Raw genomic sequence first — 56020 nt, forward strand, 5'->3', positions numbered from 1 at the left:
GGGCCGCCCTCCTGAGGGCGGCCCACCGCCGGCCCCAGCCCCGCCGCCGTCAGCCCCGCACGCCCCGCAGAGCCATCGAAACAGCCGCGTCGACGATGGCGGCCGGCTCCTCCGCCGCCCCCAGTTCGATCCTCCGCACGGCGGCGTCCACCACCCCCTGCAACAACATCGCCGCCAGCCGGGGCTGCTCATGCCCCAGCTCGCCCAGCGCCTCGACGATCATGGTGACCAGCCCGCCGTGCGCCGCCCGGATCTTCTCCCGCGCCCCCGCGTCGAGCTCACTCGCGGAGATCGCAACCACCGCCCGGTGCCGCCGGTCCCCGACCAGTTCCAGTTGCTGCCGCACGTACGCCTCGACCTTGGCCTCGGGCGTCCCGGCCCGCTCCATCGCCGCCGACACGTCCGCCGCCCAGACCGGGAAGTCGACCTCGCACAGTTCCTCGACCACGGCTGCCCGTGACCGGAAGTACTCATAGACGGACGATCGCGCGAGGCCCGTCCGCTCGGCGAGGGCCGGGAAGGTCAGCGCCTCCGTACCGCCCTCGGACAACAAGGAACGAGCCGCGTCCAGCAGGGCGGCTCGCTGCATCGACCGGTGCTCGGCCACGGAGGCCGCTCGAATCCTTGGCACGTCAACACTCTACGGACGCGTCCGGCCGTACGGGAGTGCTTCCCGCCGGCCCGACGGCATCCGGGCCGGTCAGCGGCCGAAGCTCGCCAGTTTCGCTCTCAGCTGCAACACCGACTTGGTGTGGATCTGGCTGACCCGGCTCTCGGTCACACCCAGCACGTTGCCGATCTCGGCCAGGGTGAGGCCCTCGTAGTAGTACAGCGTCACCACGGTCTTCTCCCGGTCGGGCAGCGTGTTGATCGCCCGGGCCAGGAACCTCCGCAGCTCCCGGTCCTCGGCGACCTCGACCGGGTTGTCGGCGGCGTGGTCCTCCAGCGTGTCCATGACGCTCAGCCCGTCGCCGCCCTCGGCCCCGCCACCGTGCAGCAGCTCCTCCAGGGCCACCACGTTGGCCAGCGACAACTGGCTGAACACCGCGTGGAGGTCCTCGACCGCGATGCCCATCTCGGAGGCCACCTCGCCCTCCGACGGCGTCCGCCGCAGCCGTGCCTCCAGGGTGGCGTATGCCCGTTCCACGTTGCGCGCCTTCTGCCGCACGGAGCGGGGAATCCAGTCCAGCGCCCGCAGCTCGTCGATCATCGCGCCGCGGATCCTGGTGATCGCGTACGTCTCGAACTTGATCTCGCGGTCGATGTCGAACTTCTCGATCGCGTCGATCAGCCCGAACACCCCGGACGAGACGAAGTCCGCCTGTTCGACGTTGGACGGCAGGCCCACACTGACCCGTCCCGCGACGTACTTCACGAGCGGCGAATAGTGCAGGATCAGCTGCTCCCGCAGCCGCTCGTCCCCCGTCGCCTTGTACGACCGCCACAGCTCGTCGAGCGTCGAGGGAGCGGGCGGCCGCACGCTGCCACCGTCACGGGCGGCTGGGGGGATCGCCGCCCGGTCGGACCCGGAGGTGTGCTGGGGCATTCGTCGCCTTGTGCCGTTCTGCTGCGGAGTGGTGCTGCTGGGGTGGGCTGTCTGTCTGATGTCGAGTTGCCTGTCCGTGTCGGGATCCTCGTGAGCGTAGCGTGACTGCGGTGTCGCGGTGCGCGAAGGGCGGAGGTGAAGGCGGGCGCAGATACGTTCCTGAGGACGTCCGGCCGGGGCACCCCGGCCGTCCGGTGTGATCACCGGAGGACCCCAACTGGGCGCATTTCCAAGGGGTGTAGAGGTTCCCCCGGACGGCCGAACACACCCGGTCAGCCCCGGTCGTGACCGTGGCGGACCGACGTCACCGCCTGGCGTGTCAACTTCCAGCCGTCGCCGTGTCGTTCGACGTAACCGAGTGCCCGGAGTTCGTACAGTCTCGCGATCGCGTCATCCTTGACGGTCTGTGCGGAACGCGCGATCTCGTCCGGCCGGGCCGTCCCGCGTCCGGGCAGTGCGGCGAGCACCTGCCGGGTGGCCGGTTCCAGCAGGTCCCGGGGCAGGACGGGGCCGCGCCGGCCGGGGGCCAGCTCTCCGATGGCACCGACCAGTTCGACGACGTCCGCGACGTCGGTGACCAGGGTGGCCTCCCCGCGCAGCAGATCGTGCACTCCTGCGGAGAGCCCGCTGGTGGCGGGGCCCGGTACGCCCATCGTGTGCCGGCCGAGGCGCTGTGCCGCCCGCGCGGTGACCAGGGAGCCGCTGCGGTGGGCGGCCTCGACGACCACCGTGCCGCGGGTGAGCGCGGCGATCACTCTGTTCCGCAGGATGAACCGGCTCGGCGTCGGATGATCGCCGGGCGGCAACTCACCGATCACCAGGCCCTGTTCGGCGATTCTGCCGATCAGCCGGGTGTGGCCGCGGGGGTAGGGCCGGTCGACGCCGCAGGCGAGGACCGCGACGGTCGCGCCGCCGGCTCCGAGCGCTCCACGATGGGCGGCGCCGTCGACCCCGTAGGCGCCGCCGGACACCACGACCCAGCCCTGCTCGGCGAGGCCGGCGGCGAGGGTCGCGGCCATATGGGCCCCGTACTCGGTGCAGGCCCGGGCGCCGACCACGGCGACCGACTTCAGCGCCCACATCCGCAGGCTGGGCCGCCCTCGCACCCAGAGCCCCAGGGGCCGGGCATCCCCGAGATCGTCGAGCTGCCGGGGCCACTCGGCGTCCCCAGGAGACACGAACCGCACCCCGGCGTCCCGGGCGGCCTCCAGGTCCCGGCGCGGCCGGGCGGCCTCCGCCCTGGCCACCAGCCCGGCCCACCGCTTCCCGCTCACCCCGGGCAGAGCGGCCCCGCCCTCCCGTAACCGCCGCACCGCTTCCCCGACCCCGAGCTCCCGCACCCACCGCCCGCCGACCTCGTCGCCGGGCTCGATGACACGGGTGAGCAGGACCCGGCCGAGCAGCTCGTCGTCCGGTTCGTCGACACCGCTCATGTCAGCGCCCCGATGGCCATGGGGACGCCTCGTGGCACTCCGGTGCGCAGCTGAAGCGCGAGGGCGACGTCCGTCGCGTCGGGTCGGTCGTGGCCGACGAGATCGGCGACGGTCCAGGCCACACGCAGGACGCGGTCGAGGCCGCGGGCGGTCAGGACGCCCCGCTCCAGGTTCCGCTCGGCCTCGTCCATCGCGCCGGGCACCGCGTACCAGCGGCTGCGCAGCTCACGGCCGGGCACCTCGCTGTTCGTGCACCAGGGGGTCCCGGCCAGGCGCCCCGCAGCCCGTTCGCGGGCCGACCGGACCCGGTCGGCGACCGTCGCGGTCGACTCGCCCCGGGCGCCGGAGGCGGTCAGCTGGGTCCGGGTGACGCGGTCCACCTCGACGCGGAGGTCGACCCGGTCCAGCAGCGGGCCGGAGAGCCTGGCCTGATAGCGGCGGATGGCCGAGGGCGGGCACTCGCACAGGTCGTCCCGCTGCGAGAACCGGCCGCACGGGCAGGGGTTGGCCGCGAGCACCATGAGGAACTTCGCCGGGAACCGCACGACTCCCGCACTGCGCGCGATCACGACGTGCCCCGCCTCCAGCGGCTGACGCAGCGCGTCCAGGGCCTGGCTGTTGAATTCCGGCGTTTCGTCCAGGAACAGCACCCCACGATGAGACAGCGACACGGCCCCGGGCCGTGCGACGCCCGGGCCGCCACCGACGAGCGCCTGCATGGTGGCCGAGTGGTGCGGGGCGCAGTAGGGCGCGACGTCGATCAGCGGCTTGCCCGGGGGCAGCAGGCCCGCGACCGAGTGCACCGCGGTGACCTCCAGCGACTCCTGCCGGCCGAGCCGGGGCAGGACGGCGGGCAGCCGCTCGGCGAGCATCGTCTTGCCGGCGCCGGGCGGCCCTTCGAGGAAGAGGTGGTGCCCGCCCGCAGCGGCCACCTCCACGGCCGTGCGCGCCGAGGTCTGCCCGACGACGTCCGCCAAGTCGTGGCCGTGGTCGTGCTGGGCCGCGCCGACGCTGTGCATGCCCGTGGCCGCGCCGGTCCCGGGCACGCGCAACCCGGCGAGCAGGGGGCCCGGGCGGCCCTGCTCGTCCTGTTCCTCGTCGGGCACGGGTTCGTCGGCCAGGATGGCGATCAGCTGCCGCAGACTGCGGACGCCCAGCACCGACACCCCGGGCACGAGAGATGCCTCGGCGGCAGCGCACTCCGGCACCACCACCTGCTCATATCCCGCGTCCGCCGCCGCCAGCACCGCCGGCAACACCCCCCGCACCGGCCGCACCCGCCCGTCCAGTCCGAGTTCGCCGATCATCACGATGTCGGAGAGCACCCGCGGGTCGATGCGCTCCGCCGCGCCGAGGACCGCCGTCGCGACGGCCAGGTCGAAGCCGCTGCCCGACTTCGGTACCGAGGCCGGGCTCAGGCCGACCGTGAGCTTCTTCTGGGGCCAGGCCGCGCCCGAGTTGACGACCGCGGCGCGCACCCGGTCCCGGCTCTCCGTGAGGCTCTTGTCGGGGAGCCCCACCAGCGCGAAGGCCGCGACGCCTGGTTCGAGGTCGGCCTGGACCTCGACGACCACGCCCTCGACGCCCACCAGCGCCACCGAACACGTACGGGCGAATGCCATTCAGGCCACCCCCCGCACATGCTCGACCACGGCGGCGCCGCGGGCCGGAAGCAGCACCCCGACCACGTCGATGCGGACCCCGCCGGGCGGCGCGCCCCCGTGTGTCTGGATCCACCGCTCGGCCAGGCCCCGCAGCCGCTCCGCCTTCTGCGGGGTCACGGCCGCCATCGGGTGCTCGAAGGGGCCCTCCCTGCGGGTCTTGACCTCGCAGACGACCAGGACGTCCCCTTCCCTGGCCACGATGTCGATCTCGCCGGCCCGGCCGGAGCGCCAGTTGCGCTCCAGGACCCTCAGACCGGCCTCGGCCAGCCGTCGTGCGGCGAGGCCCTCCCCGTACTTGCCCATGGCACTGCGTGCCAGATGTGCGGTCATGTCGACACCACCTCCGGTGCCAACGATCACCCGCCCGCCATCGCGAAGTGAATCTTGGTGGACAGCCCAGCGGCTGTGGACAACCTCGCCACCCTCCCGGGTGACAGGGCGGACGTCACCCGCTCGGCAGCTCCAGGTCGCTCTTGTTCAGCTCCTCGATATTCACGTCCTTGAACGTGAGTACCCGGACCTGCTTCACGAAACGCGCCGGCCGATACATGTCCCACACCCAGGCATCCGCCATGGACACCTCGAAGAACACCTCACCCTGAACCGAGTGCACCTGCATCTCGTAGTCATTGGTCAGGTAGAAACGCCGCTCGGTCTCGATCACGTATTTGAACAGACCGACGACATCGCGGTACTCCCGGTAGAGCTTCAGCTCCATCTCGGTCTCGTACTTCTCGAGGTCCTCGGCGCTCATGGCATGTTCCCCTTCAGCCGTGCGATCCCCCCATTGTGCGCCAGTCCCGTGAGCCGCTAGACGATTTCCGGGTCAAGGATCACAGGCCTGGCCGGGGGACCTTCGTCGAGCAGCGTGCGCAGCAGCCCGGCGAGTCTGGTCGGATACACCGTCTCATGTGCCCGGCCCAGTTCCGGACACGTCCACCAGCGCGCTCCGGCGACGCTGCGCCGTTCCAGCTCGGTCAGCCCGGTGGCGGCCACCGCCGTGCGGTCCGTACGCGCCAGGTAGTACCACTCGTCCTGGTCCCAGCGGCGGCCCGCGAACGGGAAGGAGCACCGCCGCCGCCACAGCACCGGGCCGAGTTCGACCTCGGTGATGCCCGTCTCCTCGGCGAGTTCCCGCAGGGCGGCCTGTTCACGGGTCTCGTCGCCCTCCACTCCCCCGCCGGGGGTGAACCACCAGTCGTCGGCCGGGTCGTCCGGCTCGTGCCCGTGCAGCAGCAGGATGCGGTCCCGCGGGTCGAGCAGCACCACCCTGGCGACCCTGCGCAACCCGCTCTCACAGGTGCCCTGCCCCTCACCCACGGTCTCAGCGGACACCTGCGGGCTCCGCGCTCTCCCGTCGGGCCCGGGCGGCGCCGGCGCGCTTGGCGATGGGCCCGTAGGCGCCTCCGCCCAGGACGAGCACGGCGCCGGCGATCACGAGGACGGTGATCGTCCGCAGCGGGCCGGGCGAGGAGAGGGTGCTGAGCGGCTCGAAGCCGGTGGGGCGCTCCAGCATGCCCTTCATGGGCCAGACGACGGCGTCGACGCGGGCGTCCACGGCGGAGCGCGCCACCGTGCCGCTGGCGGCGTCGGTCAGGTGGGCCGTGGAGTCCACGGAGTTGCCTCGCTCGTCGCCGAGCAGGAAGAGCCGGCCCTTGGGCACGGTCACGGCCGGGAAGTTGCTCGTCCCGGCCGGTGTGCCCTTGGGCAGGTAGGTCTCGTCGATCTCCTTGCCGTTGACCTTCAGCTTGCCGTCCTGGCAGCAGGAGACCGTGTCGCCGCCGACGGCGACCACGCGCTTGACCATCGGCGCGTTGGCCCAGGTCGCGTCCTTGAAGACGACGACGTCACCGCGGCGCACCGCTCCGCCGTCGACGCGCTGCGCCAGGATCCGGTCGCCGGCGTCGATCGTCGGCGTCATCGAGCTGGTGGGCACGGTGTACGGCCGGTAGACCACGGCTCCCCAGGCGAATCCGCCCAGGAACAGCACAAGGCCCAGTGCGACGGCCAGCCCGGACAACCGCTGTCCGGTCCGGCTGCCCACCGGGCCCGTGCCCGGGCCGCCGCTGCGCGGGGCCGTGTGCGTCATGCTCTCGCCACCCATGGGTCCGCACCCTACCCGGGGGTACCGGCCGGGGTCAGCCCATGGCCGGGATCACTGCTTCCTGCGACGCCACCACACCACCGGCACCACTCCGGCCAGCGCCAGGCCCTGCGGCGCGGCCGGCAGACCGGCGACGGCGGGCTGGGCGTTCAGCCCGGACTGGTCGAAGGTGTCCGGCACCGGCAGGGTGCTCCAGCGGTTGATCGGCCAGGCGACGACGACGGCGCGTCCGACGACGTCCTTCACCGGGACCATGCCGTGGTTCTTGTCGGCCTGGTTGTAGCGGGAGTCCCGCGAGTTCTGCCGGTGGTCGCCCATGACCCAGATGTAGCCCTCGGGGACCTTCACCTTGAACTGGCCGCCCTGGTCGTCGACGCTGCACGGCGTGTTGCCCGCGTAGACGTACGACTGCTCGTTCAGCGCCTTGCCGTTGACGGTGAGCGGGCCCGTGCCCTTGCACTCGAGAGTGTCGCCGCCGACGCCGACGACGCGCTTGATGAGGTCCTTCTCCTCCGCGGACGGCATGAGGCCGATCCAGCTGAGGAAGGTCTGCAGGGCGTTCGGATCCGTGGTCGGCTCGCCGGCCAGCCAGTTGTCCGGGTCGTGGAAGACGACGACCTCGCCGCGCTCGGGCTCGGAGCCGAACCACGGGGTGAGCTTGTCGACCAGGACGCGGTCACCCTGCTGGAGGGTGTTCTGCATCGAGTCGGAGGGGATGGAGAACGCCTGCACCAGGAAGGTCTTGATCAGCAGCGCCAGCACGAGCGCGATACCGATCAGGATGGGCAGCTCCTTCCAGAAGGAGCGCGGCTTCTTCGGGGTGCGGGCCGTACCGCCCGGCCCCTGGCCCCCGGCTGTCGTGTGCTCGCCCGTCACCCTGTCGTCCTCGGGTGCCCCGGAGTCACTCCCGGAGGTCACGGCGCTGTCCGCGGCCGGGACGGCGGATTCCGCGGGGCGTCCGCGATGCTCCTCGCCGTCGTGTCCGGACCGTGCGCCGACCGCCACATCCCCCACGCCAACTCCTCACTCTGTGCCGCCGCCTGCCCCATACACGACGCAGGCCCACCACTCCCATAACGAGCGGGAGTTCCGCAGGGGTCGGGAGCTGGATCGTTCCGTTCGAATCGTAGGAGGCAACCCTATGCGACAGTTCGGGAGCAGCGGTCGACCCGGGGGCCGAGTCGGACACGGAGGCGTACGTATTCGGCTCTTCCAGCATGTTCCAGTGGCCGAAGGGCCAGGCGATGACCATGGCGCGGCCCACCACCTCGTCCTCGGAGACGGTGCCCCCGTAGTCGGTGTCCTGGTGGGCGCGGGAGTCCGCGGAGTTGTTCCGGTGGTCGCCCATCACCCACAGCCGCCCCTGCGGGACCGTGATGTCGAACGGCGTGTCGGACGGGGCGATGCCGGGGTAGAGGTAGTCCTCGTTCAGCGGGACGCCGTTGACGGTCACGCGCCCCTGCGTGTCGCAGCACTTGACGCGGTCGCCGCCGACGCCGACGACCCTCTTGATGAGGTCCTTCTCGTTGTCGGACGGCAGCAGGCCGATGAAGGTGAGTCCTTCCTTGACCTGTTTGATGACGATGGGATCGTCCTTCTTGGGGGTGGTCTGCTCGTCCTGCAGCCAGCCGCCGGGGTCCTTGAAGACGACGACGTCCCCGCGCTGCGGCTTCGAGCCGAACCACGGGGTGAGCTTGTCGACCAGGACGCGGTCGCCGATCTGGATCGTCTGCTCCATGGAGCCGGACGGGATGACGAAGGCCTGGACGAGGAACGTCTTCAGCACGAGCGCTATCAGGACGGCGACGCCCACGAGGAGCGGTATCTCCTTGACGGCACCGCGCCTGCGGCGCCGCTTGACCTTGCGCTGGAGCTTGCGGCGCTCGGCACGCGTACGGCCTCCGGACGGGCCGGCGGCACGCCGGGCGCCGGTGGGCAGCAGGTTCTCCGCGGGGCCCGCAGGGACGCCGCGCGGTTTGCCGCGGTTACCCATGGGCGCCCGCCTCTGCGGCGGCGGGCACGCGCGCGTAGGCGTCCGGGCGGTTCAGCCGGGTGGCGTGGCCGACGGGCCAGATGATCCAGTCGGCGCGGCCGATCACGTCGCCGACGGGGATCATGCCGCCGCCCGGCGAGCCGAGGTGGTCACGGGAGTCGCTGGAGTCGCTGCGGTGGTCGCCGAGGACGAACAGGGTGCCGCCGGGCACGACGACGTCGAAGGCCACCGTGGACGGGCTGTCGCCCGGATACAGGAAGCCTGACTCGTCGACCGGCCGGCCGTTCACCTGGATCCTCCCCTCCCTGTCGCAGCAGACCACGCTGTCTCCCCCCACGCCGACAACGCGTTTGATGTAGTCCGCGTGCCCGAAGTACCCGGTTCCGTCGAACACGACGATGTCTCCCCGCTGCGGCGCGGCACCGAAACGGTACGCCAACTTATTTACGAGAACCCGGTCCCCGACCCTCAATCCCTGCTCCATGGATCCGCTGGGGATCTGGAAGGGGCGCAGCACGAACGTGCTGAGCAACAACAGGAACAGCAGGCAGAGCAGCAGGATGAGGGTGAACCGGCCGCCCGGGATGCAGGAGCTGACGCGCGACACCAACGCGAAACGCGACCGGTCCTCCGGCCCTGCGGCTTCCGGGGTGGTTCCCTCGGATCCGGACGGGCGGGAGGAGCGGTCGCGCTCCGTGTGCTGTGCTTCGGTGTCCATCGGAGCCAGATGCTATCCGGCCCCGACGCGAACCCCGGAGAGCGCTCAGCTCTCGCGCTTCTCCTTGATCTTCGCGGCCTTGCCGCGCAGCTCGCGCAGGTAGTACAGCTTGGCGCGGCGGACGTCACCCCTGGTGACGAGCTCGATCTTCTCCACGATCGGGGTGTGCACCGGGAAGGTGCGCTCGACGCCGACGGAGAAGGAGACCTTGCGGACCGTGAAGGTCTCGCGCACGCCGGAGCCCTGGCGGCGGATCACAACGCCCTTGAACTGCTGCACTCGGGAGCGGTTGCCCTCGATGACGCGGACGTGGACGTTGACGGTGTCGCCCGGGCGGAAGGCGGGGACGTCGCTGCGCAGCGACGCGGAGTCGACGGTGTCGAGCAGGTGAGACATTTCGTCTGCTTTCCTCGCTGATGCCACAGGTCATCAACGGAAACTAGGTGTTTCGGGATCAGGTGTGTGCGGGTCGGGGCGGGCGTCGTCTCCCCCTGTGGCAGGGGCGCACGCCGGACGGACGCACAACAGCTGGCTATTCTTCCACGCCGTCGGTCCTGCGCCAAAATCGGCCGTACGGCTCCCCGGCCAGGTCGGGGGCCCAGCCCAGGATGGAGAGCATCTCGCGGTCCTTCTTGTCGAAGGCCTTGGGGTCGCACCGCTCGATGAGGTCGGGCCGGTGGGCGGCGGTGCGCTTCAGGGCCTCGTCGCGGCGCCAGCGGGCGATCTTCCCGTGGTGCCCGCTGAGCAGCACGTCGGGGATGTCCCGGCCGCGCCACTCGGGCGGCTTGGTGTAGACGGGTCCCTCCAGCAGGTTCGCCATCGCCCCGGGCGCGAAGGAGTCGTCCCGGTGGGACTCGGCGTTGCCCAGGACCCCGGGCAGCAGCCGCGCCACGGCCTCGGTCATGACGAGGACAGCCGCCTCGCCGCCGGCCAGGACGTAGTCGCCGATGGACACCTCGTAGACCGGCATCCGTGTCGTGTACTCGTCGACGACGCGGCGGTCGATGCCCTCGTAGCGGGCCGGTGTGAAGATCAGCCAGGGGCGCTCGGAGAGGTGGACGGCGAGTTCCTGGGTGAAGGGGCGGCCACTGGGGGTGGGCACGATGAGGGCGGGCGCACGGGAGCCCGTCTCGTAGCCGTCGGCCAGGACGGAGTCCAGTGCGTCCCCCCACGGTTCGGTCTTCATGACCATGCCGGGGCCACCGCCGTACGGGGTGTCGTCGACGGTGTTGTGGCGGTCGTAGGTCCAGGAGCGCAGGTCGTGGACGTTCACGTCGAGCTGTCCACGCGCGCGCGCCTTGCCGACGAGGGAGACGTTCAGCGGCTCCAGGTACTCGGGGAAGATCGTGACGACGTCGAGGCGCATTACGACTCTTCCCGGCCGGAGGCGTCTTCCCGGCTGGAGGCGATCTCGGCGCGGTCGTCGATCAGACCCGGCGGCGGGGTGATGACGGCCCTCTGCTCCTCCAGGTCGATCTCCCTGACGATCTCCTCGACGAAGGGGATCATCACCTCGCTGCCGTCGGGGCGCTCCACGATGAACAGGTCCTGGGTGGGCAGGTGTGAGATCTCGGTGATCCGCCCGACCTCAGCGCCGTCCGCCGTGACCACGTCGAGGTCCATGAGCTGGTGGTCGTAGTACTCGTCCTCGCCCTCGGGCAGTTCCTCCGGGTCGATCTCGGCGATCAGGAGGGTGTTGCGCAGGGCCTCGGCGCCGGTGCGGTCGCTGACCCCCTCGAAGCGCAGCAGGAGACGGCCACTGTGGACGCGGCCCGTCGCGATGGTGAGCGGTCCCGCAGCGGCGGGATCGGTGGTGAGTACGGCACCGGGGCCGAGCCTCAGCTCCGGCTCGTCGGTCCGCACCTCGACGGTGACCTCACCCTTGATGCCATGGGCACGGCCGATCCGTGCGACTACCAGCTGCACGTGTCCAGTCTCCTGTCATACGACTGCGGGCCGGGGACGGCCCGCAGGCCCTCCCCGGCCCGAGCCGGTTGCGCGATAAGCGTCAGCGGACGTGATCCACGTCGACGAGGTCGACGCGGACGCCGCGACCGCCGATGGCGCCCACGACGGTCCGCAGGGCGCGTGCGGTGCGGCCGTTGCGGCCGATCACCTTGCCGAGGTCGTCCGGGTGGACCCGGACCTCGAGCACGCGACCGCGGCGCAGGTTGCGCGAGGCGACCTGCACATCGTCAGGGTTGTCGACGATGCCCTTCACGAGGTGCTCGAGAGCCTCCTCGAGCATGCTCAGGCCTCGGTCGAAGCGGACTCAGCGGCGGCCTCGTCCTTCTTCTCAGCCTTCTTCTTCTGGGTGATCGCCTCACCCTTGCCCTCGTCGTCGCCGCCGATGGCCTCGAACGACGGGCGCGCGGCCTTCTCGGGCTGGGTCAGCAGCGGAGCCGGGGCGGGCTCGCCCTTGAACTTCTGCCAGTCACCGGTCTTCTTGAGGATGGCCATCACGGGCTCGGTCGGCTGGGCGCCGACACCGAGCCAGTACGCCACACGCTCGGCGTCGACCTCGATCACCGACGGGTTGTACGTCGGGTGGTACTTGCCGATCTCCTCGATCGCACGGCCGTCACGACGGGTGCGGGAGTCGGCGACGACGATGCGGTAGTGAGGCGAACGGATCTTGCCCAGACGCTTCAGCTTGATCTTGACTGCCACGGGAGTGGGTTCTCCTGGTTTTGACGTGGTTGGGCACGGCGAGAAAGCCGCGTGGGGTTGCGGTACCCGAGTGCCCGATGGACGCGTCAGCCGGAGGAGAGAGGGGTCCTGTGCGACTGTCGAGTACAGCTAGCCATTGTGCCACACCCCACGGGCCGCTCCGGGCCGGGGGCCCCAGCCGCTGTGCGGGCACGCCGACGGCGCACCCGGCGTGGTGGTGAGGCACGTCGGGTGCGCGACACGGCCCGAGCCCTGCGCCGAAGACCGGCAGCCACGAGTTGCCGGTGGATGGCGTCAGCTCGCTACCGCTCCCACGACGTCCGGGATCCGGAACGGCTTGCCGCAGCCGCCGCAGACGATCGGGGCCTGGGCGAGGACCGATGGGACGACCCGGACGTTGCGGCCGCAGTCGCAGACCGCCTTGACCCGGACGCCGCCGCCGGAGGAGCCGTGCCGGGCGGCCGGGCCCCGGAAGGTGCGGGAGGTGTCGGAGGAGGTCGCTGCGGTGTGGGCCTTCAGGGCACGCTGGAGACGCTCCATCGTCGGTCGGTAGCGGCGCTTCGCCTCGGGGGTGAGCGTGACCAGGGAGAAGCCGCTGCTGGGATGCGGTTCCTCGGGGTGGTCCAGGCCCAGCTCCTCGGCGATGGCGAGGAATCTGCGGTTGTGGTAGCGGCCGGCACGGGAGGTGTCGCGGACGCCGCGCGCGGCGGCGATGCCATGGACTGCCTCATGGAGCAGTCGCTCGAAGGAGAGCTCGTGACCGCACGCGGACGACGACTCCCCGATCAGGGACTCTGGCGCGGCAAGGTCGGGCAGCTCGGGGTGGTACCGCTGAATATCGGCCCACGCCTGTGCCAGCTCTGCGGCGAGAACAGGTGGTGTCTGTGTCGTGCTCACGTAATGACAACGAGCCGGGGTGCCCCAGTGTTCCGATTCCGGGCCATCCCAAATAATTTGCACGTACCCGTCAGTTGCCTCTGATGCGTCCTGACGAGGGCGGGTGCGCTGATCTGTGGAGAAGCCTCGCAGCTCACCACAAGGTGGTGCGTAGCCTCGCGTACGCCCCAGCGCGTAGGACCTCTCCGCGCGCCGGGACAGCAGGAGTCCGCTGGTGCGCAAGAGGTGTTTCGGCCGCCTTGCACCCCACCCGGCAGGGCGCGTGCCACGGCTCGGTGAGCGCGTGCGACGACCGCGACGTTACCCGGTGCGTCGTCCGCGTCCGGCACCGACCCGCCCTCGGCGACCAGACCTCGTCGGGTCACCGTGTGATCGTCCAGCTCGGCCGGGACGGGCCGACGTTGCCGGAATGTGAAATCTCGCCATAGGCACATGACAACTCACAAGCCCTGCCGCATTCCACTGGACGACAGGTCGAGGGGGGAGTTTCCTGGCATACGGGGGTAGTGCGAGCGCACTGTCACGGGGGCCATGGAATCGGGCAAGAGGCAACTCTCGGCGGATTGGGGCGCTTACTTATGACACCTACGCTCGTGCGGCAGCACCTGCCTCACGCGGGGGCCGCACCCCGCGTGGACCTGCGTGCACGCGCGCGTGACTGGTCCGAGATCCAGGAGCGGATGCTCGTACCGCTCTACGAGGCCGTCTACGAGCGACTGGAAGTGGGTCCGGCCACACGGCTGCTCGGCCTCGGCTGCGGTTCCGGGCTCTCCCTGCTGATGGCCGCCGCCCGGGGAGCGACGGTCACCGGTGTCGACGTCTCCCCCGAAAGACTGGCCCTGGCGCGTCAGCGGCTGCTGCCCGAGGCACCGGGCACGCGGACGCGTCCGGATGCCCGGCTGGTCGACGGGACCCCCCGGGACACCGCGGTGCCGGGCGCTCCCGGGTACACCCTGGTGACCGCCTTCGAGCCGATCGGGTGCCTGGCGGGCGACTCGGAGGGACTGGGTGGCCAGCTCGCGGAGGCGACGCCGCTCACCCGGCGCGGTGCGGCCGTGGTGCTGGCCGGCTGGGGCCCGCCGGAGCGGTGTGCCACGGCGTCCGTGATGCGGGTGGCCACGAAGCTGGCGGAGCCGCTGCGCACCTCGGGCAGCTGGCGTCCCGCCTGCCGCGACGACCTGGAGGACGTCGCCCAGCGGGCCGGGCTCGCGCCGGACGGGTCGGGGCGGGTGGCGTGCCCCTTCGGCTACGCCGACGTGGACAGCGCGGTGCGCGGGCTGAAGTCGACAGGGCTGTTCGACGCGGCGATCACGGCAACGGACCAGGTGCAGGTGGACAAGGAGCTGGCCGAGGCCCTGCATCCGCACCAGCGCCAGGACGGGACGGTGTGGATGCCGAACGTGTTCCGGTACTTGATCGCCCGGACACCCTGACGAACCAGTTCTCCGATGCAGGTGTGAATGGTGTGAAGAACGCACCATGGGGTGCTTTGGGTTTCACCAAGTGGATCATGAGCGCTTAATGTGATCCACCGCTCGAGGGACTTACACATCTGCATACAGGAGTTGCTGTGCCGCACCACCAGACCGCGCTGCGCCTCGTCGCGCCCGTCACCGTCCTCGCCCTGACGCTCACCGCCTGCGGTGGCGGCGACGACAGCGCGGACGCGAAGAGCCCGGCCACCGAGAAGGCCCGGGTCTCCCCGTCGCCGGAGCCCGCTTCGGGCGGTGAGATGGAGGCCGGCGAGAGCACCACGGGCAAGGTGGCGGAGGACCCGGGCGAGGTCACGTACGAGGTCCTGGCACAGAAGGTCGACGTGGGCACCGAGGCGGAGGCGGCGAAGGCCGTCTCGGAGCCCGACAAGGTCAAGGGCAAGGTGCTGGCCGTCGCGCACCTGAAGTACACGCACAAGAGCGGGCCCGCCCTGACCGACGGTTCCGACGTGCACGACGGCGCCACGGTCTTCGCCGACGGGCAGCGCGGCTCCGTCCTCATCGGCGCGTCCGAGGACGCCGCGGGCTGCGAGGACCCCTACGACGTCGACAGCTGGAAGCAGGGCGAGAGCCATGTCTTCTGCGAGACGTACGTGATCCCGGCGAACGCCAAGAGCGTCGAGGTCCACTGGTCCGAGGAGGACGGCGAGCCGTACATCTGGAAGTTCCCGAACGGCTGAAGCGCGAGCCGCTGAAAACCCGGTGAGGGCGCCCCCTTGGAGAAGGGGGCGCCCTCACTGCGGTTCGGACAGGCCGTCAGCCCATGAACTTCTTGAACTCGTCGGGAAGTTCGAAGTCCTTGCCGCCCTGCTGCGGCAGGCCGAAGGCGCCGCCGCCCTCGGCCGCGGCGGCCCGGCGGGCGGCCTCCTCCTGCTCCTGCTGCTTGCGCTTCATCGGGTTGCCGGAGCGCTGCTTGCCCTTGGCCTGCTTCTGCTTCTTCTTCGTCCGGCCGGGGCCACCACCCATGCCGGGCATCCCCGGCATCCCGGGCATGCCGCCGCCCTGCGCCATGCGGGACATCATCTTGCGGGCCTCGAAGAACCGCTCGACCAGGTTCTTGACCGCACTGACCTCGACACCGGAGCCCTTGGCGATACGGGCGCGGCGCGAGCCGTTGATGATCGTCGGCTCCTGGCGCTCGGCCGGGGTCATCGACTTGATGATGGCGGCCGTGCGGTCGACGTCCCGCTCGTCCAGGTTGTTGATCTGGTCCTTCATCTGGCCCATGCCCGGAAGCATGCCGAGCAGCTTGGAGATGGAGCCCATCTTGCGGACCTGCTCCATCTGGGCCAGGAAGTCGTCCAGGGTGAAGTCCTGGCCCTTCTTGGACGCCAGCTTGGAGGCCATCTTCTCGGCCTCTTCCTGGCTGAACGTCTTCTCCGCCTGCTCGATCAGGGTGAGCAGGTCACCCATGTCGAGGATGCGGGAGGCCATCCGGTCAGGGTGGAAGGCGTCGAAGTCGTCGAGCTTCTCGCCGTTCGACGCGAACATGATCGGCTTGCCGGTGATCTGCCGGATCGACAGCGCGGCACCACCGCGGGCGTCACCGTCGAGCTTGGAGAGCACCACGCCGTCGAAGCCGACGCCGTCGCGGAAGGCCTCGGCGGTGTTGACGGCGTCCTGGCCGATCATCGCGTCGACGACGAACAGGATCTCGTCCGGGGAGACGGCGTCGCGGATGTCCGCGGCCTGCTGCATCATCTCCTGGTCGATGCCGAGGCGGCCGGCGGTGTCCACGATCACGATGTCGTGGACCCTTGACTTGGCGTGCTCGATGGAGTCCTTGGCGACCTTGACCGGGTCACCGACGCCGTTGCCCGGCTCCGGTGCGTAGACCGCGACACCGGCACGCTCGGCGACGACGCTGAGCTGGTTGACGGCGTTGGGCCGCTGGAGGTCACAGGCCACGAGCAGCGGCGAGTGGCCCTGCTCCTTCAGCCAACGGCCGAGCTTGCCCGCCAGGGTGGTCTTACCGGCACCCTGCAGACCCGCGAGCATGATCACGGTGGGCGGCTGCTTGGCGAAGCGCAGGCGCCGGGTCTCGCCGCCGAGGATGGTGACCAGTTCCTCGTTGACGATCTTGAGGACCTGCTGGGCGGGGTTCAGTGCCTTGGAGACCTCGGCGCCGAGGGCACGCTCCTTGACGTTCTTGATGAACGTCCGGACGACCGGAAGCGCCACGTCCGCCTCGAGCAGCGCGATCCGGATCTCGCGCGCCGTGGCGTCGATGTCCGCCTCGGAGAGCCGTCCCTTGCCGCGCAGGTTCTTGAAGGTCGCTGAGAGGCGATCGGAAAGAGTATCGAACACGGCGCTCGCGGTCCTCGGGGTCGGAGACAGACTGGGGAATCGCCCTCCAGGGTATCCCGGCGTGACAAGTCGCCGGGTCGGGCTCACCCTCGCAGTGTCTCCTCCAGCTTCCGCGCCACCGCCGCGGCCTCGTCACCGGGCAGCGGCGCACCCTCCGGGCCGGTCACGTAGAAGGCGTCGACGGCGTTGGCGCCGAGCGTGGAGACGTGCGCGCTGCGCACCCGTACGCTCGCGTCCTCCAAGGCCCGGCCGATGCGGAACAGCAGGCCCGGGGCGTCCTGGGAGCGGACCTCGATGACGGTGGCCAGCCGGGAGGCGGCCGGATGGACCGACACCCTCGGGGGCGGCGCGATCACGCCCCGGCGGCGCGGATAGGCCGCGTCCCGTTCGGCGAGACGGCCGGCGATGTCCAGGGAGCCGTCCAGGGCCCGGACGAGGTCCGCGCGCAGGCGGGCGGCCTGCGGCAGGGAGCCGTACTCTGCGGCGACCCGCCAGTCGAGCAGCAGGACGGAGCCGTCGACGCCGTCCGGGAGATGCACGGACCGCAGCTCGGCGGTCCGCACGGTCAGCCGGTGCATGGCCAGCACACCGGCCACCGCGGGCAGCACCTCGGGCTGGTCGGGGACGGCGATGAGCAGTTCCACGCCCAGCGGCTCGGGATCGCCGGACGGCTCCTGTCCGGCGGGCGGCTCGGTCTGGGCCCGCAGGGCGAGGACGGGACTGCCCGTCGCGGCCGCTTCCAGGGCGAGCCGCTCCTGCTCGGCGGTCGGCGCGGCCTCCTCGGGGTCGGCCGGGTCGTCCCCGGCGAGCACCGCCGAGACCCGTTCGACCAGGTCGGCGACGAGCGAGCCGCGCCAGGTGGACCAGGCGGCCGGGCCGGTGGCCAGGGCGTCGGCCTCGGTGAGCGCGTGCAGCAGTTCCAGGGTGCCCTGGGAGCCGACGGCCTCGGCGACCGCGCGCACGGTGGCCGGGTCCTCCAGGTCACGCCGGGTGGCCGTCTCGACGAGGAGCAGGTGGTGGCGTACGAGGGTGGCGACGACCGCCACGTCGTGGCGGTCGAAGCCGATGCGGGCGGCCACGTCCTTGGCAATGATCTCGCCGGCGACCGAGTGGTCGCCGGGCCAGCCCTTGCCGATGTCGTGCAACAGCGCGGCGACCAGCAGCAGGTCGGGCCGGCTGACCCGGCGCGTGAACTCGGACGCGCGTACCGCGGTCTCGATGAGGTGCCGGTCGACGGTCCACAGGTGCACGGCGTTGCGCTGCGGGCGGCAGCGGACCCGCTCCCAGTCGGGCAGCAGCCGGGTGACCAGCCCCTCGGCCTCCAGCGCCTCCCAGACCTCGATGGTGGGGCGGCCGGAGCCGAGCAGGGTGACCAGCTGTTCGCGTGCCTCGGCGGGCCAGGGCGTGGGCACCGGGCGCACGGTGGCCGCCAGGCGCCGTACGGCGTGCAGGGAGAGCGGGAGTCCGGCCTGGGCGGCGGCAGCGGCGGCGCGCAGCGGCAGGACGGGATCGCGCTCGGGGCGCGCGGCACGGGCGAGCACCACCTCGCCGTCCTGCTCGACGACGCCCTCGGCCAGCGGGGACCGCTCGGCGGTCGGCTTCCCGCCCCCGAGCATGGCGCGCAGCCGGGGCCGCACGGCGCGGGACCGCAGCACGCGTCCGACCTCGCGCCAGGTGACGTCACTGGCGTACGAGATGAGCCGCGCCGCCTCGTACACCTGCCGCAGCAGCGTGTCCGCGTCGAGCAGGCCGAGCTCGGCGGCCACCTGGTCCTGCTCCTGGAGGGCCAGCCGGTCGGTGGCGCGCCCGGTCGCGAGGTGCAGGGCGTCCCGGACGTCGAGGAGCCGGCGCCGGGCGTCGGCCAGGCCCTCGCGCGGGGCGTCGGCGAGCCAGGAGGCGGCGACGGCCCGCAGGGCGGTGGCGTCGCGCAGCCCGCCGCGGGCCTCCTTCAGGTCGGGCTCCAGCAGGTACTGCAGTTCACCCTGGCGCTCGGCGCGCTCGGCGCACAGTTCCTGGAGTTCGGGGAGGCGTTTGGGCGCCTGGTTGCGCCAGTCGGCCAGTACGGCCGTACGCAGCCCGGCCGTGAGGCCGAGATCACCGGCGATGTGCCGGGCGTCCAGCAGTCCGAGCTGCACCTTGAGGTCCTCGCCGGCGGTCTTGCGGGCCTCGGCGGGCGTGCGGACGGAGTGGTCGAGGGCCAGGCCCAGGTCCCAGACGGGGTACCAGAGCCGGTCGGCGAGGGCGGCGACGGCCTTGGGGTCGCTGCCGTCGTGCAGCAGGAGCAGGTCGAGGTCGCTGCGGGGCGACAGCTCGCCGCGGCCGTAGCCGCCGACGGCGACCAGGGAGGCCCCGCGCAGTCCCTCCGCGCCCGCGGCGAACAGGCCGGTGAGCCAGTCGTCCGTCAGTTCGGCCAGGGCCGCACGGCGCGGCGGCCCGGACCGCGCCTCCTCGGTGAGGAGACGCAGCCGGGCCGCCGCGTAGCCGCTGGGTCCCGAGTCCTCTGCTTCCTTCTGCACATCCGTACCCGTCACCCAGCGACTCCTGTTCCGTTTTCCTGCCTCAGAGCGCGTCGGGGCCGCGCTCGCCGGTCCGGACCCGTACGGCCGTGTCGACCGGGACGGACCACACCTTGCCGTCACCGATCTTGCCGGTGCGGGCCGCCTTGACCACGACCTCGATCAGCTGCTCGGCGTCGTCGTCCTCGACCAGGACCTCGATGCGGATCTTGGGGACCAGGTCGACGGTGTACTCGGCACCGCGGTAGACCTCGGTGTGCCCCCGCTGCCGACCGTAGCCGCTGGCCTCGGTGACCGTCAGGCCGTGCACGCCGAAGGCCTGCAGGGCCTCCTTGATCTCGTCGAGCCGGTGCGGCTTCACGACGGCGGTGATGAGCTTCATGCGTCCACCTTCTTGCTCTCGGCGCCGGCCACGGCGGCCGCGACGGCGGCGGTCTTGGCGGCACCGCCACCGGCGCCGCTGAAGTCGTATGCGGTCTCGGCGTGCTCGGCCTGGTCGATGCCGGCGACCTCGTCGTCCTCGGAGACCCGCATGCCCATGGTCTTGTCGAGGACGAAGGCGAGGACCGCGGAGACGATCAGGGAGTAGGCGAGGACACCGAAGACACCGGCGCACTGCTTCCAGAACTGTTCCAGGCCGCCCCCGTAGAACAGGCCCGCGACCTCGGACTGGCCCTTGCCGCTGGCGAAGAAGCCGATCAGCAGGGAGCCGAGGATGCCGCCCACCAGGTGGACGCCGACGACGTCCAGGGAGTCGTCATAGCCGAACTTGTACTTCAGGCTGACGGCCATGGCGCACAGCACACCGGCGATGGCACCGACGGCGATCGCGCCGAGCGGGGTGACCGCGCCACCGGCCGGGGTGATGGCGACCAGACCCGAGACCGCGCCGGAGGCGGCGCCCAGGGTGGTGAAGGCGCCGTGGCGGATCTTCTCGTAGGCGAGCCAGCCGAGGACGGCGGCGGCGGTGGCGATCTGCGTGTTGACGAACATCAGGGAGCCGACGCCGTCGTCGTTGCCGAGCCAGGAACCGGCGTTGAAGCCGAACCAGCCGAACCACAGCAGACCGGCGCCGAGCATGACCAGCGGCAGGCTGTGCGGGCGCATCGGGTCCTTCTTGAAGCCGACGCGCTTGCCGATGACCAGGATCACGCCGAGGGCGGCGGCACCGGCGTTGATGTGGACCGCCGTACCGCCGGCGAAGTCGATGACGCCCATGTCGAAGGCCCAGCCGCCCTCACCCCAGACCCAGTGGGCGACGGGGAAGTAGACGATCGTGGCCCACAGCGCGATGAACAGCGCCCAGGCGGAGAACTTCACGCGGTCCGCGAGCGCACCGCTGATCAGGGCGGGCGTGATGATCGCGAACATCAGCTGGAAAACCATGAAGGTCAGGAGCGGGATGTTGGTCGAGCCCCAGAGCTCGCCCGTATCCACCCCGGTGAGGCCGACCCAGTCCGAGTTCCAGCCGATGAGGCTGCCGGAGTCGGTGCCGAACGCCATGGAGAAGCCGTACAGCACCCACAGGATGGTGACGATCCCGAGGCTGATGAAGCTCATCATCAGCATGTTCAGGGTGCTCTTGACGCGGACCATGCCTCCGTAGAAGAAGGCCAGGCCCGGTGTCATGAGCATCACCAGAGCGGAACAGATGAGCATGAACCCTGTGTTGGCGGCAGACAGCTTGGGTGCTTCTGCGGCAAGGGTGATGGCTGGTGCCATCGGCGTCTCCTCGTCGTTGGTACGGCCCCGTGCGGGCGAAGCCTCGAGCGGAATGAGGGGTGGGCCGGTTATGCGCCACGAGATTGGCGCAGCGCGGTTTCGGTGGAAGCCCCTCGTTGTTTCGCGGCCGTGACGAAGGCACGTTCTGTGTTACGCGTCGATGAACTGCCGGATTGCGGGCGAGCCGATCGTTATCTTGGCGCAACCTTCGGCTTCAGGCAGCCGTGGGTACACAGACCGGCCGCGGTCGGCCTTCCGATGACCTGGCATGGGGGAGCCGAGTCGGGCAGTTCGGGAGGGCCGGCCGCGGCCGGGGTTCAGAGGGCCGTACGGCTGCTCAGACGGCCTCGGCGGTCTCGGGCAGCTCGGCGGCGAGCCGCTCCGTGAGGTCGACGACCTCACCGAGGTCGCCGTAGTCGCGGGCGGCGGTGTCGACCGTCTTTCGGATACGGGTGTTGACGCGCTCGGAACGGACCTTCTTGGCGACCTGCATGGCCTCGGTGGCGAAGACCGTGCTCCGCTCGGGCTCGCGCCGGAGGAGGTGCACCGTGGCCATGCCGATCAGGTTCAGCGCGTACGAGCGCTGGTGCTCGCCGTCCTCGGCGAAGAGCTCCACGGCCCGGTTCATCAGGGGCTCGGCCAGCGAGGCGTAGGTGGGGCTGCGGCCGGCGACGTAGGCCAGGTCGCGGAAGGAGTGGGAGTTCTCGCCGTACAGCTCGGCCTCCGAGAAGAAGCGGATCCAGTCGGGATCCGGCTCGTCCCACTCGCCGGCCTCGGAGAAAGTGTCCTCGGCCATCCGGACCGCCCGCTTGCACTTGCCGGGCTGCCCCATGTTCGCGTAGGCGCGGGCCTCCATCGCATACAGCATCGACTGCGTGCGCGGGCTCGCGCAGTCCCGGCTGCCGTACTGCGCGAGGTGGATCAGCTCCAGCGCGTCGTCGGGCCGGCCGAGGTGGATCATCTGGCGGCTCATGCTGGACAGCACGTACGAGCCCAGGGGCCGGTCACCGGCCTCCTTGGCGGCGTGCAGCGCGAGGACGAAGTACTTCTGCGCGGTCGGCTGGAGCCCGATGTCGTACGACATCCAGCCGGCCAGTTCGGCGAGTTCGGCGGCGACCTTGAACAGCCGCCGGGTGGTGCTTTCCGGCTGGGGCTCCTGGAGCAGGTCGGTCACCTCGTGCAGCTGCCCGACGACCGCCTTGCGGCGCAGGCCGCCGCCGCACTGGGCGTCCCACTGCCGGAACATCACCGTCGTGGACTCCAGGAGGTCCAGCTCGGGCTTGGAGAGGCGGCCGCGGGCGCGCCCGGAACCACCCGCCGGCTCGGGCTCGGAGCGAGGGGCCGGGGGCGAGGGGACGAGCCAGCGCTGCATGGGCTCGATGAGGGCCGGGCCCGCAGACAGGGCCAGCGAGCTCCCGAGGAAGCCGCGCCGCGCCAGCATCAGGTCGCTGCGCGAGAACTCGCTGAGCAGGGCCACGGTCTGCGGGCCCGTCCAGGGCAGGTCGACGCCGGTCGACGAGGGGGACTGGCGCGCGGTGCGCAGCCCCAGGTCCTCGACGGAGACGACGACGCCGAAGCGCTCCGAGAACAGCTCGGAGAGGATCCTGGGGATCGGCTCGCGCGGGTTCTCGCCGTCGAGCCAGCGGCGCACGCGCGAGGTGTCGGTGGAGATGTGGTTGGCGCCCAACTGGCGTGCCCTGCGGTTGACCTGACGGGCGAGCTCGCCCTTGGACCAGCCACTGCGTACGAACCAGGAGGTGAGCAGCTCGTTCGGGCGCTTGTCAGCGTGCGTCACGCCCGCAGCGTTCGTTCCGCTTCCGCCGTTGCCGCTCACTGGAACGCCCCCATCCCTGAGACCACTTGTCGCCGAGTGCGCCAAGCCCTATCAGCATGCCGGTTCGTACGGCCGTCCGTCCGGCCCTTGTCACCCTTCGAACGGAATGACGACTTGCCTCCGGCATACCCACGAGCGCATGTGCCCCCAGGACTCGTGCACACAAAGTAATCCTACGATCACCCGTCCAGCCATGGCTCACACGGAAACGCCACCATTCGCCACCCCTTCGAATGAACTCACGTACGGCTACGCGCGATTCACTTGACACAGCACACCCAGGAGCGGTTGCAGCGATGCATTCGGGGGCGCGTGTCGTCGGGCACGCCACCCCGGGCACATCCGGGCGCTGAGTGAACGGACCGCCGACGGGAAGGCGGAAACAGAGAGTCACGCGCCGCGTCCGCAGCGTAACCACCGCTGCGCCGGACCCGTTGGAGGGGGCATGGGCTTCACGATCGGCATCAGCCGGGGCATGCGCGACATCCGGACCGGCTCACGCCGCCGCGGCCGCACGTCGGACGCCACGGCCGTGGCCGAGTACACCGGACTCTGGGGCTGGGAGGTGGTGCCGGGCTCCCGGGCCTCGGCGGGCGCCTGCTCCTGCGGCCGCGGCGACTGCCCGGCGCCGGGCGCACACCCGCTGGACTTCGCGCCGGTGGTCCCCGCCGGGGCGACACTGGACGATGTCACCGAGATGTGGGGCGAGTTCCCCGGCTCCTCGGTGATGCTGCCGGTCGGCCGGGCGTTCGACGTCATCGAGGTGGCCGAACCCGCCGGCTGCCGCGCGCTCGCCCGGCTGGAGCGCATGGGCCTGCCCGTCGGCCCGGTGACGGCGACCCCGGACGGCCGCGCCCACTTCCTCGTCGCCCCCGGCGCCGCCGCCGACCTGTCCGGCCTGCTCTACCGCATGGGCTGGGACGACCCGGGCTCCCTCGACCTGCGCGGCCTGGGCCCGGGCGCGCACATCACGGCGCCGCCCTCCGACCGCGGCGGCCTCGGCCCGGTCCGCTGGCTGCGCTCCCCCGCCCTGGACTCGGCGTCCCGCCCGCCGGAGGCCCGCCTGGTGCTGGGCACGCTGGCGTATGTGGCCCACCGGTCGCGGGCCTAGGAAGGCGCACCAGATCCCGCGCCTGTGCGGCTGCGGCGTGGTCCGATCGACAGCCCCTGGCCGCCGCACGGACGTACACAGCGAAGCGCCCGTCCCGACTGCGTATCGGGGCGGGCGCTTCGTGAGCACGTACGGATGTCCGGAGGTCGCTCGGCTGTGTCCGGAACTCACTCCCCGATAAGGGCGTCAACGAACGCCTCCGGCTCGAACGGCGCCAGGTCGTCCGCGCCCTCGCCGAGCCCGATGAGCTTGACCGGGACACCCAGCTCGCGCTGGACCGCGACCACGATGCCGCCCTTGGCCGTGCCGTCCAGCTTCGTGAGCACGATGCCGGTGATGTTGACGACCTCGGCGAAGACCCGGGCCTGGACCAGGCCGTTCTGGCCGGTCGTGGCGTCCAGGACGAGCAGCACCTCGTCGACCGGGGCGTGCTTCTCCACGACCCGCTTGACCTTGCCGAGCTCGTCCATGAGGCCGGTCTTGGTGTGCAGGCGGCCGGCGGTGTCGATGAGCACGACGTTCGCGCCCATCTCCTTGCCCTCCTTGACCGCGTCGAAGGCCACGGAGGCCGGGTCGCCGCCCTCCGGTCCGCGCACGGTGTGGGCGCCGACCCGCTCGCCCCAGGTCTGGAGCTGGTCGGCGGCGGCGGCCCGGAAGGTGTCGGCGGCGCCGAGGACGACGCTCTGGCCGTCGGCGACCAGGACGCGGGCGAGCTTGCCGGTGGTGGTGGTCTTGCCGGTGCCGTTGACGCCGACGACCATCACGATGCCCGGTTTGCGGTCCTCCGGCTCGGTCTTGACCGCGCGGTCCATGTCGCGGCCGACCAGCGTGACCAGTTCCTCGCGGAGCAGGGTGCGCAGCTCCTCGGGAGTGCGGGTGCCGAGCACCTTCACCCGCTCGCGCAGGCGCTCGACCAGTTCCTGGGTGGGCTGCACGCCGACGTCGGCGGTGAGCAGCGTGTCCTCGATCTCCTCCCAGGTGTCCTCGTCGAGGTGCTCGCGCGACAGCAGGGTGAGCAGCCCCTTGCCGAGGGCGTTCTGCGAGCGGGAGAGCCGGGTCCGCAGCCGGACCAGACGGCCGGCCGTGGGTTCCGGGATCTCGATCCCGGGAGCTTCGGCGGGCGGCTCCTCGACTACGACCGGAGCCGAGCCGTCCGGGAGATCCACCTCCTCTATCGTGCGCCGCGGTTCCTCCCGCGGCGTCTCGGCCTCGTCGCCGACGTGCGGCTCGGCCGGTGGGGCGGTGATGTCGGGCGCTGCGGGCGGGGGCGGGGGCAGCTGCTTCTTGCGCCGGCTGCCGACGATGAGCCCGCCGAGCGCGCCGATCACGACCACGGCGATGACTACAGCAAGGATGACGATGTCCATAACGCGTCCAGTATCAGTCATGGGGCCCCGGGGCACCCCGTTCGCACCGCCCCGGAGGGCCGCGGGCCGCCGGATCTCCACACCCCTGGCCGTCTGACGCATCGTCAGCTAACGTCCCCCGGACACCCGCCCGGTGAAGGGAGACGCCCCCATGCCCGTCACGGTCGCACGCTTCAACCTCGTCGCTCCCGGGGCCGGCCCCTCCGAGCTCGGCGCCCGGTACCGGGCGGCCCTGGAGATGGCCGCGTACGCCGACGACCGGGGCGTGAGCACCGTGCAGACGGAGGAGCACCACGGGGCCGGGAACAACTGGCTGCCGTCGCCGTTCGCCTTCGCGGGGGCCGTCTTCGGCGCCACCCGGCGTGTCGCGGTCACCGTCTCGGCGATCATCGGCCCGCTGCACGACCCGCTGCGACTGGCCGAGGAGATCGCCGTGCTGGACCTGCTGAGCAACGGCCGTCTGGTGACGGTCGCCGGGATCGGGTACCGGCCGGAGGAGTACGACCTGTTCGGCGTGGACTTCGCCCGGCGCGGCGAGCTCCAGGACGAACTGCTGCAGACCCTGCTGCAGGCGTGGACGGGCGAGCCCTTCTCCTACCGGGGCCGCACCGTCCGCATCACCCCCCGCCCCTTCACCGACCCGCATCCGCTGCTCCTGGTCGGCGGCTCCTCCAGGGCAGCCGCCCGCCGCGCCGCCCGGCTCGGCCTGCCCTTCTTCCCCAGCGCGCACCTTCCGGAGCTGGAGGCGTACTACAAGGAGCTGCTCGTCGAGTACGGCACCGAGGGCTGGGTGATGATGCCCGCCGCCGAGACGCCCCTGCTGCACGTGGCCGAGGACCCGGACCGGGCCTGGGCGCGGTACGGCAGGCACTTCCTGCACGAGGCACGGACGTACGCCTCCTGGCAGTCGGGCGGGGTGCGCTCGGCGGTGAAGTCGGCCGCGACGACCGTCGAGGACCTGCGCGCGGAGGGCGTGTACCGGATCCTCACCCCGGACGCGTGCGTGGCGCTGGGGCTCGGCTCCTACGTCCTGCATCCGCTGGCGGGCGGAATGCCGGTGGAGGAGGGGTGGCGGAGTCTGCAGCTGTTCTGCGAGCGGGTGCTGCCGCGGCTGACGGGCTGACGCCCCCGATGTCCGCTGGGACGCCGCCGCCCGCCGGTGACGCACTGCGCGCATGACCTTGGCGGTGGATGTGTTCGTGCGCGACGCGTACGGCGAGTGGCGGGTTCCTGACGTCCCGGACGGGTGGGACGACTCGGCCGGCTTCGAGGCCTGGCGCCGGACGGTGTGGGGTTCGGAGACGGTGCGCTCGCTGGGCGCCCGCCACCTTCCGGTCCTGGCCGGGGACAACCTGTTCGTCGAGGCCGGCGAGGTGCCCGGTTTCCTCCGGGAGGTGGCTCTGCTGCGGGCGCACGCCGGTCTGATCGCCGCCACCACCGAGCGGCCGCGTGGGATCGCGGAGCGCCGGGACCAGCTCGAGTCACGGTTGCGGAACGTCGAGGCGACCGCCCTGCGCGCCCTGGAAGGCGGTGCCGGCGTGCTGATCCGGTGAAACGACGGACCACCGCCCCGGCTCGGGCAGTGGCCGAACCGGGGCGGTGGCGGGTTACGGGGAGAGGGGCAGCGGGGACTTTGGCCCTTCTCCCCGAGTTCGGGGGGGTGGGGTCAGCCCATCTCCTCCAGGGCCTTGCCCTTCGTCTCCTTGACGAACTTCAGGACGAACGGGATGGAGAGCGCGGCGAACGCGGTGTAGATCACGTACGTCATGGAGAGGTTCCACTCGGCCAGCGACGGGAAGCTCGCGGTGATGGCCCAGTTGGCGATCCACTGCGCGGCGGCGGCCACGCCCAGCGCGGCGGCGCGGATCCGGTTGGGGAACATCTCGCCGAGCATGACCCAGACCACCACACCCCAGGACAGGGCGAAGAAGAGGACGAAGACGTGCGCGGCGATCAGGGCGATCCAGCCCTGCGCGGCCGGCAGCCTGCCGTCGACGAGGGGGTGGGAGAAGGCCCAGGCCTCCAGCGCCAGACCGGCGACCATGCCGACCGAGCCGATGATCGCGAGCGGCCGGCGGCCGATGCGGTCGACGAAGATCATCGCGATGACGGTGCCGACGATGTTGATGATCGACGTGGTGAAGGAGTAGAAGAACGAGGCCGTCGGGTCGACGCCGACCGACTGCCACAGCGTCGAGGAGTAGTAGAACGCGACGTTGATGCCGACGAACTGCTGGAAGACCGACAGACCGATACCGACCCAGACGATCGGCTTGAAGAAGAAGCTGCCGCCGAGCAGGTCCTTGAAGCTCGACTTGTGCTCGCTCTTCATGGCGCCTTCGATCTCGGCGACACGGGCGTCGAGGTTCACGTCCTTGCCCTCGACCTCGGTGAGGATCTCCCGGGCGCGCTCGTGCTTGCCGACGGAGATGAGGAAGCGCGGGGACTCGGGGATCGCGAAGGAGAGCAGCCCGTACAGGACGGCCGGGACGACCATGACGCCGAGCATGACCTGCCAGGCCTCCAGGCCCATCAGCGTGCCGCGCTGGTCACCGTCGGCGGCGTTCAGCAGACCCCAGTTGACCAGCTGCGACACGGCGATGCCGATGACGATCGCGGCCTGCTGGAAGGAGCCGAGCCGGCCGCGGTAGGCGGGCGGGGCGACCTCGGCGATGTAGGCCGGGCCGATCACGGATGCCATGCCGATGGCGAAGCCGCCGACGACGCGCCAGAAGGCGAGGTCCCACAGCGCGAAGGGCAGTGCGGAGCCGACGGCGCTGACCGTGAAGAGGACCGCGGCGATCTGCATGCACCGGATGCGGCCGATGCGGTCGGCTATGCGGCCGGCGGTCGCGGCGCCGATGGCGCAGCCGATGAGGGCGATGGCGATGACCTGGGCCAGGGCTGCGGAGCCGACGTCGTAGCGGTCACGGATGGCTTCGACGGCGCCGTTGATCACGGAGCTGTCGTAGCCGAAGAGGAAGCCGCCCATCGCGGCCGCCGCGGCGATGAAGATGACATGCCCGAGATGATCGGGGTGAGCCGTCCCGGCTCCTGACTTGTGGGCCTGCGCTGTGCTGGTCACGTGTACTCCTCGGGCCACCGGCAACGCTGCCGGAGGGAATCAGCCCTTCGAGGTCCACCTGAAGGTACCTGAAGGTAAAAGGAACGTTGCCGAGACTATGCCTTCAAGTTTCGAAGTCAATAGATCAGAAGCTGCGATCTGAGGCAGAGATGTGTCAGGTATGTGTTCAAGCATTGAAGCCAACGAGAGCATGCAGATGAGAACGGTGTAGGGCGCACACATCTAGCGGAGGCGCTGGCTGATGACCTTCGACACACCGTCGCCCTGCATGGAGACGCCGTAGAGCGCGTCGGCGACCTCCATCGTGCGCTTCTGGTGGGTGATCACGATCAGCTGGGAGGCTTCCTGGAGCTCCTGCATGATCCGGATGAGCCGCTGGAGGTTGGTGTCATCGAGGGCGGCCTCGACCTCGTCCATGACGTAGAACGGGCTGGGCCGCGCCTTGAAGATCGACACGAGCATCGCCACCGCGGTCAGCGACCGCTCCCCACCCGAGAGCAGCGACAGCCGCTTGACCTTCTTGCCCGGTGGACGGGCCTCGACGTCCACGCCCGTGGTGAGCATGTTGTCGGGGTCGGTCAGCACGAGCCGCCCCTCACCGCCCGGGAAGAGGCGGCTGAAGACGCCCTCGAACTCCCGGGCCGTGTCCCGGTAGGCCTCGGTGAAGACCTGCTCGACGCGCTCGTCGACCTCCTTCACCACCTGCAGGAGGTCCGCCCGTGTCTTCTTCAGGTCCTCGAGCTGCTCGCTGAGGAACTGGTGGCGCTCCTCCAGCGCCGCGAACTCCTCCAGGGCGAGCGGATTCACCTTGCCGAGCTGCTGGTAGGCACGCTCGGCGGCCTTCAGGCGCTTCTCCTGCTCGGCCCGGAGATACGGCTTGGGCCGGTTGCGCGGATGCTCCGGATCCTCCGGCAGCTCCTCGCCTTCGGCGGGGGGCGAGGGCGGCACGAGCTGATGCGGACCGTACTCAGCCACCAACCCGGCCGGTTCGACACCCAGCTCCTCCAGCGCCTTGGTCTCCAGCTGCTCGATCCGCAGCCGCTTCTCCGCGCCGAGTACCTCGCCCCGGTGGACCGAATCCGTCAACTTGTCGAGCTCCGCCTTGAGATCGCGTCCCTCGGTGCGGGCGCGGGCCAGTTCCTGCTCCCGGCGGGCCTTGGCGGCCTCCGCGGCGGTGCGCTCCTCGTCGGCGCGGGCGAGCGACACCTCGACGTGCGCGAGCAGCTGCCTCGCGCCCGCGCCTACGGCCTCGGCGACGGCCGCCTCGTGCCGCAGCCGGGCCCGCCGCTGCTCGGCACGCGCGCGTGCCTCGCGTTCCGCCCGGGCGGCCCGGTCCAGCGAGTCGGCCCGTCCGGCCAGGCCCTTGACCCGTTCCTCGTGCGTACGGACCTGGAGGCGGGCCTCCATCTCGGTCTGGCGGGCGTTGGCACCGTCGGCTGCCAGCCGATCCCGGGCGGAGGTGTCGGGCTCCTCCTCGATCGGCATCTCCTCGGCGACCGCGAGCCGCTCGGCGAGTTCCTCGACCTCCTGGAGTGCCTTGTCGAGGGCCTCCTGCGCCCGGGCCGTGGCAGCGGTCGACCGCTCGGCCTCCCCCGCCGCGCCGCGCGCCTGCCCGGCGAGGCGGCCGAGCTGCTGGGCGACGGCGGACTTCTCCCGGTCGGCGGCCCGGCGCCGCTCCCCCAGCTCCTCGACCAGCGCGGCGCACTCCTTGCGCCGTTCGACGGCCGCGTGCTGCGCCTCGGTCAGCTCCCCGCACCGGACGGCCAGCTCCTCCAGCTCGGCAGCGGCCTCGTCGACGGAGGCCTGCACCTCCAGGAGGCTGGGGGCACCCGCGGAGCCGCCGTGGGCGAAGTGGGCGCCCAGCAGATCGCCTTCGGCGGTGACCGCGGTGAGGCCGGGGTGGGTGTAGACGAGGTCCTCGGCGTCTTCGAGGGTGCTGACGACGACGATGCCCTCGAGCAGCCGTCGGACGGCAGGCATCAGGTCGGAGGGGCCGCGGACCAGGTCGGCGGCGTAGGTGTGCCGAGCGTCCGCGGGTTCGTCGGGGCTGGTCGCGCTGTTCCCCGCGCCCCCGGGGGGAGCGTCTCCCGCCAGGAGCAGAGTGGCCCGGCCTCCGTCCTGCTTACGGAGGAGTCTGATCGCGTCTGCCGCCGAGGCCGGGGTGGTGACGGCGATCGCGTCCGCTGCCGCTCCGAAAGCCGCGGCAACGGCGACCTCGTGGCCGGGGGCGACCGCCAGGAGTTCCGCCGCGGGGCCGAGGACGCCGGAGAGGCGGTCCTTCGCCGCGAGCAGTGTCCCGGTGCCGTCCTTGCGGCGCAGGCCGAGCGCCAGGGCTTCGTGCCGGGCCTGCGTGGCGGCGCGTTTCCGCTCCACCGCGGTGGCCTCCTCGCGCGCTGCCGTGAGGGCGGCCTCGGCCTCGGCCAGCCGCTGCTTCGCAGCCTCGTGCTGCTCGCCGAGCTCCGCGTCGCCGGCGTCGAGGCCATCGACCTCGGCCTTGAGGGCCTCGTACTCCTCCTGGGCGGCGACGGCACGTTCCTGCGCCTCGTCGCGGGCGGCGGCCAGGCGCTCGATCTCGGCCTGGGCGGAGGCCGCGCGGGAGCGGGCGGCATTGACCTGGCCGCTGAGCCGGGCCAGGCCCTCGCGCCGGTCGGCGATGGCGCGGGCGGCGTCCTTCAGGCGCCGTTCCTCCTGGGCGAGCGCGCTTTCCAGCTCGGCGCGGTGGGCGACCGTGTCCTCCAGGGCGCGTTCGGCCGCCTCCAGGGCCGCTTCCAGCTCGGCTTCCTGCTCGCGGATGCGGGCGGCCTCGCGTTCCATGTCCTCGGGGTCGCGGCCGCGCCGCTCCTCGGGGGGCACGGAGGTGGCGCTCTTCACGCGGGCGTCGGCCAGCGAGATGGTGCCGCGCACCCGCTCGGCGAGCTGGGAGAGCTCGTACCAGGTCTGCTGCGCGCGCTGGAGGCGCGGCGTGAGCTGCCGAACCTCGTCCTCCAGGAGGGCCTCGCGCTGGAGCGCCTTGCGCAGTTCCTGCTCGGCGGACTCCTTGCGCTCCTTCAGCGCCGCCTCGTCGGCGACCTCGGCCTTGAGGGCTTCCCGCAGCCGTACGAGGTCGTCGGCCAGCAGGCGCAGCCGGGCGTCGCGCAGGTCGGCCTGGATGACGGCGGCTCTGCGGGCGACGGCGGCCTGGCGGCCGAGCGGCTTGAGCTGACGCCGCAGTTCGTCGGTGAGGTCCTGCACGCGCGCGAGGTTGGCCTGCATCGCGTCCAGCTTGCGCAGCGCCTTCTCCTTGCGCTTGCGGTGCTTGAGGACGCCTGCGGCCTCCTCGATGAAGGCGCGGCGGCCCATGGGGTCGGCGTGCAGCACGGAGTCGAGCTGGCCCTGCCCGACGATCACGTGCATCTCACGGCCGATGCCGGAGTCGGAGAGGAGGTCCTGGATGTCCAGGAGGCGGCAGGTGTCGCCGTTGATCTGGTATTCGCTGCCGCCGTTGCGGAACATGATCCGCGTGATGGTGACCTCGGCGTACTCGATGGGCAGGGCCCCGTCGGAGTTGTCGATGGTCAGCGACACCTCGGCACGGCCCAGGGGCGGGCGGCCGGTGGTGCCGGCGAAGATGACGTCCTCCATCTTGCCGCCGCGCAGCGATTTGGCGCCCTGCTCGCCCATGACCCAGCTGAGCGCGTCGACGACATTGGACTTGCCCGAGCCGTTCGGTCCGACGACGCACGTGATCCCCGGCTCGAACCGGAGGGTGGTCGCAGAGGCGAACGACTTGAACCCGCGGAGGGTCAGGGCCTTGAGGTGCACGCCGCCGGACTCTACCGCCCGGGTCGGTCTCACTCCATGAACCCGCGGTTTCACCGCTGAACGCGCAGGGCACATCAGACGTTAAAGACGGTGAAAGGATGCGGGGGCAAGAAAGAAGGGACGCCGACGGGGCGTCCCTTGCACTTCTGACAACTAGGCGGTTGTGACGGGCGGCCCAACCACTGCTGTGCTGTTGTGGAGCGGTGCAGTGATCAGGTGAGCGCAGGCTCCGCCTGGTGTGCGTCAACGCTCTCCATGATCCTGTCGTGAGAAGCGGCAGCCGTCAGCGCTTCGTTCTCCGCCTGGATTCGTCCGAGTTCGGATTCCAGGTCCTGGACGCGCTGCTGGAGCCGTCGCATCTCGGCGAGGAGTCGAGGGTCGGAGCCGCCGACGTAACCGAGAAGCGCCTTTGCCATGATGGATGGTCCTCCACAATGCGTGACCGACCGCTGCGGTGTGGGTCGTGAGGGATTCGCACCCGCGGTCTTGGCAGGGCCTGGAGTTGTACTGCCGTTCAGCCATGCCAAACAGCTAAGGTGCGCGGGGCTTTCAGCGTCTCACCAAAAAGTTTGACGGTCAACACGATCACGCCCCGTATTGGGGGGCGACCCGGGCACGCGCGACCTGGAACGGCCGTACTGCGGCTTCTGCGGGGCCCTCGGGGCGTGGCGATCATCCTTGCGTGTGGAGCGTGCCAAGGCAAGCGGTTCTGGCAATCACCAGCAAGTTTCCGTCCGGGGCGGTCACCTGCGAGCCGTCCGCGGGCGGCCTCGGGAGCCGCCCGACGGGCGTGATCAGCGGATGGCGAAGCCGTCGTAACCGCCGCGAGGTGTGTCCCAGATCTCCGTGACGCCTTCCACGCGCCCGGGCGTGTCGTCACTCTGGAGCCACTCCAGCAGGCCTTCACAGCCCTCGCGCCCGCCCTCGGCGACGACTTGGACCCGGCCGTCGCCCAAATTGAGAGCAAAGCCACTCAGGCCGCCGATCTCCAGCGCCTTGGCCCGCGTGAACCAGCGGAAACCCACACCTTGGACGCGTCCACGCACCCAGGCCACCAATCGCACATCCTCGCTCATGCCTGCAACCTAACCGCCCAATCTCCCTCCGGGCACTTCCTCCACTTGCGCCATGCGGTACCGTCCCCCCTCAACGAATCTCATATGAAACTCACACGATCGAGTGAGTTTGGTGTTGATCTCGAGGACGAGTCGACCGCCAGGACGAGGAAGGCCAGGACATGGGACGCCACCGACGCTCCGACGCCGGCCGCGCCGCCACGGGCCGCGCCACGGGAATCGCCCACGCCGACGGCTTCGCTGAGGGCCAGGATCCGCTGTACGCCACCGCGGACGACGCCCCGACGATGGGCATCGCGCCCTATCTGAACCCGGAGGCGTACGCCGACACCTACGCGAAGAGCGAGGCCTACCTGTTCGGGGCGGAGGGGGCCGCCGCGGGTGACCGTTTCCGCGACACGGCCGTCTTCGCGAGCGACGGCTTCACGCCCGACGGTGGCGTTCGGCGCGCGGGTTCGCACCGCCGCCGCAAGAAGACCGTCCGTCCGATGCGCACCGGGCTGCTCGGCGTCTCCGCCGCCGTCGCCCTGGGCACGGTCGCGGTCGCCACGGGCGCCGTGCCCGGCCTCGAGAACTACAAGCTCGGCGGCGACGGCGGGGCCGACAAGGTCCAGGCCGGGGACACGCCGTCGAACACCCCGATCGAGCAGGGCGGCACCTCCGGCAGTGCCGACGGCCGGGGCGAGGCGCCCACCAGCCGGGACGCCGAGCGTTCCGGCTCGCCGACGCCGTCCGCCTCGAAGTCGTCGGCCGCGCCGACGAAGACTCCGGAGAAGCCGGAGAAGACGCAGGAGAAGGCTCCGGAGAAGAAGAAGCCGGCGGCCACCCCCAGCGAGGAGGCGGACAGCACGCCGTCCCGGACGGCCACGAAGGCGCCGAAGAAGCCCAGCGCCTCGGCCGCCCTGTCCGGGGCGTCCGCCACCGCCGCCCAGGTGCTCAGCCTCGTGAACGAGGAGCGGGCCAAGGTGGGCTGCAGCCCGGTCGCCGCCAACAGCGCCCTGACCGGTCTGGCCCAGAACTACAGCGAGGACATGGCCGCGCGGGGCTTCTTCGACCACACCGACCCGGACGGCCGCACACCCTGGGACCGGGCCGAGAAGGCAGGGATATCCAACCTCGGCGGCGAGAACATCGCCCGCGGCCAGGCCGACGCCGCGGCAGTGATGGACGCCTGGATGAACAGCCCCGGCCACCGCGCCAACATACTGAACTGCGACTTCAAGACACTGGGCGTCGGCGTCGAACTCGGCTCCGGCGGCCCCTGGTGGACGCAGAACTTCGGGTACTAGTGCCCTGGGTCCGCTGACGACGCTCAGGCCGCGGCGAGGCCCTGGAGAAAGACCCTGGCCGTCTCCGTCACGCGACGGCCCAGCTGCTCGGCCGTGGCGATGTCGGCCTTGTGGACGGCCTCCGGGCCCTCGTCGGCGTTGGTCTGGGCGGCCGCGCCCAGGAAGAAGCCGAGGCGGTTCAGGTCGTGCTCGGAGCCGGTGCTGCTGTTCCAGCCCGGGAGCAGACCGAGGCTGACCCAGTGCATGCCGAGCTGCGCGGCGAGGATCTGGAAGTACTGCAGGGTGTGCAGCTTGTCGCCGCTCTTGGACGCGGAGTTGGTGAAGCCGGCGGCCAGCTTGTCCTTCCACGCCTGGGTCGCCCAGCGCTGCGAGGTGGCCTCCGCGAAGACGTGGAAGGCGCCGGACGCGGTGCCCATGTAGGTCGGCGAGCCGAACACGATGGCGTCCGAGCCGTCGAGGATCGCCCACTGCTCCTCGGTGATCTCGTCGACCTTGATCAGATGCACCTCGGCACCGGCCTCGAGGGCACCGGCGCGGACGGCCTCGGCGATGACGGCGGTGTGGCCGTAGCCGGAGTGGTAGGCGAGGGAGACGACAGGGGTGATCACGTGGGCGCTCCTGAAATAGGCAGGTCAATGACAGCACCCAAAGGAAAGCACTAACTCCTAGTTAGTGCAACCTATTGGTTAGCGCTGCGCTGGCGTAGGCTGGGTCTATGACCACCACCCAGGAGCTCACGGAAGGCCTCGACGACCTCCCGTACAACGTGTTCGCCAAGGCCTGTCCCTCACGCGGCACGCTGGAGCACGTCACGGGCCGCTGGGGCGCACTCACGCTCGGCGCCCTGTACGAGGGCTCGCTGCGCTTCAACGAGTTGCGCCGCCGCGTCGACGGGGTGAGCGAGAAGATGCTGTCCCAGACGCTGCACGCCCTGGAGCGGGACGGACTGGTCCACCGCGAGGCCCAGCCGACCAACCCGCCCCGGGTGGACTACGAACTGACGCCGCTGGGGCGTGACGTGGCCGAGCGGCTGCTCGCCCTGATCCACTGCGTGGAGGGCAGGATGGACGAGGTCCTGGCCGCACGCGAGCGGTACGACTCCGCTAGGGCGTGATCCGCGGCGGCCGCTGGCACTTCGGGCAGTAGTAGCTCGACCGGTTCATCCAGGGCCGGCGCCGCATGGGCGTACCACAGCGCCGGCAGGGCAGTCCCTCGCGGCCGTACGCGTCGAGCGAGCGGTCGAAGTAGCCTGACTCGCCGTTGACGTTGACGTACAGGCTGTCGAAGCTGGTACCGCCCACCGCAAGGGCCGCGTTCATCACGTCCCGCACATGACCCAGGAGCATCAGGGTGTGCGGGCGGGTGAAGCCCGCGGTCGGGCGCTCGTAGTGGATGCGGGCGCGCCACAGAGCCTCGTCCGCGTAGATGTTGCCGACGCCGCTGATCAGCGACTGGTCGAGCAGGGCCCGCTTGATCGTGGACCGCTTGCGGCGCAGCGCCTGGTGGAAGGCCTCGTCGCCGAAGAGCGGGTCCAGCGGGTCCCGGGCGATGTGTGCGATGACGTCGGGCAGGCCGTCGGGGGTGTTCTCGTGCAGCGAGAGACCGCCGAAGGTGCGCTGGTCGACGAAGCGGAGTTCGGTGTCCAGGGCGTCCGTGAAGCGGACGCGGACGCGCAGGTGCTTCTCGTCCGGGGCCGTGTGCGGCTGGACCAGCAGCTGGCCGCTCATGCCGAGGTGGGCCAGGATCGACTGGTCCGTGTCCTCCAGGGGCAGCCACAGGTACTTGCCGCGGCGGCTGGGGACACCGATGCGGTGGCCCTTCAGGCGGTGTGCGAAGTCGTCGGCGCCCGCGAGGTGACGCCGCACGGCACGCGGGTGCAGCACCTCGGTCTCGGCGACGGTCCGGTGGGCGACCCACCGCTCGAGACCGCGCCGCACGACCTCGACCTCGGGCAACTCGGGCATGGGGATCCCCCGTCACAAACCTGCGGATGACCTGAGCGCCCGCCCCGGGCAGGGGCGGGCGCTCGGGTGCGCTGTGCCGGCCGCCGGGTGAGGGCGGGGCGGCTGTCAGCCGTCGACGCTGCCGTCGACGGCCGTGTGGGCGGCTTGAGCCGCCGCCGTCTGCGTCGCCTCGGCGGCCTTGGCCGCCTTGGCGCGCTCGTCCGCCGCGGCCCGGATGGACCGCCATGCGGACTCGGCGGCCTGCTGCTCCGCCTCCTTCTTGCTGCGGCCGGTGCCGGTGCCGTACGAGACGCCTCCGACGCGGGCGGCAGCAGTGAAGGTCTTCTCGTGGTCGGGGCCGGTCTCCGTGACCAGGTACTCGGGCACGCCGAGCCCCTCGGTCGCGGTGAGCTCCTGGAGACTGGTCTTCCAGTCCAGGCCGGCTCCGAGGTTCGAGGACTTCTCGATCAGAGGGTCGAACAGGCGGTGCACCAGCTCCGCCGCCGAGTCCAGTCCCTGGTCGAGATAGACCGCGCCGATCACCGCTTCGAGGGTGTCGGCAAGGATGGATGCCTTGTCCCGGCCGCCCGTGCCCTCTTCACCGCGGCCGAGCCGGATGAAGGAGCCCAGGTCGAGCCCGCGGCCCACCTCGGCGAGCGCACGCGAGTTCACCACCGCTGCCCGCAGCTTGGCCAGCTGGCCTTCCGGCAGGTCGGGGTGGGTGCGGTACAGCGTGTCCGTGACCACGAGGCCGAGGACGGAGTCCCCGAGGAACTCCAGGCGCTCGTTGGTCGGCAGACCGCCGTTCTCGTATGCGTACGACCGGTGGGTCAGTGCGCGCACCAGAAGGGCGGACTCGAGCTTGTAGCCGAGCCGCCCTTCCAGAAGCGTGTGGGACGAGGCCTGGTTGTTGTCCGCCGGAGCACTCCCGCTCACACGGGAAGACTTGTTCTTAGGCGTGGACACAGTGCCTCTCACCAGCCGCTCAGACCTCGAGGACCTGGCGCTTGTTGTAGGTGCCGCACGACGGGCACGCGATGTGCTGCTGCTTGGGCTCGTGGCAGCGCTCGCACGCAACCAGGGTGGGGACCGCAGCCTTCCACTGCGACCGGCGGTGGCGCGTGTTGCTGCGCGACATCTTCCGCTTCGGAACAGCCACGGCTACTTCTCCTGCTTCTCGTCGGCGCGTGCTGACTGAGGCGCGCCGCCGCTCATCTCGTCCTTCTCGCCGTCCTTCATGGTGCCGGCGAGTCCCTGCAATGCCGCCCAACGGATGTCGACGGCGTCGTGGTGGTGGTCCGGGTCGTCCGCCAGCCGCGCGCCGCACTCGGCACACAGACCGGGGCAGTCTTCCCGGCACACCGGCTGCATCGGCAGTGCGAGCACCACCGCATCACGCAGCACGGGCTCGAGGTCGAACAAGCCGTCCTCGAGGAAGAGCCTGTCCTCGTCGTCCTCGGCGTCGTCGCCCGGTTCCGCGATCACACGGCCCCGGTCGTCGGCGTCAGGGTACGAGAACATCTCCTGGAACTCCGCTTCGAGCTCCTGCTCGAGCGGCTCCAGACACCTTACGCACTCCCCCTCGGCCGCGGCACGGGCGGTGCCTGTGACGAGCACCCCTTCCATGACCGACTCCAGACGGAGTTCGAGCTCCACCGGGGCACCTTCCGGCACTCCGATGACTCCCTTGAGACCGAGGTCCTGGGGAGCGTCGACCGTGCGGGTCAGGCGCTGCAGCGCACCAGGCCGCCGGCCCAGCTCGTGTGTGTCGAACACGAGGGGGTTGCGGTGGTCGAGGCGGGCGTTCAGGGCCATTCCTGCTTTCGGTCTGATGAACTCGGGGGGGGGACGCCGCCCTTCGGTGTTCCCGGGCAGCGTTGATCACGGACGTACGCGCGACCGAAGAGCCAGGATACTGGACCTTTCGCTGTCGGCCCAATCCGGTGCTCAGCCCTGGCCGCGGCCCTGCTCGTAGGCCCGCAGCTGTTCGGCGCTGATCATGCCGGTGTCGAAGAGGCTGGTCTCGTCGAGGGCGTACCCCTGCTGGGCCTGGTGGTCCTGTTGTGCCTGGTGCGGGGCCTGGTTCGGGTCGTAGGCGGCCTGCTGGGGGTCGTAGCCCTGGTAGGCGTACGGATCGGCCTGCTGGTAGCCGTAGGGGTCCTGCTGGGCGGCGTAGGCCTGCTGCGGGTAGCCGCCGTAGGGATCGGGCTGCTGCTGATAGCCGTACGCCGGCTCCGGTTGCGGCTGGGCGTAATCCTGCTGCCGGGCGGGCTGCTCGGCAGCGGGCTTCTGCTCGGAGAGGGCGGCCAGGTCGGCGAGGTAGTCGGCGTCGCTGGAGTGCTGGACGGTGCTCGCGTCGTCGGCGAGGGCGCCGAGGTCGTCGGTGGCGATCCGGCCGTGCAGCTTCTGCCGGCCGCGCCCGACGGCCTCCAGGGTCTTGGCGAGGACCGCCTCGAAGGCGCCCAGTTTGACGTCGACGTACTCGTCGGCGCTGCGGCGCTGGGTCTCCGGGTCGTGGCTGCGCTCGGGGGCGTCCTCGTCCTCGTAGCCCTGTTCGTCGGTGCCGGGGCCGGTGCCCAGGAGCTTCTCTCTGCCCCGGCCGACGGAGCCCAGGGTCTTGGTGAGGACGACCTCGAAGTTGGCGAGCTTGGAGTCGACGTACTCGTCGGCCTCGGCGCGGATCTCCTCGGCCTCCTGCCGGGCCTCGGCCAGGATCCGGTCGGCCTCGGCCTGGGAGCGGCGGGCGATCTCGGTGCCGGAGATCAGCGAACCGCGCTCGGCGTGCGCGCTCTCGATGATCCGCTGGGCCTCCTGGCGGGCCTGCTCGACCATCTGCTCGCGGCCACCGATCAGCTCCTGGGCCTGGGCGAGGGAGTCGGGCAGCGCCGCGCGCACCTCTTCCAGCATCGCGAGCAGGTCCGCGCGGTTGACCACGCACGAGGCCGACATGGGCATGGACCGGGCGCCGGAGACCGCGGTGACGATCTCGTCGAGCTTCTTCTGCACGTCCACCGTGTGCTCGCCACTCTCTACAGATGCGTTGGAGACGGACGGGACGACTGTACGGCCACGGGGTCGCCGCGGAACACCGGGTGACGGGCAGTCAGGCCCCGGCGGGACGCCCGGGGCGGGTTCAGTCCTTCCTCAGGCGCTGGGTGAGCTCCTGGAGGACCTCCGCCGGGACCAGGTGGGAGACGTCGCCGCCCCAGGTCGCGACCTCCTTGACCAGGGAGGACGACAGGAAGCTGTACGTGGGGTTGGTGGGGATGAACAGGGTCTCGACACCCGAGAGGCCGTTGTTCATCTGGGCCATCTGCAGCTCGTAGTCGAAGTCGCTGACCGCGCGCAGGCCCTTGACGATGGCGGGGATGTCGCGCTGCTTGCAGAAGTCGACGAGCAGGCCGTGGAAGGCCTCCACGCGGACGTTGCCGTACTCGGCGGTGACCCGGCGGATCAGGTCGATCCGCTCCTCGATCTCGAACAGGCCCTTCTTGGCCTGGTTGATCATCACCGCGACGTAGACCTCGTCGTACAGCCTGGAGGCGCGGGAGATGATGTCGAGGTGTCCGTTGGTGATCGGGTCGAACGACCCGGGACAGACGGCGCGGCGCACTTGTGATCCCTCGCTCTCCGGTCCGGTCATCGTGCGTCTTCGCACGTAGAGGCGGCGCGACCGTACCAAAACGTTCCCTCGCCGTAGCGACGGGCCCGGAGGGGTTCGAAACCCTCGGGCCACCGGAATTCACCGCCTCTGGTGCTGCGCTCCACGGTGACGAGGGCTTCATCGGCGAGCCAGCCCTCTGAGCGGAGTGTGAGGAGGATCTCCCGAAGATCGTCGTCCGTGACGGCGTACGGGGGGTCGAGGAAGACGAGGTCGTACGGGTCGCCGGGGGCCGGCGTGCGGATGATCTGTTCCGCTTTGCCCGATCTGACCTCGGCGCCGGGGAGTCCGAGGCTCTTCACGTTGTCGCGGACCGTCCTGACGGCCTTGGCGTCGGCTTCGACGAGGAGGGTGTGGCCGGCGCCCCGGGAGAGGGCCTCCAGGCCCACGGCTCCTGAGCCGGCGTAGAGGTCGAGGACCCGCTCGCCTTCCAGGGGGCCGCCGAGGAGGGACTGCCAGGTGGAGAAGAGACCCTCGCGTGCGCGGTCGGAGGTGGGGCGGGTGCCGGTGCCCGGGGGTACTGCCAGGCGACGTCCGCCGGCTGTGCCGGCGATCACGCGGGTCATCTGTGGTCCTTGGTCGTGGGCGGCTTCAGGTATCAGTGTGGCTGGTCGCGCGGTTCCCCGCGCCCCTTGGGGGCCCGTCACCCTCACCCCTTGTCCAGGTACTGCTCTCTCTCCTCGTCCAGAAGGGCATCCAGAGCCGTGCGCAAGCCGGGAAGGCCGGTCAGCTCCGGGTCGGCCGCCACGACGGCTGCCGCCTCCTGCCTCGCCTCCGCGATGATCTCCTCGTCCTCGATGACCGCGAGCATCCTGAGGCTGGTGCGGGCGCCCGACTGGGCCTGGCCGAGGACGTCGCCCTCACGGCGTTGTTCGAGGTCGATGCGGGAGAGTTCGAAGCCGTCGAGGGTGGAGGCGACCGCGCCGAGGCGCTGGCGGGCCGGGCTCGCCTCGGGCATCTCGGTGACCAAGAGGCAGAGGCCGGGAGCCGAGCCACGGCCCACGCGGCCGCGCAGCTGGTGGAGTTGGGAGACACCGAACCGGTCGGCGTCCATGATCACCATGGCGGTGGCGTTGGGGACGTTGACGCCGACCTCGATGACCGTCGTGGCGACCAGGACATGGGTCTCGCCGGCGGCGAAGCGGCGCATGACGGCGTCCTTGTCGTCCGGGTGCATCCTGCCGTGCAGCACCTCGACCCGGAGGCCCTGGAGGGGGCCCTTGGCCAGCTGGTCGGCCACGTCGAGGACGGCGAGGGGCGGACGCTTCTCCGCCTCGTCCTCCGGGGACTTCTTCCTGGCGGACTTCCTGGGGTCGTCCTCCTCGTCGCCGATGCGGGGGCAGACCACGTACGCCTGGTGACCGTTCTCCGCCTCCTCGCGGACCCTTTCCCACGCGCGGGACAGGAAGTGGGGCTTGTCGGCGGCCGGGACCACATGGCTGGCGATCGGCGACCGGCCGGCCGGGAGCTGGTCGAGGACGGAGGTCTCCAGGTCACCGAAGACGGTCATGGCGACCGTGCGCGGGATGGGTGTGGCGGTCATGACCAGCAGGTGCGGGGGCTGTGCGCCCTTGCCGCGCAGGGCGTCGCGCTGCTCGACGCCGAAGCGGTGCTGTTCGTCGACCACGACCAGGCCCAGGTCGTGGAACTGCACCTTGTCCTCGATCAGCGCGTGCGTGCCGATGACGATGCCGGCTTCGCCGGTGGTGAGGTCGAGCAGGGCGTGCCGCCGGGCGGCCGCTCCCATGGAACCGGTGAGCAGCACGACCTTGGTGGCCCGCTCGGCACCGCCCAGCATGCCGCCCTCGGCCAGCTCGCCCATCATCTCGACGATGGACCGGTGGTGCTGCTGCGCGAGCACTTCGGTGGGCGCGAGCATGGCGGCCTGCCCGCCCGCGTCGACCACGGCGAGCATGGCGCGGAGCGCCACCATGGTGTTGTGGGTGACGGTGAAGTTGTCGGTGACGTAGGCATGGCCGGGGTGGGCGACGCTGATGCACTGGACGGGCTTCCGCCCCACGTACTCGACCGCCCGGATGCCGCGCCGGAACGTGTTGCACTTCGGCATCGGACGCACGCGACCGGCCTTGCGCGCAAGCCGGAACGGGGCGTACTCGTCGGGCAGGGCGACCGACACGTTGTAGGCGGACTTCTTCGGGAGCACCCGTGCCCGGCCGCCGAGAGAGCGGACGAGCCAGGCGACGTCCTCCGCGAGCCGGCGTGAAGCGGAGCAGAGGGAGATGCTCGTGCCGTCGGCGTCGACGGTGCCGTCCGCATCCATGAGCCCTTGCAACAGTGCGAGACGGTCCTTGATCGACGCGTTCTTGAAATCGTCCGGGACGAACTTGCCGTGGGACGTCACTCCCCACAGGTCCAATTCACGCAGGGCCTGGATCACGGGGTTCCGCATGCCCCCGGCCCGCTCCATGAGCTGAATCGTGAAGCCGCAGGGGGCTCCCCTCACCGGTACCGTCCGACATGCAGGCGCTACAGCAGCGGCCACCGCGTCATGAATCTCCGCGTCGACGGTGGAGAGCCGGAGATTGCGCCGGAACGAACCGTCTCCGAGCAGTACACCGAGCAGGTACGGGTCGAGGGGCAGACCCGCGTCGCCACCCAGGTCGACCGGCTTGGCCACGGGGATGTACCACTTCGATGAACCGTCGGCCTGGAACGTGTCGAGACGGATCTCCCGAGTCGCCATGACCTTGGGTGCCTGACCGCGATGCCATCCGCAACTGGTGCCGACGATCCAAAGGTGTTCGTCATCGCACTCGACGGAACTCCCGTCGGACAGAACGATGCGCCACACGTCGCGTTCTCCCTGAGGGAAGACGCCGTCGATCAGCGCGATCTCCCCGTCCGGCACCACCACTTCGTCCCCGACTCGCAGGTCGCCCATGCGGCGGAAACCCGTGGGAGTGAGTACCAGCGAGTCGAGGGGCTGGGCCTTGCCCGATCCCACCTCCCCCTGCAGCAGCCGGTGCATCGGATGGTCGGTGGCCAGGTCGTCGAAGATCTCCCGGGAGACGCGCTGCTGGCCGTCGGTGAGAGTGAAGGGGAGACGGGCGTCGAAGGCGGTGAGGAGGCCGTCGGGGGCGGGTTTGCGGGGGACGGCGGGGAGTTGGGCGTCCGCGTGGCGGCGGCGGGCCAGGGCGATCTGGAGGACGAAGGCCTCGTCCCACTTGAGGCGGGAGCGGGCGTCCTCGATGTCCGCCTTGGTGTGCGGGCGGTGGATCTTGAGGAGGGCTTCGGGGAGCGGGACCAGGCCGCGGCCCTGGCGCAGGCTGTCCGGGAGCGGGTCGACCGCCTCCTGGGCGGTGGGCAGGACCGTCTGGATCGCCTTGCCGATCTTCCAGGACTCCAGCTTGGCGGTGGCGGGGTAGATCGGGATGAGGGCGCCCGCCCAGGTCTCCACCGACTCCTCTGGGTCGCCGCGCAGCAACTCGTAGGCTGGATGCGCGAGTTGGAGGCGGCGGTTGAAGACGGAGACCTTGCCCGCGAACATCGCGCGCGTGCCCGGCAGGAGTTCCTTGTGGGGCTTGTGGACGCCTGCGCCGAAGAAGACCAGTTGGAGCCGGCCGCTGCCGTCCGTGATCGTGACCTCCAGGCGCTGGCCCTTGCCGCGCGGGGCCTTGGCGGAGGCGAAGGTGTGCAGACGGGCGTCGGCGACCTGCGCGACCACCGTCACGTGCTCGTCCATGGGGAGGTCGGCGAGGTGGGTGAGCTGGCCGCGCTCCTCGTATCTGCGCGGGTAGTGGTGGAGGAGGTCGCCGACGGTGAGCAGGCCGAGGTGCTCGGCCATCACCTTCGCGGTGGCGGGGCCGAGCACCGACTTCAGCGGTTGTCGCAGGGGTTCTTCCAGTGCGGGCACGAGATCCATTGCACACCACGCCACTGACAATGGCTTCCAGGCCGCGGCCGGATCGCCGTAAAGATCCCGGAAACCCCTGGTCAGGCGGCTGGTTCGGGCCTTAGGATGACGCGCTCCCGGCCCTCATTCGCGGTCACCGCCCCACGGGACCGCCCGACCCCGCGCCGTCGCGAGTCCCCCACCGGCGCCGTGAAGATGGACTCCCAGACCTCACCGGCATCCCAGCCCTCCCCTTCGCCCCAGTCACCTCATACGTTCCAGGTCGACCTGCGTGGTCTGGTGGACCTGCTCTCCCACCACCTCTACTCCAGTCCCAGGGTGTATCTGCGCGAGCTGCTGCAGAACGCCGTGGACGCCATCACGGCCAGACGCGCGGACGAGCCCGGTGCCCCCGCCCGGGTCCTGCTGCACGCTGAGGGCGGCGCCCTGCGGGTCGAGGACACGGGCGTCGGGCTCACCGAGGCGGATCTGCACAGTCTGCTGGCCACCATCGGGCGCAGCTCCAAGCGCGCCGAGGGGCTCGAGGAGGCCCGGTCCGGCTTCCTCGGGCAGTTCGGCATCGGGTTGCTGGCCTGCTTCGTCGTCGCCGAGCGGATCCGGGTGGTCAGCCGCAGTGCCCGTACGCCCGGGGCACCGCCGGTGGAGTGGACGGCGTCCGACGACGGTTCGTACACCGTGCGGACGCTGCCGGACGCCGAGCGGCCCGAACCGGGCACGACCGTGCATCTGGTGGCCCGGGCGGGTGCCGCGCAGTGGCTCACACCCGAGCGGGTCGAGGCGCTCGCCCGGGAGTTCGGGTCGCTGCTGCCGTACGACGTCCGGGTCGGCGAGGAGACCGTCACCGATCTCCCGGCGCCCTGGGACCGTCCGTATCCGGGCCCGGCCGCCCGCCGTGTCGCCCTCGCCCGGCACTGCCACGACGTGTTCGGCTTCACCCCGCTGGACACGATCGACCTGTCCGTGCCGCTGGCCGGTGTCCGCGGGGTGGCGTACGTGCTGCCGTCGGCGGTCAGCCCGGCCCAGCGGGCGGGGCACCGCGTGCACCTGAAGGGCATGCTGCTGACCGAGCGGGCCGAACAGCTGCTGCCCGACTGGGCGTTCTTCGTGCGCTGTGTGCTCGACACCGACAGCCTGCGGCCCACGGCGTCACGCGAGGCGCTGTACGAGGACGAGACGCTGGCGGCCGTACGGGAGGCGCTGGGCGAGCGGATCCGGGCCTGGCTGACGGGGCTGGCGGCCGGTGACCCGGAGCGGCTGGCCGCGTTCCTGTCGGTGCACCACCTGGGCGTGAAGTCCCTGGCCCGGCACGACCGGGAGATGCTGCGCACGATGCTGCCGTGGCTGCCGTTCGAGACGACCGACGGGCGGCTGTCGCTGGAGGAGTTCGCACAGCGGCACCCGGTAGTGCACTTCACGCGGACCGTCGAGGAGTACCGGCAGGTCGCGCCGATCGCGTCCGCGCAGGGCATCGGCGTGATCAACGGCGGCTACACGTACGACAGCGAGCTGGTGGAGGCGCTGCCGTCGGTGCGGCCGGGGGCGGTGGTCGCCGAGCTGGACGCGGAGACCGTGACCGCGCATCTGGACGCGGTCGACCCGGCCGAGGAGCTGGCCCTGTCCGGCTTCCTGGCGGCGGCCCGGGCCCGGCTCGACCCGCTCGGCTGTGACGTCGTCCTGCGGGCCTTCCACCCGCTCTCCGTGCCCGCGCTCCACCTCGACGACCGGGACGTCCGGCACGAGCAGGCCCGGGCGGACGCCGAGGCGCAGGCCGACGACCTGTGGGCGGGCATCCTCGGCTCCCTGCGCGGCAGTGCGCCCCGCGCGCGTCTGGTGCTCAACCATCTCAACCCGCTCGTGCGGCGGATCAGCGCGCTGCCCGACCCGGAGCTGATCGGCACCGCCACGGAGTCGCTGTACGGGCAGGCGCTGCTGATGGCGCAGCGGCCGCTCAGGCCGGCCGACTCGGCGCTGCTCAACCGCGCGTTCATCGGCCTCCTGGAGTGGGCCACGCACAGCGAGGACGGCCAGGCATGACGGAGATCACGGACTTCGACACCCTGCGCGAGGCGATGGCGGAGAACTCCGGGCAGCCGGAGGGTCCGGCCCGCAACGCGCGCGCGGAGGAGCTGCTGACGGCGGCCGAGAAGCTGAACACCCCGCTCGCCGTGATCGAGGCGCTCGGCCACCAGCTGAAGGTCTACAACTACAGCTCCGAGAAGGGGAAGATGTTCGTTCCCTTCGCGCGTCTGCTGCGCCTGTGGGACGAACGGCCCGAGGACTTCGACGCGTACGAGACCCACTCGCTGCACTGGGTCTTCAAGTGGGTCTCGGCCGGCATGCTCGACCAGCCGCACATCCCGCTCGCGTCGATCGAGAAGTGGCTCGGCGAGATGGAGCACCGCTACCGGCTCGCCGGGCATTCCGAGCGGGCCGTGCGCAGCGCCGAGCACAGTGTGGCCGCGCAGGTCGGGGACGTGGAGAGGGCCGAGCGGGCGTACGCCGCGTGGCTGGCCGCCGACCGGGACAGCATGGCCGACTGCCACGCCTGCGAGTTGCACGGGCAGGGCTGGTGGCTGGCGGAGCAGGGGCGGGACGCGGAGGCGCTGGAGCTGTGGCGGCCGGTGCTGGAGGGCGAGTACGCCTGCGCCCACGAGCCGCACTCGGCCCTCGCGTCCTCCCTTCTGCCGCTGTTGCGGCTGGGGCGCCCGGACGAGGCCCGGGCCCACCATCTGCGGGGCTTCCGGCTCGTCCGGGCGATGGAGAGCATGCGGGGCGCCTACGCCGAGCACGTGGAGTTCTGCGCGCTGACCGGCAACGAGGCGCGGGGGCTGGAGCTGCTCGCGGAGCGGCCGGCGTACTTCACGGACGACGGGCAGCCGCAGAGCAAGCTGGACTTCATGAGTGTGGTGGCCCTGCTCATGGACCGCCTGACCGGGCTCGGGCTGGGCGACCGGCAGGTCCCGGGCCCGGCGGACCGGGAGTGGACCGCCCGCGAACTCGCCACGCGCGCGCGTGGGGAGGCCCTCGCCCTGGCGGCACGCTTCGACGCACGCAACGGCACGGCGCACGTCAGCGAGCGGGCACGCGCGCGTATGGCGCGGCGACCGCTCGCGGAGCGGCTGCCGCTCGGAGTGCGGTCGGTACGGCCGGTCCCGCCACCCGCTCCCCAGGTGGCCGTGCCCCCGCGGGCCTCCGGTACCGGGCGGGCGGACCTGCCCGCGCTGCTGGCCGAGGCACGGCGGCTGTCGGACACCCTGCGGCCGAACGCCGTGGAGGCGTGGGCGGCGGCCGCCGAGGCCGCGGAGGGCGTCGAGCTGGACCCGCGCGACCGTGCCGAGATGGCCGACCACGAGGCCATGTCCCTCGGCCCGGAGGGCACCGAGCTCTTCGAACGGGCCGCGAGCCTCTACACGGAGGCGGGCGATCCGGGCGAGGCCCTGGCCGCACGCGCGCGTGGGGCGTACGTCCGCGCGCTCGGGGGTGACGTGGACGGCGCCGTCGCGGCGGTGACCGGTCCGTACGACGAGGTTCTCGCGCTGTACGCCGCCGACGGCACGGGGACACGGCAGACGGTGTCCGTCGTGATGAGCCGGGCGCGGATCCTGACGCGCCGGGCCCATGAGGCCGAGGGAGACGGGGCGGCTCTCGCCGAGGCCGAGGCCGCCGTACGGGAGGTCCTCGCGCTCGTCGACGGCCGGACCGGGGAGGACGTGCGGCTGGCCGCGCGGGTCGCCGAGGCACAGGCGATGCTCGGGGAGCTGGCGGGGCTGGCCGGGGACCTGGAGACGGCCGCGGAGCTGTTCGCACGGGGCGCGGCGGCGTTCGTCGCGGCGGGGCTGCCGTGGTTCGCGGTGGAGTACGAGGCCCGGCTGGCCTCCCTCGCCCACCACCTCGGCCACATGGCGGAGGCGGAACGGGCACTGCAGGCGGCCCTGGAGCACGGCGGATCGCATCTGGAGGCGCCCGGACGGGCCCAGCTGCACCTCCAGCTGGCCGAGGTCATCGGCGGCCGGGGGGAGGCCGCGGAGGCCGCCCGGCACGCCCTGGAGGCCGCCCACTGGGCCGACGCGGCGGGCGAGTCGGCGACGCTGGGTGCCTGGGCGCGACAGCAGCTCGGCGGGCTCCTGCTGCGGCAGGGTCGGTGGGCCGAGGCCGCTGAGGTACTGGAGTCGGCGCTGCCCGACCTGACCGTCGAGACGCACGGCGACGGGGCGGTCGTGCAGACGCAGTGGTGGCTCGGCGACTGTCTGAGCGAGCTCGGCGAGCACCGCGCCGCCGCCGAACGGCGACTGCAGGCCGCCGAGATCGCCCGGCACTGGCCCGAGCAGCACGACCACGCCACCCTCGCCCACCTGGCCGGGGAGTCCCTCGGACAGGCCGGACTGCCCGCCGAGGCGGACCGCGCCTACGCCCGCGCGGGCGACCTGTGGCGCGGACTCGGCAACCCCCACGGTCTGATCCGCTCCCTGCGCGCCCGCGCCTGGCTGGCGCTCAGCGCCGGGGACGGGCTGGCGGAGGCACGCGGCCTGATGGCGGACGCGGTCCGGGAGTGCGAGGCGGCGCGGGAAGCGGCGCCCGACGAGGAGGCCCGGCAGCAGCTGGTCACCGAACTCGGCCACACCCACCGGCAGTTCGGCGATCTGCTGGCCCGCTCCGTATCGGCGGACGCCGAAGGTGCGACGGCCCGCGAGGTGTTGGAGGAGGCACTGGTCCACGTGGTGCGGTCGGCCGACCTGTTCGCCTCCCTCGGGGACGGGGCCCTGCACAGCCGCACCGGCGCGGAACTCGCAGCGGGCCGGCTGGAGGCCGACCTGGACCGCCCCGCCGACGCGATGGCCCGCGCGCGTGCGGTGCTTGCGGCGTACGACGGACTCGGGGGCGCGGAGACGGGCGACGGGGACGGTGAGGGCGAGGCGGTGCTGGTCCGCCGGACGGAGGCGGAGCAGCTGCTGCGGCTCCTGACGGAGCGGCGGGCCTGAGGCCCGGCCCTACTCCACGCCGATGAGGAGCAGGGAGCCCTGCCGTCCGCCCCGGTAGACGACCGTGTCGACGGCGAGGTACCCCTCGCGCACCCGGCCTTCCAGATGCTCGGCGACGGTGTCGGGGACGTCGTCGCCGAGGACCAGGGTGACCATCTCGCCCCCGGCCGAGAGCATGCGGTCCAGAACGGTCTCGGCGGTCACCGCGATGTCAGAGCCGATCACGGCCACGTCCCCGTCGATCAGGCCCAGGACGTCGCCGGCCTGGCAGATGCCGGCCATCGTCCAGGACTGGCGTTCGGCGACGGTGACCTCGGCGTAGCGGGTGGCCCCGGCGGCGGAGGTCATGGACACGACGTCCTCGTCGAAGCGGCGGTCCGGCTCGTGCACGGCCAGCGCCGCGATGCCCTGGACCGCCGAGCGGGTCGGGATCAGGGCCACCCGGATGCCCTCCGTGCGGACCTGCTCGGCCGCCGCCGCGGCGGTGTGGCGCAGGTCGGCGTCGTTGGGCAGCAGCACGACCTCGCGCGCATGGGCCCGCCGGACGGCCTGGACGAGCTCGCCGCTCGCGGGCGGCTCCCCGGGGCGGGCGAGTACGGTCGTCGCGCCGGCCTCGGTGTACAGCCCGGCCAGGCCCTCGCCGGGCACGACGGCCACGACGGCCCGCTGGGCGCGCTCCCGGGGGCGCCGCTCGGCGCCGGTGGTGTGCACGTCGCCCGCGCCGAAGTGTGTGATGCGGATCCGGTAAGGCCGCCCGGCCTCGATGCCGGCCTCGACGGCGGCACCCGCGTCGTCGACATGGACGTGGACGTTCCACAGCCCGTCGCCGCCGACCACGACGAGGGAGTCCCCGAGGGCGTCGAGTCGCTCGCGCAGCCGCTCCACGGCGGCGTCCCCGGCCTCCAGGAGGTAGATCACCTCGAAGGCGGGCCCCTCCTGGCCGGGCGGAGCGGCGGCGCCGTCGGTGCACTCGCCCAGGAGCTCGCCGGCCTTCTGGGGGTCTTCAGCGGCGTCCCCACGCGTGTGGGGATCCCCGAAGGGGCCGGTGCACGCGCTCCCCGCCACCCCCCGCTCCCTCTCCCCCGTGAACGTCTCCACCAGCGCCCCGAGCACCGCGACCAGTCCCCGGCCGCCGGCGTCGACCACTCCGGCGCGTTCCAGAACGGGCAGCTGGCGGGGGGTCGCGGCGAGGGCCGTGCGGGCTCCGTCGTACGCCGCACGGGCCACGGTCCCGCAGTCGCCCTCCGCACCGTCGGCGGCGTCGGCGGCGGCCGAGGCGACCGTGAGGACGGTGCCCTCGACGGGGTGGGCGACGGCCCTGCGGGCGGAGTCGGCCGCATGCCGCAGAGCGAGCCGCAGGCCCTGGCCGTCGGCGCGGGCGGTGTCGTCGGCGGCCAGCACCTGGGCCATGCCGCGCAGGAGCTGGGCGAGGATCGTCCCGGAGTTCCCGCGGGCACCGATGAGCGCCCCGTGCGCCATCGCCCGGGCGGCGTCGGCGAGCGTCGGCTCCCCGGAGCTCGCGGCGCCGGGGCCCACCACGGCTTCGGACCCCGCCGCGTGCCCCGCGAACACCGCCTCGACCGCGGCGACCGCCGACTCCACGGTCAGATACAGGTTGGTGCCGGTGTCGCCGTCCGCCACGGGATAGACGTTGATCGCGTCGATCTCCTCACGCGCCCGCCCCAGTGTCTCGAGCGCGAGACCGCACCAGGTGCGCACCGCGAGAGCATCGAAGAATGTCTGCGGCAGCTGCGCCACTACGCCTCCCTGAGCTGCTGGACGTGGCACGCAGCGTAGACCCCGGGACGGTGTTCACCGGAAGAGGGAGGGGACCGGGCCCCTGAGCTGCCATGGTAGTTTCGTTCTACGGGTGCAGCCGTTGTATGCTGCTCCGGTTGCCCGATCTGATCGGGCCTTCCCCCTGGCAACGCCACTCAGATTTCGACCGGCTGCTCACAGCCCGAGAATCTTGATCCCGGCCTGCCGGGATCAACCGTAAGTGCATCTGAAGTCTTTGGAGTGACCCGTGGCTGCCAACTGCGACGTCTGCGGCAAGGGGCCGGGCTTCGGCAACAACATCTCGCACTCGCACCGCCGTACGTCCCGCCGCTGGAACCCGAACATCCAGCGTGTGCGTACCGTGGTGGGCGGGACGCCGAAGCGCGTGAACGCTTGCACCTCGTGCATCAAGGCCGGCAAGGTCTCGCGCTGACGCTCAGCTAGCGCGCGGCCACTGCTGGTTCGCTGCAGAGCCGGTCCACCTCTGGTGGACCGGCTCTTTGCCGTGCCCTACCGGCTTTCGCGGTGTGCCGTGCCGCCGTCTCGGCGGAAGCGCCAGCCATGATCCACCGGCCCGATCCCCCCGCCGAGCGCGAACCCGGCCGCGACGGCCCCCGTGACGTACTCCTTGGCAGCCGCCACCGCCTCCGGCACGGACTGCCCCTTGGCCAGCTGGGAGGCGATCGCGGAGGCGAGGGTGCAGCCGGTGCCGTGGGTGTGGCGGTTGTCGTGCCGCGGCGCGCGAAGCCAGTACTCCTCGGAGCCGTCGGTGAGCAGATCGACGGCGTCCCCGGGCAGGTGTCCACCCTTGATCAGCACCCAGTGCGGCCCGTACTCGAGGACAGCCGCCGCGGCACCCCGCATCTCCCCCTCCGACGCGACCCGTACGCCCGTGATCTGGGCCACCTCGTCGAGGTTCGGTGTGGCGACCGTCGCCACCGGAAGCAGCTTCGTACGAACGGAGTCCAGTGCGGAGGCGGCGAGCAGGGCGTCGCCGTGCTTGGAGACGCCCACCGGGTCGACGACCGCCGGGGCGGCCGTCCCCCCGATCAACTCGGCGACCGCCTCCACGAGTTCCGCGGAGGCCAGCATCCCGGTCTTGACCGCCTGGACCCCGATGTCGTCGACGACGCTGCGGTACTGGGCCCGCACGGCCTCCACCGGCAGTTCCCAAGCCCCCTGCACGCCGAGGGAGTTCTGCGCGGTCACCGCCGTCACGACGCTCATGCCGTGCACGCCGAGCGCGAGCATGGTCTTGAGGTCGGCCTGGATGCCCGCGCCGCCGCCGGAGTCCGAGCCCGCCACCGTCAGGACGTTGGGGATCATGACTCTATGTCCCCGCCGAAGTGGTCCCAGCCGCCCTTGCTGGTCCACGGCGCCCCGTCGACCGTCACCTGGGGCAGCGCCGAGGGGTTGAGGACCTCGCCGATGACCTTCCAGCGGGCGGGCAGCTTCACGTCCGGCGGGAAGGTCGCCACGATCGCGTGGTCCTCTCCCCCGGTCAGCACCCACTGCATGGGGTCGACTCCGACGGCCTGCCCGATGTCGTTCATCTGGGACGGGATGTCGATCGCCCCGGAGCGGATGTCGATCCGCACCTTGCTCGCCTCGGCGATGTGCCCGAGGTCGGCGATCAGCCCGTCGCTCACGTCGCACATCGCGGTCGCCCCGAGCCCGGCGGCGGCGGGGCCCGCGTGGTACGGCGGTTCGGGCCGCCGGTGCGCCTCCACGAACGCCCGCGGCGAGCGGAACCCCCGGGACAGCACCGCGTACCCGGCCGCCGACCAGCCCAGCCAGCCGGTCACCGCGACGAGGTCGCCGGGCTGGGCACCCGCCCGCGTCACCGGCTCCTGGTTGCGCAGATCGCCGAGCGCGGTGATCGACACCATGATCGAGTCGCCGCGTACGACGTCACCGCCGACCACGGCGGCGCCCGCCACCTGGCATTCGTCGCGCAGACCGTCCATCAGCTCGCTCGGCCAGGTCACCGGAAGTTCGGCCGGGACGACCAGGCCGAGCAGCAGCGCGGTCGGCACGGCGCCCATGGCGGCGATGTCGGCGAGGTTCTGCGCGGCCGCCTTGCGGCCCACGTCGTAGGCCGTCGACCAGTCGCGGCGGAAGTGCCGGCCCTCCACCAGGATGTCCGTGCTCGCCACGACCCTGCGGTCGGGCGCGGCCACCACGGCGGCGTCGTCGCCGGGGCCGACCCGGACCGCCGGGGTGGTGGTCAGACGGGAGGTGAGCTCCCTGATGAGCCCGAACTCACCGAGCTCACCAACAGTGCCCTTCATTGCCCTTTCGCCCCTTCTGTCCCTGTCCGTGCCCGGTCGCGAGGCATCTCAGTCCTCGCTACGGTCGAAGTGACCGTCAAGTTCTGCCGGACCTGCACCCCGGCGCGCAAGACCCGGTCCCCGCAGGTCTCCCCGCGGCGAGCGGCGACGCGATACCGTGGCGTTCCTTTTCCCCACATGATCCTCGTGGCCGCCCTGGAGGTTCCGTGGTACAGGCGTACATCCTGATCCAGACCGAGGTCGGGAAGGCCTCGGTCGTCGCCGAGACGATCAGCAAGATCCCTGGGGTCATCCAGGCCGAGGACGTGACGGGACCATACGACGTCATCGTGCGGGCCCAGGCCGACACCGTCGACGACCTCGGCCGCATGGTGGTCGCCAAGGTCCAGCAGGTGGACGGCATCACCCGCACCCTGACCTGCCCGGTCGTCCATCTGTAGCCCCCGTCTACCCTGTGCCGGTGAACTCTTTCCGTCACCGGCACCGTTGTGTCTTCCGCGTGTTCCGGCTGCCCGCTGTCGCGCTGTTGATCAGTGTCGCGGGCTGCTCATCAGCAGACGACAGCGCATCGGCGGCGGTTCCCAGTCCGGACGCGAAGGTCGCGGAACTGTGCCGGAACCTGGACAAGGTACTGCCCGCGAAGGTGGACGGTGAGCGCCGCGAGGATCCCGAGCCCGCGTCGGCGCTGACGGCGGGCTGGGGCAGCCCGGCGATCATACTTCGCTGCGGTGTGCCGCAGCCGCCGAAGATGGTCGACCCGAAGGTGGCGGACGGACATGATCCGGATGCCGTCGCCGGGGGTGTGAACGGCGTGGACTGGCTGATGGAGAAGCAGGGTGACGACGGGCACCGGTTCACCACCGCCAACCGTGAGGCCTACGTCGAGGTCCGGGCGCCGGAGGGCGTGGACAGCTCGAGTGTGCTGATCGATCTGGCCGCCGCCGTGAAGAAGGCGATCCCCGAGGGGATCGCCTCCTGAGCGCCGCGCCGGTGCTCCTGTCCTGAGTCCGCGGGCCGTTCGTGGCTGATCGCGCTGTTCCCCGCGCGCCTTGGGGGTTGATTCAGCGCAGGCCCGTGGAGCGGCGCAGTGCCGCCTGCACCAGCCGGTCGATCAGCTCCGGGTAGCTCACCCCGCTGGCCTGCCACATCTGCGGATACATCGAGATGGGCGTGAAGCCGGGCATCGTGTTGATCTCGTTGATCACGAACTCGCCGTCCTCGGTGAGGAAGAAGTCCGCGCGGACCAGGCCCTCGCAGGACGCCGCCTCGAAGGCGTCGACCGCCAGGCGCTGGACCTCGGCCGTCTCCTCCGGGGTGAGGGGCGCCGGGACGAGACCCGGGGTGGAGTCGATGTACTTGGCCTCGAAGTCGTAGTACGCCTGCGTCTCGGGCGGGGGGATCTCCGCGGGCAGGGAGGCCCGGGGGCCGTCCTCGAACTCCAGGACGCCGCACTCGATCTCACGGCCGCGCAGCGCGGCCTCCACGAGGACCTTGGGGTCGTGCCGCTGGGCCTCGGCGATGGCCTCGTCGAGGCCGGAGAGGTCCTCGACCTTGGTGATGCCGATCGACGAACCGGCCCGCGAGGGCTTCACGAACAGCGGCCAGCCGTGCTCGCCGGCGAAGTCGACGATCTTCTTGCGGGCGGCCGCCTGGTTCTGCTCCCACTCGCGCGGGCGCACCACCACGTACGGGCCCACCTTCAGCCCGAACGAGGTGAACACCCGCTTCATGTACTCCTTGTCCTGGCCCACGGCCGAGGCGAGCACACCCGAACCCACGTACGGGACGCCGGAGAGCTCCAGGAGGCCCTGGAGCGTGCCGTCCTCGCCGTACGGGCCGTGCAGCACCGGGAAGACCACGTCGACCTCGCCGAGCGCCTTGGGGACCGAACCCGGCTCGCTGTAGACGACTTCGCGGCTGGCGGGGTCGACCGGGAGGATCACCGCGCCCTCGGCGGACTCGGCGAGCAGGTCGACGCTCGGCGGACGCCGGTCGACGATCGCCATCCGCTCCGGTTCGTCCGCCGTGAGCGCCCAACGCCCGTCCTGGGTGATGCCGATCGGCAGGACGTCGTACTTCGCCCGGTCGATGGCCTGGAGGACGGCGCCGGCGGTGACCACGGAGATCCCGTGTTCGGAGCTGCGACCGCCGAACACGACGGCCACACGCGGCTTGCGAGGCGGCTGCTCGGGGCTTTGGGGGAGGTTCTCGGTGCTCATATCGCGTTGAGCGTACCCGTTGGTAAGGCCGGTAGTAAGCGCCGCCGGCCTCGTTTCGCTCAGCGTCGTTCGGGCTTCGCGCTGCGCGACATCAGCTCCTTGAGGGCCACCACCGGGGGCTTGCCCTCGTGCACGATGCCGACGACCGTCTCCGTGATCGGCATGTCGACGCCGTGCCTGCGGGCCAGATCCAGCACCGACTCGCAGGACTTGACGCCCTCGGCGGTCTGCTTGGTGACCGCGATGGTCTCCTGCAGGGTCATGCCCTTGCCGAGGTTGGTACCGAAGGTGTGGTTGCGCGACAGCGGCGAGGAGCAGGTGGCCACCAGGTCGCCCAGGCCCGCGAGGCCGGAGAAGGTCAGCGGGTCGGCGCCGAGCGCCATACCGAGCCGGGTGGTCTCGGCGAGGCCGCGGGTGATGAGGGAGCCCTTGGCGTTGTCACCGAGGCCCATGCCGTCCGCGATGCCCACGGCGAGGCCGATGACGTTCTTCACGGCTCCGCCCAGTTCGCAGCCCACCACGTCCGTGTTGGTGTACGGGCGGAAGTACGGCGTGTGGCAGGCGGCCTGGAGCCGCTGGACGACGGCCTCGTCGGTGCAGGCGACCACGGCCGCGGCCGGCATTCGCGCGGCGATCTCCCGGGCCAGG

At 71.4% G+C, this 56020-nt stretch carries 53 protein-coding genes (1 of these 53 cut by a window edge); 12 read left to right on the forward strand and 41 right to left on the reverse strand.

Features of this window, described 5'->3' with window-relative positions; translation table 11 throughout:
* Positions 1 to 49: 49 nt before the first annotated feature.
* The 17 genes from ACFU3E_RS21590 to ACFU3E_RS21670 all read right to left on the reverse strand — a co-directional run bounded on the left by ACFU3E_RS21590 (position 50) and on the right by ACFU3E_RS21670 (position 13025).
* Entirely contained in the window at positions 50 to 589 is a 540-nt protein-coding gene (locus ACFU3E_RS21590; protein WP_384160684.1) for a TetR/AcrR family transcriptional regulator, read from the reverse strand.
* A 111-nt stretch (positions 590 to 700) separates the two neighbouring features.
* The gene (whiG, locus tag ACFU3E_RS21595) at positions 701 to 1546 is read right to left on the reverse strand and encodes an RNA polymerase sigma factor WhiG (protein ID WP_384160469.1); all 846 of its coding nucleotides are present in this window, start codon (positions 1544 to 1546) and stop codon (positions 701 to 703) included.
* Between the two features lie 272 nt (positions 1547 to 1818).
* Positions 1819 to 2979: a DNA-processing protein DprA gene (gene dprA, locus ACFU3E_RS21600; protein WP_384160472.1), complete on the reverse strand. Its 1161-nt coding sequence runs from the start codon at positions 2977 to 2979 to the stop codon at positions 1819 to 1821.
* Positions 2976 to 4601 carry a YifB family Mg chelatase-like AAA ATPase gene (locus tag ACFU3E_RS21605; protein ID WP_384160475.1) on the reverse strand — a complete coding sequence of 542 codons (1626 nt, stop codon included), beginning with the start codon at positions 4599 to 4601 and terminating at the stop codon, positions 2976 to 2978. Before ACFU3E_RS21605 ends, dprA begins: the two co-directional genes overlap by 4 nt.
* Positions 4602 to 5003, reverse strand: a complete 402-nt coding sequence (locus ACFU3E_RS21610) for a YraN family protein (RefSeq protein WP_384160478.1) — start codon at positions 5001 to 5003, stop codon at positions 4602 to 4604. It lies immediately after the preceding gene.
* Between the two features lie 85 nt (positions 5004 to 5088).
* Complete coding sequence (locus ACFU3E_RS21615; protein ID WP_003993268.1) at positions 5089 to 5397, reverse strand: DUF2469 domain-containing protein; 309 nt, start codon at positions 5395 to 5397, stop codon at positions 5089 to 5091.
* 56 nt (positions 5398 to 5453) lie between these two features.
* Positions 5454 to 5978 (reverse strand): NUDIX hydrolase, encoded by a 525-nt coding sequence (locus tag ACFU3E_RS21620; RefSeq protein WP_384160481.1) that lies wholly within the window; start codon positions 5976 to 5978, stop codon positions 5454 to 5456.
* Positions 5968 to 6747, reverse strand: a complete 780-nt coding sequence (gene lepB, locus ACFU3E_RS21625; protein ID WP_384160484.1) for a signal peptidase I — start codon at positions 6745 to 6747, stop codon at positions 5968 to 5970. Before lepB (ACFU3E_RS21625) ends, ACFU3E_RS21620 begins: the two co-directional genes overlap by 11 nt.
* A gap of 51 nt (positions 6748 to 6798) precedes the next feature.
* Positions 6799 to 7761, reverse strand: coding sequence for a signal peptidase I (gene lepB, locus ACFU3E_RS21630; RefSeq protein WP_384160487.1), 963 nt, complete (start codon positions 7759 to 7761; stop codon positions 6799 to 6801).
* Positions 7649 to 8740, reverse strand: a complete 1092-nt coding sequence (gene lepB, locus ACFU3E_RS21635) for a signal peptidase I (RefSeq protein ID WP_384160490.1) — start codon at positions 8738 to 8740, stop codon at positions 7649 to 7651. The genes lepB (ACFU3E_RS21630) and lepB (ACFU3E_RS21635) overlap by 113 nt, the downstream gene beginning before the upstream one ends.
* Complete coding sequence (lepB, locus tag ACFU3E_RS21640; protein ID WP_384160493.1) at positions 8733 to 9458, reverse strand: signal peptidase I; 726 nt, start codon at positions 9456 to 9458, stop codon at positions 8733 to 8735. The genes lepB (ACFU3E_RS21635) and lepB (ACFU3E_RS21640) overlap by 8 nt, the downstream gene beginning before the upstream one ends.
* Before the next feature lie 45 nt (positions 9459 to 9503).
* Positions 9504 to 9854 carry a 50S ribosomal protein L19 gene (gene rplS, locus ACFU3E_RS21645; protein ID WP_351485043.1) on the reverse strand — a complete coding sequence of 117 codons (351 nt, stop codon included), beginning with the start codon at positions 9852 to 9854 and terminating at the stop codon, positions 9504 to 9506.
* Positions 9855 to 9990: 136 nt separating this feature from the next.
* Positions 9991 to 10824: a tRNA (guanosine(37)-N1)-methyltransferase TrmD gene (trmD, locus tag ACFU3E_RS21650; protein WP_384160496.1), complete on the reverse strand. Its 834-nt coding sequence runs from the start codon at positions 10822 to 10824 to the stop codon at positions 9991 to 9993.
* Positions 10824 to 11384 carry a ribosome maturation factor RimM gene (gene rimM / locus ACFU3E_RS21655; RefSeq protein WP_384160500.1) on the reverse strand — a complete coding sequence of 187 codons (561 nt, stop codon included), beginning with the start codon at positions 11382 to 11384 and terminating at the stop codon, positions 10824 to 10826. The genes trmD and rimM overlap by 1 nt, the downstream gene beginning before the upstream one ends.
* 82 nt (positions 11385 to 11466) lie before the next feature.
* A complete protein-coding gene (locus ACFU3E_RS21660; RefSeq protein ID WP_003973401.1) occupies positions 11467 to 11706 on the reverse strand; it encodes an RNA-binding protein in 240 nt (79 codons plus the stop codon).
* Positions 11707 to 11708: 2 nt separating this feature from the next.
* Positions 11709 to 12128: a 30S ribosomal protein S16 gene (gene rpsP / locus ACFU3E_RS21665; RefSeq protein ID WP_010044494.1), complete on the reverse strand. Its 420-nt coding sequence runs from the start codon at positions 12126 to 12128 to the stop codon at positions 11709 to 11711.
* 294 nt (positions 12129 to 12422) lie between these two features.
* Positions 12423 to 13025 (reverse strand): hypothetical protein, encoded by a 603-nt coding sequence (locus ACFU3E_RS21670; protein ID WP_283970237.1) that lies wholly within the window; start codon positions 13023 to 13025, stop codon positions 12423 to 12425.
* 578 nt (positions 13026 to 13603) lie between these two features.
* Here ACFU3E_RS21670 and ACFU3E_RS21675 point away from each other — a divergent pair.
* Positions 13604 to 14458 carry a methyltransferase domain-containing protein gene (locus ACFU3E_RS21675; RefSeq protein ID WP_384160504.1) on the forward strand — a complete coding sequence of 285 codons (855 nt, stop codon included), beginning with the start codon at positions 13604 to 13606 and terminating at the stop codon, positions 14456 to 14458.
* A 137-nt stretch (positions 14459 to 14595) separates the two neighbouring features.
* Complete coding sequence (locus ACFU3E_RS21680) at positions 14596 to 15198, forward strand: hypothetical protein (RefSeq protein ID WP_384160507.1); 603 nt, start codon at positions 14596 to 14598, stop codon at positions 15196 to 15198.
* A 76-nt stretch (positions 15199 to 15274) separates the two neighbouring features.
* On the opposite strand, the gene ffh is transcribed toward ACFU3E_RS21680, so the two are convergent.
* The 5 genes from ffh to ACFU3E_RS21705 form a co-directional block, all read right to left on the reverse strand.
* Complete coding sequence (ffh, locus tag ACFU3E_RS21685) at positions 15275 to 16825, reverse strand: signal recognition particle protein (protein WP_384160509.1); 1551 nt, start codon at positions 16823 to 16825, stop codon at positions 15275 to 15277.
* Between the two features lie 83 nt (positions 16826 to 16908).
* On the reverse strand, positions 16909 to 19356 hold the full coding sequence (locus tag ACFU3E_RS21690) for a [protein-PII] uridylyltransferase (protein ID WP_384160512.1): 2448 nt from the start codon (positions 19354 to 19356) through the stop codon (positions 16909 to 16911).
* A gap of 28 nt (positions 19357 to 19384) precedes the next feature.
* Positions 19385 to 19723 carry a P-II family nitrogen regulator gene (locus ACFU3E_RS21695; RefSeq protein ID WP_019328769.1) on the reverse strand — a complete coding sequence of 113 codons (339 nt, stop codon included), beginning with the start codon at positions 19721 to 19723 and terminating at the stop codon, positions 19385 to 19387.
* Positions 19720 to 21063 carry an ammonium transporter gene (locus ACFU3E_RS21700; RefSeq protein WP_384160516.1) on the reverse strand — a complete coding sequence of 448 codons (1344 nt, stop codon included), beginning with the start codon at positions 21061 to 21063 and terminating at the stop codon, positions 19720 to 19722. Before ACFU3E_RS21700 ends, ACFU3E_RS21695 begins: the two co-directional genes overlap by 4 nt.
* 337 nt (positions 21064 to 21400) lie before the next feature.
* Positions 21401 to 22897: a hypothetical protein gene (locus ACFU3E_RS21705; protein WP_384160519.1), complete on the reverse strand. Its 1497-nt coding sequence runs from the start codon at positions 22895 to 22897 to the stop codon at positions 21401 to 21403.
* 445 nt (positions 22898 to 23342) lie between these two features.
* Between ACFU3E_RS21705 and ACFU3E_RS21710 the strand changes: the two genes are divergently transcribed.
* A complete protein-coding gene (locus tag ACFU3E_RS21710; RefSeq protein ID WP_384160522.1) occupies positions 23343 to 24008 on the forward strand; it encodes a bifunctional DNA primase/polymerase in 666 nt (221 codons plus the stop codon).
* Between the two features lie 167 nt (positions 24009 to 24175).
* Here ACFU3E_RS21710 and ftsY read toward each other — a convergent pair whose 3' ends face one another.
* Positions 24176 to 25375 carry a signal recognition particle-docking protein FtsY gene (ftsY, locus tag ACFU3E_RS21715; protein WP_384160525.1) on the reverse strand — a complete coding sequence of 400 codons (1200 nt, stop codon included), beginning with the start codon at positions 25373 to 25375 and terminating at the stop codon, positions 24176 to 24178.
* 151 nt (positions 25376 to 25526) lie between these two features.
* Here ftsY and ACFU3E_RS21720 point away from each other — a divergent pair, with 151 nt between their 5' ends.
* Positions 25527 to 26498 (forward strand): LLM class flavin-dependent oxidoreductase, encoded by a 972-nt coding sequence (locus tag ACFU3E_RS21720; protein WP_384160528.1) that lies wholly within the window; start codon positions 25527 to 25529, stop codon positions 26496 to 26498.
* Positions 26499 to 26550: 52 nt separating this feature from the next.
* Positions 26551 to 26928 carry a hypothetical protein gene (locus ACFU3E_RS21725; protein ID WP_384160531.1) on the forward strand — a complete coding sequence of 126 codons (378 nt, stop codon included), beginning with the start codon at positions 26551 to 26553 and terminating at the stop codon, positions 26926 to 26928.
* A 113-nt stretch (positions 26929 to 27041) separates the two neighbouring features.
* Here the strand turns inward: ACFU3E_RS21725 and ACFU3E_RS21730 are convergent, their stop codons facing one another.
* The 4 genes from ACFU3E_RS21730 to ACFU3E_RS21745 all read right to left on the reverse strand — a co-directional run bounded on the left by ACFU3E_RS21730 (position 27042) and on the right by ACFU3E_RS21745 (position 33337).
* The gene (locus tag ACFU3E_RS21730; RefSeq protein ID WP_384160534.1) at positions 27042 to 28460 is read right to left on the reverse strand and encodes a sugar porter family MFS transporter; all 1419 of its coding nucleotides are present in this window, start codon (positions 28458 to 28460) and stop codon (positions 27042 to 27044) included.
* Positions 28461 to 28682: 222 nt separating this feature from the next.
* Positions 28683 to 32261 carry a chromosome segregation protein SMC gene (gene smc, locus ACFU3E_RS21735; protein ID WP_384160537.1) on the reverse strand — a complete coding sequence of 1193 codons (3579 nt, stop codon included), beginning with the start codon at positions 32259 to 32261 and terminating at the stop codon, positions 28683 to 28685.
* Between the two features lie 212 nt (positions 32262 to 32473).
* Complete coding sequence (locus ACFU3E_RS21740) at positions 32474 to 32677, reverse strand: hypothetical protein (protein ID WP_030852030.1); 204 nt, start codon at positions 32675 to 32677, stop codon at positions 32474 to 32476.
* A 378-nt stretch (positions 32678 to 33055) separates the two neighbouring features.
* Positions 33056 to 33337, reverse strand: a complete 282-nt coding sequence (locus ACFU3E_RS21745; RefSeq protein ID WP_359154928.1) for an acylphosphatase — start codon at positions 33335 to 33337, stop codon at positions 33056 to 33058.
* Positions 33338 to 33498: 161 nt separating this feature from the next.
* Between ACFU3E_RS21745 and ACFU3E_RS21750 the strand changes: the two genes are divergently transcribed.
* Positions 33499 to 34626, forward strand: a complete 1128-nt coding sequence (locus tag ACFU3E_RS21750; protein WP_384160542.1) for a CAP domain-containing protein — start codon at positions 33499 to 33501, stop codon at positions 34624 to 34626.
* A gap of 23 nt (positions 34627 to 34649) precedes the next feature.
* On the opposite strand, the gene ACFU3E_RS21755 is transcribed toward ACFU3E_RS21750, so the two are convergent.
* Positions 34650 to 35234, reverse strand: coding sequence for a flavodoxin family protein (locus ACFU3E_RS21755; RefSeq protein WP_384160545.1), 585 nt, complete (start codon positions 35232 to 35234; stop codon positions 34650 to 34652).
* A 107-nt stretch (positions 35235 to 35341) separates the two neighbouring features.
* On the opposite strand from ACFU3E_RS21755, the gene ACFU3E_RS21760 reads away from it, so the two are divergent.
* On the forward strand, positions 35342 to 35740 hold the full coding sequence (locus tag ACFU3E_RS21760; protein WP_384160548.1) for a winged helix-turn-helix transcriptional regulator: 399 nt from the start codon (positions 35342 to 35344) through the stop codon (positions 35738 to 35740).
* On the opposite strand, the gene mutM is transcribed toward ACFU3E_RS21760, so the two are convergent.
* The 8 genes from mutM to ACFU3E_RS21800 all read right to left on the reverse strand — a co-directional run bounded on the left by mutM (position 35730) and on the right by ACFU3E_RS21800 (position 44113).
* A complete protein-coding gene (gene mutM, locus ACFU3E_RS21765) occupies positions 35730 to 36590 on the reverse strand; it encodes a bifunctional DNA-formamidopyrimidine glycosylase/DNA-(apurinic or apyrimidinic site) lyase (protein ID WP_384160551.1) in 861 nt (286 codons plus the stop codon). The genes ACFU3E_RS21760 and mutM overlap by 11 nt on opposite strands.
* Positions 36591 to 36695: 105 nt before the next feature.
* Positions 36696 to 37547, reverse strand: coding sequence for a ribonuclease III (gene rnc, locus ACFU3E_RS21770; RefSeq protein WP_384160554.1), 852 nt, complete (start codon positions 37545 to 37547; stop codon positions 36696 to 36698).
* Positions 37548 to 37554: 7 nt separating this feature from the next.
* The gene (rpmF, locus tag ACFU3E_RS21775; RefSeq protein WP_003951102.1) at positions 37555 to 37728 is read right to left on the reverse strand and encodes a 50S ribosomal protein L32; all 174 of its coding nucleotides are present in this window, start codon (positions 37726 to 37728) and stop codon (positions 37555 to 37557) included.
* 2 nt (positions 37729 to 37730) lie between these two features.
* Complete coding sequence (locus tag ACFU3E_RS21780; RefSeq protein ID WP_384160557.1) at positions 37731 to 38384, reverse strand: YceD family protein; 654 nt, start codon at positions 38382 to 38384, stop codon at positions 37731 to 37733.
* A 132-nt stretch (positions 38385 to 38516) separates the two neighbouring features.
* Positions 38517 to 39581, reverse strand: coding sequence for a cell division initiation protein (locus tag ACFU3E_RS21785; protein WP_384160560.1), 1065 nt, complete (start codon positions 39579 to 39581; stop codon positions 38517 to 38519).
* Positions 39582 to 39702: 121 nt separating this feature from the next.
* Entirely contained in the window at positions 39703 to 40182 is a 480-nt protein-coding gene (gene coaD / locus ACFU3E_RS21790; RefSeq protein WP_384160687.1) for a pantetheine-phosphate adenylyltransferase, read from the reverse strand.
* 26 nt (positions 40183 to 40208) lie between these two features.
* Positions 40209 to 40796: a 16S rRNA (guanine(966)-N(2))-methyltransferase RsmD gene (rsmD, locus tag ACFU3E_RS21795; protein WP_384160563.1), complete on the reverse strand. Its 588-nt coding sequence runs from the start codon at positions 40794 to 40796 to the stop codon at positions 40209 to 40211.
* Between the two features lie 83 nt (positions 40797 to 40879).
* Entirely contained in the window at positions 40880 to 44113 is a 3234-nt protein-coding gene (locus ACFU3E_RS21800; RefSeq protein ID WP_384160566.1) for a helicase-related protein, read from the reverse strand.
* Positions 44114 to 44299: 186 nt separating this feature from the next.
* On the opposite strand from ACFU3E_RS21800, the gene ACFU3E_RS21805 reads away from it, so the two are divergent.
* Together ACFU3E_RS21805 and ACFU3E_RS21810 are read left to right on the forward strand one after the other, a co-directional pair.
* Positions 44300 to 46138 (forward strand): HSP90 family protein, encoded by a 1839-nt coding sequence (locus ACFU3E_RS21805; protein ID WP_384160569.1) that lies wholly within the window; start codon positions 44300 to 44302, stop codon positions 46136 to 46138.
* The gene (locus ACFU3E_RS21810; RefSeq protein WP_384160572.1) at positions 46135 to 49083 is read left to right on the forward strand and encodes a tetratricopeptide repeat protein; all 2949 of its coding nucleotides are present in this window, start codon (positions 46135 to 46137) and stop codon (positions 49081 to 49083) included. Before ACFU3E_RS21805 ends, ACFU3E_RS21810 begins: the two co-directional genes overlap by 4 nt.
* Positions 49084 to 49092: 9 nt before the next feature.
* On the opposite strand, the gene ACFU3E_RS21815 is transcribed toward ACFU3E_RS21810, so the two are convergent.
* Entirely contained in the window at positions 49093 to 50841 is a 1749-nt protein-coding gene (locus tag ACFU3E_RS21815; RefSeq protein WP_384160575.1) for a DAK2 domain-containing protein, read from the reverse strand.
* Between the two features lie 268 nt (positions 50842 to 51109).
* On the opposite strand from ACFU3E_RS21815, the gene rpmB reads away from it, so the two are divergent.
* Positions 51110 to 51295 (forward strand): 50S ribosomal protein L28, encoded by a 186-nt coding sequence (gene rpmB, locus ACFU3E_RS21820; protein ID WP_003993230.1) that lies wholly within the window; start codon positions 51110 to 51112, stop codon positions 51293 to 51295.
* 77 nt (positions 51296 to 51372) lie between these two features.
* Here the strand turns inward: rpmB and thiD are convergent, their stop codons facing one another.
* Together thiD and ACFU3E_RS21830 are read right to left on the reverse strand one after the other, a co-directional pair.
* A complete protein-coding gene (gene thiD / locus ACFU3E_RS21825; RefSeq protein ID WP_384160578.1) occupies positions 51373 to 52188 on the reverse strand; it encodes a bifunctional hydroxymethylpyrimidine kinase/phosphomethylpyrimidine kinase in 816 nt (271 codons plus the stop codon).
* Entirely contained in the window at positions 52185 to 53153 is a 969-nt protein-coding gene (locus ACFU3E_RS21830) for a thiamine-phosphate kinase (RefSeq protein WP_384160582.1), read from the reverse strand. Before ACFU3E_RS21830 ends, thiD begins: the two co-directional genes overlap by 4 nt.
* 206 nt (positions 53154 to 53359) lie before the next feature.
* On the opposite strand from ACFU3E_RS21830, the gene ACFU3E_RS21835 reads away from it, so the two are divergent.
* Together ACFU3E_RS21835 and ACFU3E_RS21840 are read left to right on the forward strand one after the other, a co-directional pair.
* Positions 53360 to 53593: an Lrp/AsnC family transcriptional regulator gene (locus tag ACFU3E_RS21835; protein ID WP_030851968.1), complete on the forward strand. Its 234-nt coding sequence runs from the start codon at positions 53360 to 53362 to the stop codon at positions 53591 to 53593.
* A 20-nt stretch (positions 53594 to 53613) separates the two neighbouring features.
* Entirely contained in the window at positions 53614 to 54132 is a 519-nt protein-coding gene (locus ACFU3E_RS21840; RefSeq protein WP_384160586.1) for a DUF3515 domain-containing protein, read from the forward strand.
* A gap of 82 nt (positions 54133 to 54214) precedes the next feature.
* On the opposite strand, the gene ACFU3E_RS21845 is transcribed toward ACFU3E_RS21840, so the two are convergent.
* Positions 54215 to 55372, reverse strand: a complete 1158-nt coding sequence (locus ACFU3E_RS21845) for a D-alanine--D-alanine ligase family protein (protein WP_384160589.1) — start codon at positions 55370 to 55372, stop codon at positions 54215 to 54217.
* A 59-nt stretch (positions 55373 to 55431) separates the two neighbouring features.
* On the reverse strand, positions 55432 to 56020 hold the 3' portion of the coding sequence (locus tag ACFU3E_RS21850) for an NAD(P)H-dependent glycerol-3-phosphate dehydrogenase (protein WP_384160592.1). 422 nt of this gene lie beyond the right edge of the window; the window shows 589 of its 1011 coding nt (coding positions 423-1011); its start codon lies beyond the right edge, outside the window — the gene reads right to left on this strand; the stop codon is at positions 55432 to 55434.

Source organism: Streptomyces sp. NPDC057424, from assembly GCF_042803315.1.
Lineage (GTDB): Bacteria > Actinomycetota > Actinomycetes > Streptomycetales > Streptomycetaceae > Streptomyces.

Excerpts from the sequence above, each read along its gene's own strand:
- ACFU3E_RS21590 (WP_384160684.1), bottom strand. The coding sequence starts at position 589 with ATGCAGCGAGCCGCCCTGCTGGACGCGGCTCGTTCCTTGTTGTCCGAG.
- whiG (WP_384160469.1), bottom strand. The coding sequence starts at position 1,546 with ATGCCCCAGCACACCTCCGGGTCCGACCGGGCGGCGATCCCCCCAGCC.
- dprA (WP_384160472.1), bottom strand. The coding sequence starts at position 2,979 with ATGAGCGGTGTCGACGAACCGGACGACGAGCTGCTCGGCCGGGTCCTG.
- ACFU3E_RS21605 (WP_384160475.1), bottom strand. The coding sequence starts at position 4,601 with ATGGCATTCGCCCGTACGTGTTCGGTGGCGCTGGTGGGCGTCGAGGGC.
- ACFU3E_RS21615 (WP_003993268.1), bottom strand. The coding sequence starts at position 5,397 with ATGAGCGCCGAGGACCTCGAGAAGTACGAGACCGAGATGGAGCTGAAG.
- lepB (WP_384160484.1), bottom strand. The coding sequence starts at position 6,747 with ATGGGTGGCGAGAGCATGACGCACACGGCCCCGCGCAGCGGCGGCCCG.
- lepB (WP_384160490.1), bottom strand. The coding sequence starts at position 8,740 with ATGGGTAACCGCGGCAAACCGCGCGGCGTCCCTGCGGGCCCCGCGGAG.
- lepB (WP_384160493.1), bottom strand. The coding sequence starts at position 9,458 with ATGGACACCGAAGCACAGCACACGGAGCGCGACCGCTCCTCCCGCCCG.
- rplS (WP_351485043.1), bottom strand. The coding sequence starts at position 9,854 with ATGTCTCACCTGCTCGACACCGTCGACTCCGCGTCGCTGCGCAGCGAC.
- trmD (WP_384160496.1), bottom strand. The coding sequence starts at position 10,824 with ATGCGCCTCGACGTCGTCACGATCTTCCCCGAGTACCTGGAGCCGCTG.
- ACFU3E_RS21660 (WP_003973401.1), bottom strand. The coding sequence starts at position 11,706 with ATGCTCGAGGAGGCTCTCGAGCACCTCGTGAAGGGCATCGTCGACAAC.
- ACFU3E_RS21675 (WP_384160504.1), top strand. The coding sequence starts at position 13,604 with ATGACACCTACGCTCGTGCGGCAGCACCTGCCTCACGCGGGGGCCGCA.
- ACFU3E_RS21695 (WP_019328769.1), bottom strand. The coding sequence starts at position 19,723 with ATGAAGCTCATCACCGCCGTCGTGAAGCCGCACCGGCTCGACGAGATC.
- ACFU3E_RS21700 (WP_384160516.1), bottom strand. The coding sequence starts at position 21,063 with ATGGCACCAGCCATCACCCTTGCCGCAGAAGCACCCAAGCTGTCTGCC.
- ACFU3E_RS21710 (WP_384160522.1), top strand. The coding sequence starts at position 23,343 with ATGGGCTTCACGATCGGCATCAGCCGGGGCATGCGCGACATCCGGACC.
- ftsY (WP_384160525.1), bottom strand. The coding sequence starts at position 25,375 with ATGGACATCGTCATCCTTGCTGTAGTCATCGCCGTGGTCGTGATCGGC.
- ACFU3E_RS21720 (WP_384160528.1), top strand. The coding sequence starts at position 25,527 with ATGCCCGTCACGGTCGCACGCTTCAACCTCGTCGCTCCCGGGGCCGGC.
- ACFU3E_RS21725 (WP_384160531.1), top strand. The coding sequence starts at position 26,551 with ATGACCTTGGCGGTGGATGTGTTCGTGCGCGACGCGTACGGCGAGTGG.
- ACFU3E_RS21740 (WP_030852030.1), bottom strand. The coding sequence starts at position 32,677 with ATGGCAAAGGCGCTTCTCGGTTACGTCGGCGGCTCCGACCCTCGACTC.
- ACFU3E_RS21745 (WP_359154928.1), bottom strand. The coding sequence starts at position 33,337 with ATGAGCGAGGATGTGCGATTGGTGGCCTGGGTGCGTGGACGCGTCCAA.
- ACFU3E_RS21750 (WP_384160542.1), top strand. The coding sequence starts at position 33,499 with ATGGGACGCCACCGACGCTCCGACGCCGGCCGCGCCGCCACGGGCCGC.
- ACFU3E_RS21760 (WP_384160548.1), top strand. The coding sequence starts at position 35,342 with ATGACCACCACCCAGGAGCTCACGGAAGGCCTCGACGACCTCCCGTAC.
- mutM (WP_384160551.1), bottom strand. The coding sequence starts at position 36,590 with ATGCCCGAGTTGCCCGAGGTCGAGGTCGTGCGGCGCGGTCTCGAGCGG.
- ACFU3E_RS21780 (WP_384160557.1), bottom strand. The coding sequence starts at position 38,384 with ATGGCCCTGAACGCCCGCCTCGACCACCGCAACCCCCTCGTGTTCGAC.
- rsmD (WP_384160563.1), bottom strand. The coding sequence starts at position 40,796 with ATGACCCGCGTGATCGCCGGCACAGCCGGCGGACGTCGCCTGGCAGTA.
- ACFU3E_RS21800 (WP_384160566.1), bottom strand. The coding sequence starts at position 44,113 with ATGGATCTCGTGCCCGCACTGGAAGAACCCCTGCGACAACCGCTGAAG.
- ACFU3E_RS21805 (WP_384160569.1), top strand. The coding sequence starts at position 44,300 with ATGGACTCCCAGACCTCACCGGCATCCCAGCCCTCCCCTTCGCCCCAG.
- ACFU3E_RS21810 (WP_384160572.1), top strand. The coding sequence starts at position 46,135 with ATGACGGAGATCACGGACTTCGACACCCTGCGCGAGGCGATGGCGGAG.
- thiD (WP_384160578.1), bottom strand. The coding sequence starts at position 52,188 with ATGATCCCCAACGTCCTGACGGTGGCGGGCTCGGACTCCGGCGGCGGC.
- ACFU3E_RS21830 (WP_384160582.1), bottom strand. The coding sequence starts at position 53,153 with ATGAAGGGCACTGTTGGTGAGCTCGGTGAGTTCGGGCTCATCAGGGAG.
- ACFU3E_RS21845 (WP_384160589.1), bottom strand. The coding sequence starts at position 55,372 with ATGAGCACCGAGAACCTCCCCCAAAGCCCCGAGCAGCCGCCTCGCAAG.